The following is a 56,234-nucleotide window of genomic DNA, read 5'->3' on the forward strand; positions in this document are numbered from 1 at the left end:
GGCACCTTGACGCGCGGGGCGCTGCCCACGCTCAGCGGCGACGCGACGCGACGCCGACGCGCGCGACGTCGACGCGCGGCGCTGCGTCGCTCGCGTCAGGCGGCGCGGCGCCCGGCGGGTTGGCAGCGGGGGCACCACCACGCGCGGCGGGGCCGCTCCGACGTGCTGCCCGGGTCGTCGCGCGCGAGCACCGTCGTGCCGCACCGCAGGCACGGCCGCCCGGCCCGCCCGACCACCCAGTGGCTCTCGCCCCGCCGTGTGCTGCCGGTCGTCACCTGGTAGCCCGCGGCCCCCGACGCCGAGGCCCGCAGCAGCCGCGCCGCCAGCGCCAGCAGCGGCGGCAGGTCGACGTCGCCCACGGGCGTCGCCGGGTGCACCCCGCGCAGGAACCCCACTTCGTTCACCCACAGGTTGCCGAGCCCGGCCACGGTCCGCTGGTCGAGCAGCGCGGCCCGGACCGGGCGGCCGGGGTCGGCGAGGAGTCGCGTGGCGGCCTCCGTAGCGCTCCAGTCGTCGCGCAGCGGGTCGGGACCGAGGTGCCCCACCACCGTGCGCTCGTCGCGCGTCGGCAGCAGCTGCACCACGGGCAGGTCGACGCCCCAGAGCGTGTGGCCGTCACCGAGCAGGAGGCGCACCCGGACCTGGGGCTGGACGCGACGGGGCACGACACGGCCGGGCCGCGTCACCGTCCACGAGCCCTGCATGCGCAGGTGCGTGTGCAGCGTGGTCGCGTCGTCGAAGCGGGTCAGCAGGTGCTTGCCGTGGGTGACGTGCTCGACCACGCGCCGCCCGTCGAGCCGGGTGCCGGCCGCGGCGCCCGAGCGCAGCTCGCCGCGCTCGACGAGCGCGCCGTCGGCCACGGCTCGGAGCCGCGCCGCCAGCCGGTGGACGCTGTCGCCTTCGGGCACTCCTGGAACCTAGCCCGCGCCTCCGACACTCCCTCCGGGGTGCATCGAGGTGACGCGTCCCGGGCCGTCGCGGCGCCCGAGGGCCCAGGAAGCGTCGCCTCGAGGCGAGCGGCGCGGGCGCGCGGCGCGCGGCGCGCGGCGCGACGCCCGCGCGGCCTCACGCCGGGAAGCGCAGCGTCAGCCGGTGCGACCCGTCGTCGTGCGTCTCGCTCGTGACGGTGCCGCCGAGCAGCTCGGCGCGCTCGCCGAGACCGGTCAGCCCGTGGTGGGCGCTCGGCAGGTCGAGCAGCGGCAGCGTCGCCGCCCCCGCGTCGACGTGCAGCACGACCTGGCCCGCGTCGACGAGGCCGGTGACCGCGACCGCCGCGCCGGTCGAGTGCTTGCGGGCGTTCGTGAGCCCCTCCTGCACGGTGCGGTAGACGGCGCGCTGCTGCGACGGCGAGAGCGTGGCCGGCAGGTCGAGCCGGCAGGTGACGTCGATGCCGCTGTCGGCGACGAGCCGGTCGACGTCGGCGAGCGTCGGCTGCGGGGCGAGCTCGCGGCGGTGGCCGCCGGCGGCGCGCAGCACCTCGACCATCGAGCGCAGCTCGTCGAGGGTGGTGACGCTGAGGCCGCGGATGGTCCGCGCGACGTCGCGCGCCTGCTCGTCGGGCGACGCCATCTGCAGGGCCCCGGCCTGCACCGCGATCAGGCTCACCTGGTGCGACACGACGTCGTGCATCTCGCGGGCGAGCACCGCCCGCTCGCGCGCGAGCGCGACCTGGGCGGCCTGCCGACGCTCGAGCCCCTGCGCCTCGCGCAGCTCGACCAGCTGCGCCGCGAGCAGGCGCCGTGCGCGCAGGAACGCCCCGAGCAGCGCCGGCACCGCCGTGTAGAGCGCGGCGTAGACGACGGTCTCGGTGAGGAAGGTGAGGTAGTCCCAGGCGTCCATCGACACGAGGTAGACGAGGGCGGCCGCGGCGACGCCGATCGTCGTCTCCCACCGCCGGGTGCGCTGCACTCCCAGGGTGAAGAGGGCGACCATCACGGGCAGGAAGGTGCCGCCCCACCAGAAGCCGGGCAGCGCCAGCACCAGGCTGACCCACGGCCAGCGTCGGCGCACGAGCAGGCCCGCGCAGGCGAGCACGCCGAGCGCGATCGTCCACGGGTCGGAGCCGTAGAGCACGAAGCCCGAGCCCGCCGCGGCGACCAGGCAGATCAGCACGTCGAGCGCCACCCGCTGCCAGCGACGCCGCAGGTGCAGGCCCGGCCCCGGGGGCTCCTCTGCGCCTCCTGCGCTCCGCCTCTCCGCGCCTCCTGCGCTCCGCCTCTCCGCGCCTCCTGCGCTCCGCTCGCCCGCGCCTCCCGGGGTCCGCTCCTCCGCGCCTCCCGCGCTCCGCTCCGCCGCGGGCGAGGTCACGGCCGCGGCACCAGCCCCGCGCGGTCGGCGACGATGGCCGCCTCGACGCGTGAGCCGACGCCGAGGGCGGCGACGACCGAGCTGACCGTGTCCTTGACGGTGCCGAGGGTGAGCCCGCACTCCGTGCCGATCTCGGTGTTCGAGAGCCCGCGGGCCAGGGCGCGCAGCACGACGGTCTCGCGCTCGCTGAGCCGGGCGACGACCGCGACCTGCGCCTCGTCCTCGGCCGAGCGGAACAGGCGCTCGCGCCGCAGCCCCGGCGCCAGCACGACCCCGCCCGCGGCGAGGGTGAGCACGTGCCGGGCCAGCTGCTCGGGGTCGGTGTCCTTGAGCAGGAACCCCGAGGCGCCCCGGTGCAGCGCCTCCAGCACCTGGTCGTCGGTGTCGAAGGTCGTCAGCATCGCCACGACCGGGGGCGCGGCGTCGGCCATCAGCTCGGAGAGGATCGTCAGCCCGTCGGGCTCGGGCATGCGGATGTCGAGCAGCACGACGTCGGGGGCGAGCTCGCGCACGGTCTCGACGGCGACGGGGCTGGCGACGGCCGCGAGCACCGTGATGCCGGGCGAGGCGCCGAGCACGAGGGCGATGCCCGAGCGCACCAGCCCCTCGTCGTCGACGACCACGACGGAGACGGGGGTGTCGGTCATCGGTGCGGGCCTCTCGGTCGGGTGCGCGGGCGCCGGGGCCCGCGCTGCGAGGCTAGCGCCGCCGAGGCCGCCCCCGGGGAGTCGCGGGCCGACCTCCCGGGCAGCTCCCGGCCGGTCACGAGCCGCCGTGGCTCGCCGCGGGCGTCGCCGTCGCTGCCGGGGTCGTGCTCGGGTCGGCCGGTGACAGCGCGCTCGCCGAGAGGCCCCAGCGCGGGTACAGGTCGCCGATGCCCACCGCGAAGCCCCGGGTCGCGGTCGTCCAGTCGTGCCCCGTGCCCGGCGAGACCCAGCGGGTGACGTGCATGCCCGCGGCCTCGGCGGCGGACGAGTTCGCCGCCATGGCCGCCCCGAAGGTCGGGTCGCCGCCCCCCACGGCGAAGAACGCGGCCGTGTCGGCGTAGGGCGCGTGCGCCGCCATGATCGCCTGCGGCTGGGCGGCGTCGTACGCCGCGCGGTCGCCCGCGAAGCCGTCGGCGACCGTCTGCTCGACCGAGCCGAGCGACGGCCCGACCTCGCCCGAGACGTCCACGATCGAGCCGAACAGGTCGGGCCGCGCCGACCCGAACTGGATCGAGCAGGTGCCGCCCTGCGAGAAGCCGCCGATCGCCCACGCGCGGGGGCCGGTGGCGACGCGGTAGTGCGAGGTCACGTAGTCGACCACGTCGGTCGTGACGTAGGTCGCGCTGTTGCCGAGGGCCCCGTCGACGCACATCGGGTTGTGGTCGTCGGCGCTCAGCTGGTCGGGCACCACCGCGATCGGCGCGAGCCCGTGGTCGGCCGCGGCGTACGCCTCCAGGGTCGTGACGAGGCCGCCCGCGGTGACCACCGCCTCCGGCGAGGCGGGCTGGCCCGACATCATCACCACGACGGGCAGGGGCGGCGGGTCGGCGACGAGCGCCGCCGGGGGCAGCCAGACGACGGCGTCGCGGGCGGGGAAGCCGGAGACCGTGCCGGGGATGTGGACGGTGCCGTAGCGCCCGTGGGCCGGCATGTCGGCGGGCGGGGTCCACGACGCGTACAGCTGCGGGTCGAGGGCGCCGGGTGCGGAGCCGGTTGCGCTCTCCGACCACGACAGCGGCGCGATCGTGCTCTCGCCGAGGGCAGCGGCGAGGGTCGGGTACGCGCCCGCGTCGCGGTTGATCGCGAGGGCCCCCGCCGTGACGAACACGACGACGCCGAGGCCGGCCACGACCCGCTTCGCCGCCGAGGTGCGGACGAGGGCCGCGACGGCCACCGCGACGGCCGCGAGCACGCCCGAGAACCAGGCGCGGTCGACCCAGGTCGGGGGCACCCCGGCGACGTCGAGGAGGTCGCCGAGCACCCAGGAGCCGAGGGCGCCGAGCGCGGCGCCGGCGACGGCCGCGAGCAGGACGCGCCGCCACCAGCGGCGGGGGGACGGGGCGGCCGCGGTGTCCGCTGCCCGACGCCGCCGGCGCGGCGGCCACGCCACGAGCACCGCCAGCACGAGCGCGACGCCGTAGACCACGGCGAGCAGCGGGGTCGACGTGAGGGGCAGGGTCAGGAGGTCCTCCTTCATCGGGCACCGCGCATCCGACGGTCCGCCGCCGTGCCGCGGGCGGCCCGCAGCGCGGCCACCACCTGTCGGGCCCGGAGGGTCGGCACGTAGGCCGTCGCCAGGGCACGGCCGACCGGCGCGAGGTCGGCCGGGCTCGGGCAGGCGAGCCAGAGGGTCTCGTGGGCGGGGTCGAACTTGGCCTTGAAGCGCCGCAGCGACGTGAAGCCGTACGAGGGCTCGAGCACCCGGCCGGTCGTGGCGAGCAGCCGTGCGACGAGCCGGTCGACCAGGGTCGTCGGCACCGTGCCGTCGGCGCTCGCCAGCGGGGTGCCCGAGAGGCTGAGCGTCTCGAGCCCCTCGGCGCGGAAGGTCTGCGCGGCGGTCGCGATGAGGAACTCCACGACGCCGGGCATCGGGTCGTGCCCGCGGCGCATCACGTCGAGGGTGCGCCCGACGAGCCGCCCGTCACGCCACGAGGGCAGCCAGCTCGTCACCCCGTGCACGGCCCCGTCGGCGTCGACCGCGACGAGCAGCCGCACCTCCGGGTCGTCGAGCTCGCGGAGGCCGCCGAGGGTGAACCCCATCTCGGGCAGCGCCTTCGCGGCCACCCAGTCGTCGCTGAGCGCGTCGACCTGGCGGCGCAGCTCCTCGTCGAGGCCGCGGTAGGTGCCCCACACGGCGCGGACGCCGTCGCGGGCGGCGCGGTTGGTGGCGGTGCGGAGGTCCTGCCGTCTCTTGCCCGACGTGGTGAACGTCGCCAGCTCGACCACCGACTCCTCGGCGACCGGGGTCACGCTCCAGCCGAGCTCGGCGAAGACGTCGAGGTGGCGACCGTGCACGCTGTAGAACGCCGGCACGAGGCCGCGCGTCGAGCAGTGGCGGGCGAAGCCGCGGATCGTCTCGGCGGCGTCGTCGGGGGCGCTGATCGGGTCGGAGACCGTGAGGGCCACGCCGTGCGCGACCCGGTAGGCGACGGCGCCGCGGCCGTCGTCGGTGAACCAGTGGCCGTTGCCGGCCCAGGTCGCCATGAAGCCGAGCGAGCCCGCGTCGGAGCGGCGCAGCTGCGCGAGCACCCGGTCGCGGCCGGCGACGCGGAGGTCGGCGGCGGTGCGACGGTCGAAGGCGCGACGGCGGCGCAGCAGCACGATCGTCGCCGTGGCCGGGGCGACCCAGATCAGGAGGAGCAGCACCTGCCACTCGACCTCGCCCGAGCTGAGGCCCGACCAGGTGAACCAGTCGTCGGCGAGCGGGATCACGGTGAAGTACCAGGCCAGCAGGCCCGTCATCAGCACGAGGGCGCCGACGGCGACGACGAGCCCGAGGCGCCGGCCGCGCAGCAGGAGGCCGACGGCGAGGGCGAGCACGCCGACCGCGACGACCGTCACCTCGGGGCCCGCCAGCTCGGAGATCGGCGACAGCACGCCGACCGCGTCGCGGGCGACGGCGGCGATGGTCCAGCCGAGGGCGACGGTGCCGAGGGCGGTGGCGGCGACGGTGCGGGCGCGACGGCTCGGCTCGTCGTGCCAGGGGGCGTGCGCCGAGAGCGGCACGAGGGCGCGGCCGAGCGGCAGGCCGGCGAGCAGGGCGAGGGCCCGGGCGAGGTCGATCCCGTGCCCGCCGAAGAGCAGCCCCGCGAGGGCGACGGCGAGCACCGCGGCGCGCAGGCCCTGGCGGCGGGCCGGGGCGAGCCCGCGGCTGACGGCGACGAGCACGACGATGAGCGTGACGGACGGGCCCCAGACCCGGTCGCCGTCGGCGATCTGCGAGAACTCCTCGCCGACGGCGGAGCCGACCAGGAGCACGAGGGAGGCGGCGGCCGCGGCCCCGAGGGAGCCCACGACCGCGACGGTGCCGGTCCGCACCGCGCCGACCCGCGCCTCCGCCCAGGCCACCGTCACGAGCGCGACGGCTGCGGCGAGGGCGGGGCCGACGACGTGGCGGAGGTCGCCGTCGGCGTGCGCGACGGCGATCCAGGCGACCGCGGCGAGGAGGGCGAGGAGCGTGAGGGGGCGGGCGCGGAGGGCGGCGGCGGTGGTGCGGGCGGCCGCGGTGGTGCGTGCGGCGGCGGTGGCGGTGCGCGCGGACGTGGTGGCGGTGCGTCCGGCCGCGGTGGCTGTGGTGCCGCGCGTGCCCTGAGTGCCGGGGCTGCCGGGGCTGCCCGGTCGGGCGCTCGTGTTGGTGCTCTGGTTGGCGCTGGTGTCCGCCGGGTCGCCGTGGGGGCTGCCGGCGGGGGGCGGGGCGAGGGTCGTGTTCTCCACGGCCCCAGTCTCGGGCGGGGCCGTGCCCGGCGCGTCGGCCCCGGGGAGCGCCCCGCCCGCCGTCCGGCTGGTGCGGGTCCGCCGGACGGCTGGGCGAGGAGAGCCGGGCGGGTCGGGCCCGGCGCCCCCGGTCGGCTACGCCTCGCGGCCGGCCGGCATCTGGGTCTTGCGGGGGTCGGTCTCGGCGAGGCCCTCGAAGATCGACTCGATCTTCGCGAGCACGTCGGCCTCGAGCTTCACCCCCGACGCCTTCGCGTTCGACTCCACCTGCTCGGGGCGCGAGGCGCCGATGATGGCCGAGGCGACGTTCTCGTTCGAGAGCACCCAGGCGAGGGAGAGCTGCGCCTGCGTGAGCCCGAGCTCGTCCGCGACGGGCTTCAACTGGGCGACCGCGTCGAGCACGTCGTCGCGCATCCAGCGCTCGATCATCGACGCGCCGCCCTTCTGGTCGGTCGCGCGGCTGCCCTCGGGCAGGGCGGCGCCCTTCTGGTACTTGCCCGTGAGGACGCCCTGCGCGACGGGCGACCAGACGATCTGCGAGATGCCGAGCTCCTTCGAGGCCGGGACGACCTCCTCCTCGATGACCCGCCAGAGCAGCGAGTACTCGGGCTGGTTCGAGACGAGCTGGATCTTCAGCTCGCGGGCGAGGGCGTGCGCTTCGCGCAGCTGCTCGGCGTTCCACTCCGAGACGCCGATGTAGAGCACCTTGCCCTGGCGCACCAGGTCGGCGAACGTCTCCATCGTCTCCTCGAGGGGAGTCTCGACGTCGTAGCGGTGGGCCTGGTAGAGGTCGACGTAGTCGGTCTGCAGGCGCTTCAGCGAGCCGTTGATCGACTCGGTGATGTGCTTCCGGCTGAGGCCGGTGTCGTTGTGGCCCTTGGGGCCGGTCGGGCCGTAGACCTTGGTGAAGATCTCGACCGACTCGCGGCGCTCGCCCGCCAGCGCCTCGCCGAGGACGACCTCGGCCTGGGTGTTCGCGTAGACGTCGGCCGTGTCGAAGGTCGAGATGCCGACGTCGAGGGACTTGCGGACGCAGGCGGTCGCGGTGTCGTTCTCGACCTGCGAGCCGTGGGTGAGCCAGTTGCCGAAGGTGAGCTCCGAGACCTTGAGGCCTGAGTTGCCGAGGTACCTGAATTCCATGGGGTGTGCTCCTTGTCGGGCGCGCTCCGGTGCGCGCCGCCGTGCACGGTAGTCCGCGCTGCGTGCGCTGCGCGGGCGCGGCGCGGGCGCGGCCTGCGCCGGCACCCCGTTCTCGCCCCGGAACCCCGCCGCGGCGGGGTTCGCGTGCGACGACGGGGTGTCTCGCGTCGGGCGCGGCGCGGGGCGGCGCGGGGCGGGGGCCGCCGGGTGACGCACCACGTCTTCGCCGGGGAACCACGCCGCGGCGTGGTTCGGGTGCGAGGACATGGTTCCTCGGTGCCGCGGGCGGGCGGGCGCGGCTGCCAGCGCGGTCAGGCCGGGCGGAACCGTGCGGCGAGCTCGTCGGCGACGCCGTCGACGTCGACGCCTCGGTGTGGTGCTCGCTCCACGAGCCGCACCAGGCGCCTAGGCCAGCACACGGCGACGCCCCGCACCGTGAAATCGCCGCCGACGAGGGGCCAGTCGGCCTCGACGAAGCAGAGGACGCCTCGCAGCGGCACACCCGGCAGGGCCTCGGCGACCCGGGCGAGCTGCCCCTGCACACCGTCGACGAGCCGCGTCTGATCACGGCCCCGCACGAGGAGCTTCTCGACCCGGGGTCGCAGGACGCCGCCCTCGACCTTCAGCTCGGGCCGGCCCGTGTACCTCTTGGCGTCGATCACCCACACGCCGGACCGCGCGACCACGAGGTGGTCGATGTTCGCCCGGGAGCGGGGGATGCGCCGGTCGTGGAGGACACGGACGTCAGGGCTCGCGAGGGAGTCCAGGCGACGGCCCACCGCCTCCTCGCCGACGGCGCCCGTGGCCCACGCGGCGGTGCTCTGCCGCTCGGGCGTCAGCGCGACCGCCAGGCCGCCGAGGCGGCCCCACTGGTCACGGGTCCGCTGCTCGTCGGCTGCTCGTCGTCGTTCGTGCTCACGTCGGGCTGACGCCCCGGCACGGGCTGCCCCTGCATCGTCCACGGGACCATCTGGCCATGTCGTCGAGGGGAGCGGCCATCCCCACTTCGGGCCGGGTCCGCCTCTCGCTGAGCGGCACGGTCGGGTAAGGCCGCTCCACTCCGGAGTGGATCAGCGATCCGGGAGCACACCGTCCAGCCGTCGTGGGTCGGTTCGGCCACGCGGGCGGGGGCCGCCGGGTGACGCACCACGTCTTCGCCGGGGAACCACGCCGCGGCGTGGTTCGGGTGCGAGGACGTGGTTCCTCGGCACAGCGAGCGGGCGAGCGGGCGGGCGAGCGCGCGGGACGCGGCTCAGGCGTCCTCGTCGAGGATGCGGGTGAGCTCGGGGGCGAGCGCCGCCGCCCAGAGCTGGTGCACCCGCGACCACGAGTAGAGCTCGTCGCCCAGGCGCGCGTCGCCGACGTCGGGGTCGGGGAAGGGCACGAACACGCAGTCGCCGCGGTCGCGGACAAGCCTCACGCTCGCCTCGTTCAGGCGCTGCACCTGGTGCCGGATGCGCTCGCGGCCCCACCGCGGCGTCTGGCGGAAGCGGTCCATCGGCGGGATGCCGCCGACGATCACGGGGCTGAGCACGGTGCCGGTGCGGCGGGCCCGGTCGAGCAGCACGTCGAGGCCCGCGGTCCAGTCGCGCACCGACGTCATCAGCAGCACGTCGCTGAAGCCCAGCGCCACCACCGTCGCGTCGACGTCGGCCGACTCCGCGGCGCACCGTGCCGCGGCCTCGCCGACCGTCAGCACCCCGCCGCCGCCGTCGACCCAGGCGAAGGGCCGCCCGCGGGCCGCCGACACCGTCGCGGCCAGGCGGCTCAAGGTCGTGAGGGCCTCGTCGACGACGCCGAACCGGGGGGAGGCGGTGCTCCCGACCCAGGCGACGCGGTCCGCCGAGACGTCGGTGACGACGTCTGTCGTGGGATCGGGCGCAGCCGGGAAGGTCCCAGCCCGGATCGCCCGTCGGAACTGCTCGAGCTGGAGCCGGAGCACGGGCCGCGCCGCCGACCAGAAGAGCTCGGAGGCGCCGCGCCGAGGGGGCGGGGTGGTGGTCGACCGCGTCATCAGGGCCTCCGTGTCGTCGCGGGCGCTGCCCGGTCGGGTTCGGGCCCCCGCCGTCGGGCCCCCGTGGCCGGGGGCGCCTGCGCCTCGAACCTAGCGGCGACCGGCGGCCCGGCGGGGCTCCGCAGGCGCACTGCGCGCAGATCGGACAGGCCGAGCGACGGGAGCCGGGCGGCGGGCGACGAGCCCTCAGCCCCGAGCCCCGAGCGACCGGGGGCCGGCGACGAGCGACGAGCGACGCCCGACGCCCGTCACTCCGCCCGGGGCAGCCAGCCGCGCTCGAGGGCGAGCGTCACCGCGCGCGTCCGGTCGGCGACCCCCAGCTTCTCGAACACGTGGAGGAGGTGCGTCTTGACCGTCGCCTCCCCGATGAAGAGGCGACGGCCGATCTCGGGGTTCGAGCAGCCGGCCGCGACGAGGTCGAGCACCTGCGTCTCGCGGGCGGTGAGGGGGCTCGCGGCGGCGTCGGTGCCCGGGGCGGGCGTCCGGGCCCGGGTGACGAGCAGCGCCGCCATCGACGGCGCGAGGGCGACCTGCCCGGCGACCACGGCGCGGAGTCCCGCGAGCAGCTCCGCCTCGGGCGCCGCCTTGAGCAGGTATCCGCTGGCGCCGGCCTCGATCGCGGAGAGGATGGAGTCGTCGGTCTCGTAGGTCGTCAGCACGACGACGCGGGCCTGAGGCCGGTCGAGCAGCACCTGGCGGGTGGCGGCGACCCCGTCGACGCCGGGCATCCGCAGGTCCATGACGACGAGGTCGGGGGCGAGCTCCGCCGAGAGCCGCACGGCCTCCGCGCCGTCGGCCGCCTGGCCCACGACTGCGAAGTCGTCGGCCCCCGCGAGCAGGGCGACGATGCCCTGTCGCACGATCGGGTGGTCGTCGACGACGAGCGTCCGGGTGGCGGGGCGGGCGTCGGGGGCGGTCTCGGGCGCTGCGCCCGCGCCTCCGCCCGGTGCCGCGCTCACGCCGCCACCGCCGCGAGCGGCAGCCGGGCCGTCAGGGTCGTGCCGCCCGCGCCGCTCTGCAGGTCGAGCGAGCCGCCGGCGAGGGCGAGGCGCTCGGCCAGCCCCTCCAGCCCGAACCCTTCGCGGGCGAGGGCCGGGTCGAAGCCCGTTCCGACGTCGACGACCGTGAGCACCGCGTCGTCGCCGTCGCGCCGCAGCACGACGCGAGCGGTCGCGGAGCCGCTGTGCCGACGCACGTTCGACAGCGCCTCCTGGGCACAGCGCACCACGACGACCTCGTGCTCGCGGGCCAGGGCCCCGGCGACTCCGGCGACTCCGGCGGCTCCGGCGGCGAGCTCGACCCGCACGTCGACGTCGATGCCCGTCTCGCGGGCGAAGCGCGCCCCGAGCCGCTGCAGCGTCGTGCCGAGGTCGGTTGCGGCGGGGCCGGGGGAGGCGGTGGCCGCGACCAGCGCACGGGTCTCGGTCAGCGCCTCCCGGGCTGCCTCCTCGACCACGTCGAGCCGTTCGCCGGCCGTCGTCAGGTCGCCGGCGACGAGCGCGCTGCGCGCCTGCTGCGCGAGCAGCACCACGCCCGTGAGGCTCTGCGCCACGGTGTCGTGCAGGTCGCGCGAGAGCCGTTCGCGCTCGGCGCTCGTGCCGACGTCGCGGGCGCGGGCCGCCAGCTCGCCCTGGGCGTCCTCGAGCTCGGCGAGCAGCCGGGCCCGCTCGGCGCCGGCGTGGGCGATGCTCGTGATCCAGAGGCCCAGCGCGATGCTGAAGGCGAGCGAGAGCACCTCGCTGGTGGCGGCGGTGCGGACGGTCTCGGCCGTCGGGCCGAGGGCGAGCACGAAGCCGGCCGTCACGGCGGCGACCAGGGCGACGTTGCCGGCGATCGCGCTCCGCACCGACGGCAGCAGCGCCCAGAGCACGGGCATGAGGAAGGCCTGCGCCGTGGCGAGCTGGGGGGAGGCGGCGGTCAGGGCCCCGGCGACGAGCACGACGAGCGCGGCGGCGACGAGGGCCCGCGGGCCCGGACGGTCGGGGCGCGCCGGGTGCCCGGGGCGGGCGGGGCCCCCGGAGCCCCGCGGGCCGCGATCGGCCGCCCGCGCCGCGAGCACGGGGCGCACCGCGCCGATCCACACGCCGACGAAGGCGCCGAGGGCCGGGCCGGCCGTGCCCGGCACGCGCGAGACGTCCTCCGACACGAGGGCGAGCACGGCCAGGGCAACGAGCGTGAGCGCGGCCCCGGCGTCCCAGCCGCGGAGGGCACCGCCCCGCAGGGCGCCGCCCCGCACCGGCGAGCCCGCGGGCGACCCGGCCAGCGACCCGGCGGGCGCCCCTGCGGGCGCCCTCGTCGGGGCCGTGTCGCCGGTGTGGTCGTTCACGCGGCCCCCTCGGGTCGGTCGGGTCGGCGGGCCCGGCGTGGTCGGCCGGGTCGGTCGTCAGTCATCCTGCCGGATCCAGCGGAAGGTCACGAGCGTGACCACGAGCCCGACCACCAGCCAGACGCCGAGCCACAGCACCACCGACGGCAGGTCCCAGCTGCCCGAGGGCTCTGCCGCCGCGAACTCCGGCGGCAGGAAGACGCTGCGGGCGCCCTGCGCCAGCCAGCGCAGCGGGAAGGCCGAGGCCACCGACTGCAGCCAGCCGGGCAGCTGCGAGAAGGGCAGGTAGACGCCCGAGACGAACTGCAGCACGACGGTGATGGGCACGATCACGGCGGTCGCGCTGCGACCGGAGCGGGGGAGGCGCGAGAGGGCGACGCCGAGCAGCGACGTCGTGGCCAGCCCGAGCAGCCAGATGCCGGCGAACCGGGCCCAGGTGCCCGGGTCGGTCGGCAGGTCGACGCCGAACGCCAGCGCGGCGACCGCGAGCAGCAGCACCAGCTGGAGCGCACCGGTGACGAGCACCTGCCCGATCTTGCCGAGGAACCACGACGCGACCGGCAGCGGCGTGCTCGCCAGGCGCTTCATCGTGCCGTCGGCGCGCTCGCCCGCGATGTCGACCGCGAGTGACTGGACGCCGATCAGCAGCACGCCCGAGGCGATCATGCCGGGCAGGTAGTAGGTCGCGGCGTCCACGACCGAGCCGTCGGGCGCCTCGCCGAAGTCGGGCAGCTCGCTGAACGCCGTCGAGAAGACGAGCAGCATGATCACCGGGAAGGCGAAGGTGAACAGGACGGTGTCGCCGGCTCGGAAGAAGGTGCGCACCTCGGTGCGGGCACGGTCGAGGCCCAGCGTCAGGACGGTCATCGCGCCTCCTCCGTGACGATCGGGGCAGTGCCGGCGGTGCCGGCGGTGCCGGCGCGGTCGGGGGCGGGTGCAGCCGTCGCGCCCGCCGCGTCGACCGGCTCGGGCTCGGCGACGAGCCCGAGGTAGACGTCCTCCAGGGTCGGCCGCACGACCTCGAGTCCGGCGGGCTCGCCGCCGTCGGCCACCAGGCGCGCGACCAGCGCGGCGGGCTCCGCCGTCGTCACGTCGTGCGCGCGCCCGTCGGGGCCCGTCCAGCGCACGTGCGGCGTGCGTGCCTCCGGCCCGCCCAGCGTGTCGGGCGTGCCCTCGGCGACCACGCGGCCGGCCGCGACCACGACGACCCGGTCGCTGAGCTGCGCCGCCTCGTCGAGGTAGTGGGTGGTGAGCACGATGCTCGTGCCCGTGTCGGAGAGCGACCGGACCACGCCCCAGAAGGCCCTCCGCGCCTCCGGGTCGAAGCCCGTGGTCGGCTCGTCGAGGAACAGCACCTCGGGCCGGCCCACGATGCCGAGCGCGACGTCGACGCGTCGACGCTGACCGCCCGAGAGGCTCCGGAGGCGCTGGCCGGCCTGGGCGGTCAGGCCCACCGCAGCGATCACCTCGTCGGCGTCGCGGGGCGCGGGGTAGGCGAGGGCGGTGCTGCGGACGATCTCGCGCACCGTCGAGCTGCCGTCGCCGCCGCTGGACTGCAGCACGACGCCGACGCGGGCACGCCAGGAGCGGTCGGCCCGGGCGGGGTCGACCCCGAGCACGGCGACCTCGCCCCCGGTGCGGCGACGGTGCCCCTCGAGGATCTCGACGGTGGTCGACTTGCCGGCGCCGTTCGGGCCGAGAACGGCGACGGTCTCGCCGGCCCGCACGTCGAACGAGAGGCCGTGCAGTACGGGCCGGTCGCCGTACGACTTGGTGAGGCCGCGCACGCGCACGGCGGGTTGTGTGGTCATGCCCCCAGCCTCGCCGGGCGCCGACCCGGTCGGCACGACCGGTCGGAGGACGGTGCATCCACCGACCGGTGGACGCCCTGGGGAGGGACGGTTCCCGGCCGGATACTGCTCGTGTCCGGGAGCTGACGCCGCCGATCACTCTCGGAAGCGAGAGCTGACGACCCCGATCTCTCAAATTTGAGAGCGATCCGCCGGGGGCGACCCAGGGCAGGCGGGAGTCGCGGGTCGAGAGGTCGGATCGCTCTCGCATTTCGTCCGGCGAGCCGCGCCGTCGGCCAGCCGCACCCGCACCCGCACCCGCACCCGCGCCCGCGCCCGCACCCCGCCCCTACGCCCGCGCCCGCACCCGCGACCCGCCCCTACCCCCGCGGCGCGACCCGAGCGTCGACGACGGCGAGCACCGCGGCCTCGTCCGCCGGGTCGAGCCCGGCGCGGCGCGGGCGGTCGCGCCCCCGGGCCAGCTCGTCGGCGAGCACCCGCTCGACGGTCTCGTGCAGCGGCCGTCGTACCCCGCCCGCCGCGACGTACGCCGCCCCGCTCCGCCGCACGAAGCCGCCGGCGTCGAGCGGCAGCCAGAGCGGCAGCGACCGCGGCCCGGCCCACCACGAGACGCCGGCGGCGAGCAGGGTCGCGTCGTCGACGGTCACGAGCTCGAGCGCCGCCCCGGGGCCGACCGCCCCGGCGGCGACCGCCCCGGAGACCGCAGCCTGCGAGCCCACCGCGACCCGCGCCTCCCGCAGGAACTCCTCGAGCGGCACCGGCTCGCCCACCGCGTCGACGGTGCCGACGACCCCCTCGCGCCCCGCCCGCTCGACGAACGCGGCGAGGTCGGCGACGTCGACGGCCTGCACCCAGCGCCCCTCCGTGGTCGGCACGACGACCCGGCCGCCGCGGTGCATCCGCCCGGGCCACCAGCCGAACCGGTCGCTGGGGTCGCCGGGCCCGACGACGAGGCCGGGGCGCACGACGAGCAGGCGGTCGCCCAGCCGGCCCGCCGACTCCCGCTCGGCCGCGACCTTCGCGTCGGCGTAGCGAGAGGTGTCGACGGGGTCGACGAGCTCGGCGGACTCGTCGGCCCCCGGGGTCGCGGTGTCGGCGTAGACGGAGACGCTCGACACGAGGGTCCAGTGGGAGGCGCGGTCGGCCAGCGCACGGAGGGCCGGCCCCACGAGGGCCGGGTCGGACGACAGCTCGACCACGTCGTCCCACTCGCCGACGAGCTCGTCGTACGCGGCCGGGTCGCGGCGGTCGGCACGGACGAGGCGGGCTCCCTCGGCGACGGTGCCGGACTCACCGCGGGCCAGGCACACGACCTCGCCGCCCCGCGCGACGGCGGCCGCCGCGATCTCGCGGCCCAGCCAGGCCGTCCCGCCGAGGATGAGGGTGCGCGTCATGCCCCGAGCCAACCAGGCCGCGGCCCCTCCCCGTCACCGACGTCGCGCGGGAGGCGCACTTGCCGACCAGGTGCCCCGATCCGCCCGTCTGATGACGGGGAATCCGGTGATCAGGATCTCTACGGTCGGCATTTGCAGGTCAGAAGGGAGCTGAGAGGGGGTTCCCGCAGGGAGGGGTGAGTCGCGGAGGGGAGCCCGCGCGGAGGCGCGGTGCGGCCTAGCGGCGCGCGCCGCTGCCCTGCGTCGTGCGGGCGCGGCTCGAGCCGGCCGTGAGCTCGGGCACCAGCAGCCGCGCACGGAGCACGGCCACGAGCTGCTCGGGCTGGAGGGCGGCGAGCTCGGCGCGGCTGGGGGTGCGGGCGCGGCCCGCGGCGTCGTCGACGGGGCGGGTCACGCGGCGTCGGCGAGCTGCGCGAGCACGGCGACCATGTCGATCGGCTCGGTGACGGGCATGTCGGTGACGGAGACGGGGATGCTCATGGGGGTCCGTTCGGTGGTGCCCGGGCGAGGAGCGGGGCGGGGATCGGGGTGCGACGGTCGAGCACGTCGATGACGTGGTGCGCGACGTGCCTCGGGGAGGCGCCGCCCGGAGTCGGGGACCGGTCCGCCGAGACTACGGCGCGCCTGCCCCCCGATCTCCCCCCTTGACGTCGGCCCGACGGCGGCGTCGCAAACCGGACGCCCGGGAGCGCCGCGGAGACCGAGACCGGACAGTCGCGGCGTCCCCTGACCGTGCGGTCACCGGCCCCGCCTACAGTGAGGGCTCCCCCGCGAACCCCGGAAAGCGTGATGTCCTGACATCCACCGACACCCTCCTCGACCATCCCGAGACCGACGCGCACGCCGTCTGGCTCCGGGCGATGGAGACGTTCAGCGGCACCGTGGCCGACCCGCGCGACCGGGTCCTCTCCCTCTTCAGCTTCATCGCCTCCGACCACACGGCCGCCCCGCCGTGCCCGTGCCTCCACGCCGGCGGCGACGTCGAGACCGCCGAGCGGCACGTCCTCGAGCTCTCCCGTCTCGTCGACCGCCTCTGCCGTGAGGGCGGCTACCCGCCGCCCCTCGGCCACGCGATCGTGCTGATGATCGAGGGCGCCCTCATGGAGGCCCCGGTCATGGGGCCGGACGGGCCGACGCGCGACGCCAGGACGGCCGCGGCGATGCTGCTCGCCGTCTACGAGACGGGCGTCGGCGCGACCGACTTCTGAGGCGACTCCCCGGGGTGCCGCCACGGCGAGGCCGGTGCCCGAGGGGTGCGGCCCGGTGCGCTATCCGGACAGCGCGCCAGCAGTGTCGGTGGCTCGTGGCACGATCCATCGCGGATGACAGACGACTACGACGAGCGACGCTTCCGCGTCGACGCCCACGGTGACGACCTCGACGAAGCCCGCGACACCCTCGCTCACGCGTACGAGGGGATCGAGTGGCGCGCCGAGCGTTCCGACGCGCCCTTCTCCTACCGGTACTCGTCGGCCGGCGACCAGTTCATGAGCCTGCGGGCGGTGCGCTTCGAGGGCCGCATCGAGGGCGAGATGCCGCCCGGCGACGACTACGTCATGCAGTGGATCACCCGCGGCCAGGGCACGCTCGACGTCGGGCCCGACGAGATCCGGCTCGAGGCCGGGCAGCCCCGGCTCTGGCCGTCGGTGCCGTTCCGCTTCGCGTTCTCCGACTACGACCAGCGGCTGGTGCAGATCAACCGCCAGACCGTGCACGACCTCGCGGCCGAGCGTGGCTTCACGCCCGCGCAGCTCCGCTTCGACCACGCCGTCGAGCCGCGGCAGCAGGCGATGGCGCTCTGGCGCAACAGCGTCACGCTGATCTCGCGCAGCGTGCTCGACGGCGAGGCGAGCCCGCTGCTGCAGGCCGAGATGGGCCGCCTCGGCGCGATCGCCCTGATGGAGCTCTACCCGCAGCAGGGCTCGCCCCTGCCCGACGAGCTGCTCCTGCCGCGCAACGCCCACGTGCGCGCCGCCATCGAGCACGTGCACGCCCACGTGCAGCTGCCGCTGACCTCGGTCGACCTCGCCGAGGTGGCCCACGTCAGCGTGCGGGCGCTGCAGCAGGCGTTCCAGAAGCACGTGGGCACGACGCCGAACGGCTACATCCGCGCGCTCCGGCTCGACCGCATCCGCGAGGAGCTCCTCGTCAGCGACCCGCACCGCACGTCGGTCGCCGAGGTCGCGAAGCACTGGGGCTTCGCGCACGCGGGCCGGTTCGCGGCGGCCTACGCCGAGAAGTTCGGCGAGTACCCCAGCGAGACGCTCGAGCGAGCGCACTAGCGCGGCTGCCGCGGCTGCCGCTGCCGCGGCGGCCGTTGCTGCGCCGTGGCGGCGAAGTGCCTCCACCTGGCCCCTCGGCGGCTCGCAGGGCCCACGACGAGTCGTCTCGGCGGCTCGCAGGGCCCACGACGCGTCGTCTCGACGCCCCGGCGGCGGCGCGCCCGGCGGCGCGCCCGTTTGAGCCCGGGCGCGCCCGGGCAGGGAGCAGCCACCAGAGAGAGGACCCTCGTGAGCCCCGACCGACGCCAGACGATCCCCGGACTCCCGCCCCTCGGCGAGCCCTTCCCCGACGTGCGGCGCATCGCCGTGCTGCGCGGCGGCGGGCTCGGCGACCTCGTGTTCGCGCTGCCGGCGATCGCCGCGCTGAGGGCGAGCTACCCGGGCGCCTCGGTGACCCTGCTCGGGTCGCCCGTGCACCGCGCGCTCCTGGCGGGGCGGCCCGACGTCGTCGACGAGGTCGACGTGCTGCCGGTCGTGCCGGGCGTGGGCGACGCGTCGGGCACCGAGGTCGACGACGCCGCCACCGAGCGCTCCGTCGAGCGGCACCGCGCCCGGGGCTACGACCTCGCCGTGCAGGTGCACGGCGGCGGGCGCAACTCGAACCCCTTCCTGCTGCGGCTCGGGGCACGGCACACGATCGGCACCCGCACCTCCGACGCGGTGCCCCTCGAGCGCACCATCCCGTACGTCTACTACCAGCACGAGGTGCTGCGGGCCCTCGAGGTCGTCGCGCTCGCCGGGGCGGCCCCTGTGGGAGGCGCGGTGCTGACCCCGACCCCGGCCGAGCTCGAGCGCGGTGCCGAGCTGCTCGGCCGTTCCGGCGCCGGCGGTGACGGTCGCCCGGTGGTCGCGCTCCATCCCGGGGCGAGCGACCCGAGGAGGCGCTGGTCGCCCGACCGCTTCGGTCACCTCGCGGCCCGGCTCGCGCACCACGGCGTGCGGGTCGTCGTCGTCGGCGACGGGGAGGACGTGGCCCTGGCCGACCACGTCGTGGCGGCGGCCCGTGCGCGGGAGCCTCGCCGCGCCTCCCTGGTGGGCTCGCTCGCCGGTCAGCTGAGCCTCTCCGACCTCGTCGGGGTGCTCGCGTCGGTCGACGTCGTCGTCGCCGACGACAGCGGGCCCCGGCACGTGGCCGAGGCGGTGGGCACGGCGACGAGCTCGGTGTTCTGGTTCGGCAACGTGATCAACGCGGGCGCCCTGGGGCGCACGCGGCACCGCGTCGCCATGGCGTACACGACGGCCTGCCCGGTGTGCGGCGCCGACATCACGCAGGTGGGGTGGACGGCGGAGCGCTGCGAGCACGACGCGAGCGTGGTCGACGCCGTCACGCTCGACGAGGTGTGGGGTAACACGCGGGAGGTGCTCGACGGGGTGCTCGCCGCCCGCGGCGAGCGGGTCGGGCGTGACCTCGACGGCGGCACGCAGGTCGACTCCAGCTACGGCCTGCACGTCTGACCCGGCCACGGCACCCGTCCTCGCACCGACACCCCCTCCTCGCACGCGAACCCCGCCGCGGCAGGGTTCCCGTGCGAGAAGGGGGTTCTCGGGAGCAGAGCGCCGAGGGTCAGCGAGCGTCGATGGAGAACTGCACCGGCTCGGGCAGGTCGCCCATGCTGAGCGTGTAGGTCGTCACGACGCCCGCCGGAGCGGCCAGGTCGAGCGTGATCGACGTGCCCCGCAGCCAGCTGCCCGTCACGAAACGACCGCGCGCGTCGGTGATCATGAAGCTCGCGAACGACGAGCCGTGGACGGTCACCGAGGCCCGGCCGTCGACGATGTCGCCCACGACGACGTCGCCGGGAGCGGGCGTCCCCGGCTCGACGGGATCGACGGGGTCGACGGGGTCGACGGGGTCGACCGGGTCGACCGGATCGACGGGGTCGACCGGGTCGACCGGATCGATCGGGTCGACGGGGTCGATCGGGTCGACCGGCGCGACCGGGCCGGTCCCGGTGCGGTCCAGGACGACATCGTGGCTCTCGACGACCGTCGTGCCCTGACGGACCTTCAGCGTGTACGACGTCGAGGTGCCGTCCGCCGCCTCGAGGGAGGCGCGCGACGTGCCGTCGGTGCCGAAGCTGCCGCTGAACGCGAAGCGGCCGTCGGCGTCGTAGATGCCGAAGGTGTGACCGGCGGGGCCGGTGAGGGCCAGCTGGGCCCAGCCGCCCTGGAAGGCGGACACCGACCACGAGGCGAGGCCGTCGCCGGGCGCCCCGGGCTGCTCGGGGCCGACGGGCTGCTCCGGGTCGACCGGGAGCTCCGGGTCGGCGGGAGTGCCGGGGTCGACGTCGGACCGCGGGTCGACGCTCCACTGCGAGAGGTACGGCACGCCCCCGACGACGGAGCGCACCTCGAAGTGGTTCTCGCGCTCGTTGGCGATGCGGATCGACACGGTGCCGCGGCCCGTGCCGTCGAGCAGGACGCGGGTCTCGACCCCTCGCTCGTTCGTGAACACGACGAAGGCGTCCGGTGCGCCCTGGACGGCGACGTCGACGGCGCCGTCGCTGATCGACACGACGGTGACCGCGGGGCGCTCGGCCGTCCCGCTGGTGTCGATCGAGCTGGCGGCGGCCGCGGTGGCGGCGCCGGCGGTCGGCGCGGGCGCGGCGAACGCCGGGCCGGCGACGAGGGAGGCGAGGACGACGCCGGTGGCGCCGATCGTCGCGAGGCAGGCTTTCTTCGGGGGCATGGTGCTCCTTGGGTCAGGCGTGCCGAGGCGGCACGCTGACCGGAATGCTACACACCGCATATCTCCCATGCTGAGCGCGCGCTCGGTCTCGTGCGCGACCGCCCGCACAGAGGAACGCCCTCCTCCGCCACGGGTGGGGCAGGGGAGGGCGTTCCGGCCGCGAGGGTCCAGGTCTCGCAGCGACGCGTCGACGGACCGTCGTTCGGGCTCGGGCCTGCCGTGGCGACCGGGGTTCGGGCCTCCGATCGCCTGCGTGAGAGCAACGGTAGACGTGACCCCCGACCGGGGCGAGGGGGTGGACCGGCCGCTCCGCGTCGTGGAAGAAAGCGAGTGGTGCTCAGGGCCAGCTGTCCTCCTCGGGGTGGGTCACGACGAGCTCGCGGATCTCGCTGCGCGCCGGCATGCCGAGCACGTAGAGCACCGCGTCGGCGACGTCCCAGTTCGTGTCGTTCCCGATGGAGCGGCCCGAGCGCTGGGCGCAGGTCGAGCGGCTGCTGGCGGTGCCCGACGACCTCGAGCTGATGGCCGTGTACCGGATCGGCCACGTGCCTCCCGAGCGGGTGCGCCCGGCGATCGACTGGGTCAGCGACGAGCGGCGGCGGATCTCGCAGTACGTCTTCCGCGAGGACTGCCGCACGCCGCAGACGGGGTGGGACGAGCCGCCCGTGGCGTGACCGCCGCGGTCACGAACCACGTCCTCGCCCCCGAACCACGCCGCGGCGGGGTTCCGCTGCGAGGACGTGGTTCGTCACGGTGAGGCGGGCGGCGGGCGGCGGACGGCGGGCAGTGGCGGCGGGCGGCTGCCGCGAGCGCACGAGAGCGGCGCCGCCCTCGTCGGGGCGACGCCGCTCTGGCGTGGTGGGGCGGGGGCCGTCGACTAGTTGTCGGTCGACTCCGAGTCCTTGTCGTCGTCGACGAGCCCGGCCTTCTTGCCGTCGGGGAGCTCCTCGGTGTACTTCGCCTGCTCGTCGGTGATCTCGGTGGATCCGTCGGGGGCGGTGGACGGGGTGGTGTCGTCGGTTGCGCTCATGCCCCCGACGATACGCCCGCGGCCGCGCGAGCGACCTGATCCGCGCCTCCCAGCTCGACGACCACGTCGCACCACTCCGCGACGACGGGGTCGTGGGTCGCGACGACCACGACGGTGCCCTCCCGGCGCAGCTCGTCGAGGGCGTCGAGCACCAGCTCGCGCCCCGCGGCGTCGAGCGCCGAGGTCGGTTCGTCGGCCACCACGAGCGCGGGGCGGTGGACGAGGAGGCGCGCGGCGGCCACCCGCTGCTGCTCACCGCCGCTGAGGTGGCCGGTGACGTCGTCGCCCCGTCCGTCGAGCTGCAGTCGACGCAGCGCGGCTCGCCCCCGCGCCCGTCTCGTCTCGCGGCTGACCCCGTGCGGGCGTACGACGTCGACGTTCTCGCGGACGGTCCACTCCGGCACCAGGCTGCCGTGCTGCAGCAGGACGCCGCACGTCTCACGGAGGTGTCGGCGCAGGGCGCGGCTCCCCGCCGTGCCGACGGCGGAGCCCGCGACCGTCACGGTCCCCGTGGTCGGGGCCCGGAGACCCGCGATGCACGCCAGTAGGGACGACTTCCCGCTGCCGTTCGGCCCCGTCACCGCCACCGCGGCACCCGGCTCGGCCGTCAGGTCGAGGCCGCGCCACAGGTCCCGGCGCCTTGTCCGCAGACCGAGGCCCGCCACGACGAGGGGGGCGGTCGGCCCTCGGGACGGTGCGGGAGGCCCGGGAGGCGCGGTGGCGGTCGTCGGCACCGGCGTCGGCCGGCCTCGGTGCGGGTGGGTCACGGGGTCTCCTCGGAGGGCAGGGCGGCGGCGGTGGGGGACGGGCGTGCGAGGCGGCGTCGGGCGGCGAGGAGCGCCGCGCCCGCGAGGGCGACGTGCAGCCCGACGGCCGCGCCGGTGACGACGAGGGCGTCGGCAGGGCCGTCGGGCCGCGCGACCGTGAGACCGAGCGCGCAGGCGGCGGTGGTGAGGCCGGCGCCGACGACGACGTGGGGGAGGTCGACCGACCAGTCCGAGCGTCCGACGGTCGCGAGGAGCAGCCGACGCCGACGGGTGCGCGTGACGTGCGCCGTCGTCGCCACGACGAGCCCGGCCGCGAGGGCGAGCCCGCCGAGCCCCGCCGCGAGGACGACGAGGCGCTGCTCGGCGAGCACCTCGCGGGCGGCGCGGGCGTAGCCGTCACCGACGGTCTCCCACCCGTGGACGAGGGGCAGCACGCCGACGTCGTCGAGGGCCGCCTCCACCGAGGTGCGGTCGTCGAAGACCACCCGGCCGTTGAAGGCGGCGGTCGCCAGCACGTCGTCGGGCAGGTGCACCAGGGGCACCTCGACGATCACGGTCGGCGGCCCGTCGACGGGGGAGAGGCGCAGGGTCGCGGGGTCGGGCACGACGACGCCGGGCGGCAGGGTCTCGAGGCGAGCGCCGAGCGGAGGCAGCACGTCGCCGGTCGTGGTCCAGACCATCCGGAGGTAGGCGACGACGTCGGCGGCGAGGGCCCGTGCCGCCTCGGGGTCGCCTGCGGTCCGCACGACGACGACGTCGTCCCCGTCGCCGTGCGGCTCGCCGGTCTCGGCGCCGGTGCCGGTGCGGGTCCCGACCCGGGCGGTGACGAGCGCGCCGGGAACGGTGTCGGGGTCGCCCATCGTCGCCCTGCCGGAGGCGATCTCGTCACGGGCCACCCGGGCGAGCGCCCGGTCGAACTCGCGGTCGTCAGCGCCGGCGAGGCCGACGCTGAGCACGGACCCCTCGTGCAGGTCGAGCTGCGCCGCGGAGGAGGTCGCGACACGGTCGGCGGCGTCGGCGGCGCGCTGGCCGAGGGCGACCTCGCCCGCCACGACCGCGACGAGGGCGACGTGCAGCGCGATCGGCACGACGAGCGCACGCCGGCGGCTCCCTGCTCCGGTGCTGGCTGAGAGCAGCCTCGACGGCCGGGGTCCGTGCGCCGCCGTCGCTCGACAGAGGAGCAGCCACGCTGTCGTTCCGCCCCAGATCAGAGCGATCACGGGCAGGACGAACTCGGGTCTCCGGAGCCCGCCGACGCTCCACCAGAGAGCCAGCACGAGCAGCACCGAGCCGAGGGCCGCTCCTGCCAGGGGCGATGCTGCCTCCCGGAGCTCGGCGACGAGGGCACGTCGTCGGGTCCACCCGACGAGCGCGCAGACCAGGCGGCGTCGGCGGCCGCGCTCGGCCTCGACGCCGGCCGCACCGAGGGCGACGAGCATCACCGTCACGAGCAGCCCGGCGACGGAGGGCACCGTGACCAGCGCCCGGAGCTCGTCGAGAGGCCCCACCGTCGCGTCCGCCGCGGTGAAGCCGGCGCTGTCGAGAGCGGCGAGGAGGGGGCTCGGGTCGTCCGCGTCGGTCACGTAGAAGCCGCGGGGGTCGAGGTCGAGCCAGGAGTCGTGGTCGGCGAGGGTCCATCGCACCCAGGGGCCCAGGGGCTGCCCGGCTCCGCCGGTCAGGGGATGGACGAGCGAGTCGCCGACACCAGCGCCGGGCGAGTCGTCCGGGGTCATGCGGGCGACCTGGTCGCCCGTCGACGTCACCGCCCGGAGGAGTTCCTGCCGTGTCGCGTCGTGCCCGAGGTCCGGCGGCGTCTCCAGGACGACGACCCCGGTGCCCCGGCCGCCGCTCCCGCCGCTTCCCCAGATGTCCTGGCCCTCGGCGGCGGCCAGGGCGACGCCCGCGGCGAGCGCGTAGGCCGCCACGACGGCGATCACCGTCGTGGCGCCCGTGCGCCGACGGGTCAGAGGACCGCCCACCACGCCGTGTTGTTGCTCTTGCTCTTCGCCCTCACCGCGCTGGCGAGGTAGGACGGTGCCGCGTTGCCCGAGCGCAGGCACTGCGTCTGCCCGTTCGCGCAGGCCGTGGCCCGGTGCGTCCTCGAGTAGTGCTGGTACTTGGCGTACACGGTGGAGGACGTCACGCCCCACTCGAAGTACCCGCCGCCCACGTACGTCGATCCGAGGGTGGAGAACTCGCCGGCCGGCATCATGCCGGACTCCGCCTCCGTGCCGGTGGTCGCGGCCGTGGTGGCCGACTCCGAGGTCGACGTCGATGTCGACGTCGAGGTCGCGGTCGGGGTCGACGCCGGGGCGGGAGCGGCGACCGCAGGTGCGAGCCCCGCGCCGAGCACGAGCGCTCCCGTGGTCGCGAGGGTGGCCAGGCTCCGCCCGACGGTCGTCCCGATGCTGCTGACACTGGTCATGATCACCCGTTCCTGTCTGCTCGACCGATCCTCGATCGTGCATACATACCCTGACATTAAAACCAGGAACGTCACAAGGTCGGCGGCTGTCTGATGCAGGGACACGGGGAATGCGAGAGAGATCCGTCGTCGAGGAGCCGGGTGGCGCGGCTCCGGCCTCGTCATCCGGCGGATCACGCTCAAATTTGAGAAGAGAGCGCGAGAGCAGGGTCACGGCGGCGGACGCAGGGAGGCGCGGTGCCGGTCAGACCGACACCGCGCCTCCGCAGTCCCGCAGCCGTAGCCGCAGCCGCCCCGCGGCTAGGCCGCGCTCGCGACCTCCGCCGCGACAGGGCGGGCGACGAGCTCGCCGTCGCCTCCGACGCTGACCAGCACGTGCCCGCCGGCCGCGACCGCGCCGGAGACCATCAGGTCGGCGAGCCGGTCGTCGACCTCGCGCTGGATCGTGCGGCGCAGCGGCCGGGCGCCGAACTCGGGCTCGTAGCCGTGGTCGACGATCCAGTCGGTGGCCGCGTCGTCGATCTCGACCGCGATGCCCTGGGCCTGGAGGCGACGCGAGGTCGCCCCGAGCAGCAGGCGCACGATGTCGCGCAGCTGCGCCCGGTCGAGCTTGCGGAAGAGCACGATCTCGTCGATGCGGTTGAGGAACTCGGGCCGCATCGCCTCCCGCAGCTTGCCCATGACGCGGTCGCGCAGCGCCTTCTCCGACCCGAAGCCGTTCCCGGCCGCGGGGTCGGAGCCGACGGGCCCGGCCGGCGTGAAGCCGAGGGCTCCGCCGCGCGAGGCGAGGAACTCCGAGCCGAGGTTCGACGTCATCACGACGACCGTGTTGCGGAAGTCGACCGTGCGGCCCTGGCCGTCGGTCAGCCGCCCGTCGTCGAGCACCTGGAGCAGCAGGTTGAACACGTCGGGGTGCGCCTTCTCGATCTCGTCGAGCAGGATCACCGAGTACGGGTTCCGCCGCACGCGCTCGGTCAGCTGGCCGGCCTCGTCGTAGCCGACGTAGCCGGGAGGGGAGCCGACCAGGCGGCTCACCGTGTGGCGCTCGCCGTACTCGCTCATGTCGAGCCGGATCATCGCGCCCTCGTCGCCGAAGAGCGACTCGGCCAGGGCCTTCGCCAGCTCGGTCTTGCCGACGCCGGTCGGCCCGAGGAAGAGGAACGACCCGGTCGGGCGGGCGGGGTCGCCGAGGCCCGTCCGGCTGCGCCGCACCGACTTGGCGATCGCGGTGACCGCGTCGTCCTGGCCGACCACCCGGGCGTGCAGCTCCTGCTCGAGCAGGGCGAGCCGCGAGCGGTCGCCGTCGGTGAGGCGCGCGACCGGGATGCCCGTGGCGCGGGCGGCCATCTCGGCGACGTCCGCCGCGGTGATCTCCGTGCCGACCGCCTCCGTGCCGACCGCCGCCGTGCTGTCGGCGTGACCGCTCCCGACCGCCGCGGCCAGCGACTCCTGCACGGCCTCGATCTCGTCGCGCAGGTGCGACGCCTCCTCGTAGCGCTCCGCGGCGACCGCGGCGTGCTTCGACGACTCGAGCTCGGCGAGCCGGGCCTGGAGCGCCGCGGTGTCGACCCGGCCGCCGAGGCGCAGGCGACGACGGGCGCCGGCCTGGTCGATCAGGTCGATCGCCTTGTCGGGCAGGAACCTGTCGCTGACGTAGCGCGCCGACAGCTCGACGGCCGCGCGCAGGGCTTCCGGCGCGTAGGCGACGCCGTGGTGCTCCTCGTAGCGCGGGGCGAGCCCGGTGAGGATGAGCACGGCGTCGTCGACGCTCGGCTCGGGCACCGTGACGGGCTGGAAGCGGCGCTCGAGGGCGGCGTCCTTCTCGATCGTGCGGTACTCCTTCAGCGTCGTCGCGCCGATGAGGTGCAGCTCGCCGCGGGCGAGGCGGGGCTTGAGGATGTTCCCGGCGTCCATGGTGCCGTCGCCGTTGCCGCCGGCCCCGACGACCGTGTGGATCTCGTCGAGGAAGACGATCAGCTCGCCCTGGTGGGCGGCGATCTCGTCGACGACCGTCGTGAGGCGCTCCTCGAAGTCGCCGCGGTAGCGGGTGCCGCTGACCATGCCGGCCAGGTCGAGCGTGACGACGCGCTTGCCCTGCAGCAGCTCGGGCACGTCGCCGTCGACGATGCGCTGGGCGAGGCCCTCGACGATGGCGGTCTTGCCGACGCCGGGCTCGCCGATCAGCACCGGGTTGTTCTTCGTCCGGCGCAGCAGGATCTCGACGGTCTGCTCGACCTCGTCGGCCCGGCCGATCACCGGGTCGATCTCGCCGCGGCGGGCGCGCGCCGTGAGGTCGCTGCCGTACTGGTCGAGGGTGGGCGTGCCGGAGTCGCGGGCCGGGTCGCCGGCACCGGTCGCGTCGGTGCCCGTGCCGGCTCCGCTCCCGGCCGCGCCTGCGGCGCCTCCCGCGGTCGACCCGCCGGTCGGCGACCCGTCGCGGACGAACGCCTGGAGCGCCTGCGGGGTGATGCCCGCGGCGGCGAGCAGCTGCCCGCTGACCGACTGCTGGTCGACGACCAGCGAGAAGAAGACGTGCTCGGGGTCGACGTAGGTCGAGCCGAACGCGCGGGCGGCCTGTGCGGCCTGGAGCAGGACGCGCTGGGCGGCCGGGGTGAGGGCGACGGTGCTGGGGGTGTCGGACGAGGGGCCGGGGAGGCGGCTGTCGACGGCTCGGAGCAGGGCGTCGCGGTCGACGCCCGCGTGGCGGACGACGTCGGCGGCGGGCGACTCGTCGAGGAGCACCCGCAGGACGTGCAGGGAGTCGACCTCGGCGTGGCCACGGCTGGTGGCGAACTCGCCGGCCCGGGTGACGAGCCCGTGGGCGGCGCTGCTGAGCAGGCGCGAGATGTCGACGGGGCGTCCGGTCTGACCCGACCGGGCGCCGTTCATGAGGCGGGCGAGGAACTCGTCGAACGAGCCGCCGTCGCCGGAGCCGAACTGTGCAGGCATGGTACCTCCTGGGGAAACTTGAGTGGCTGCGACTCAAGTAAACGCAGGGAGCCCCGGGTCATTCCCGGTCGGCGGAAGAAGTTGAGCGGAGTCGGCTCAACCTGCCACGTCAGGTCGCCGGGCGGCTCCCCTCGCCGCCCCCGCGCCTCCGGCCCCTCCGCCCTCTCGACCGCTCCGTGTCGCAAATGCCGACCATCAGCGCCGCAATACGGGGTTTTCCCCCTGTTGCGACCCGGCCGAGCCTGCGACGGTCGGCATTTGCGACGAAGAGCGGGTCAGGAGCCGGTGCGGGCGCCGGCGAGGCGCTCGTCCGTGGCGCCGTCGGGCCCGGCGGCGGCCTCGGCGCCGCTGGTGTGCGCGCTCGCCTTGCCCTGGTCGTCGCCCTCGTCGCCCTCGGCGTCGGCGCCCGGCGCGTTCGCGAACTCGGCGCCGTAGCTCTCGCTGTCGAGGTCGGGGATGTCGAGCATCTCCTGCGGCCAGGCCGGCCGGGAGGGCTGGAGGCGCAGCGTCGCCTCCTCGAGGTCGCGGATGACGTCCTCGTCGACGGGCTCGTCCTGGCTGTTCTCGACCGGGGTGGAGAACACCTGGCTCGCCGGGCCGATGAGCAGGTGCGCGTAGGCCTTGCTGCCGCCCTCGGTCACGACGGGCACGGACACGATGTCGGAGGTGTCGGCCTCGGCGAGCGCCCTCGCGTAGCGGAGCACGGCCTTGCAGGTGCGGTCACCGACCAGCATGTAGCTGCCGGAGTAGTGGAGTCGTCTCATGGGATCGACCGAACCACGAGGGGCCCGGCCGTGCTCGCCCTTGCCCGCGGGGCGTCCGTGCACTACGCGCACCGCGCCTCCGGCGGGCTCCCTACCGCCCCGGAGGGGGAGCGAGGGCCTGCCGGAGGCGCGGGTCGGCCGGGCGGTCAGCCCGCGTCGGGCAGCCGCACCTCCACCGTGCCGTCGACGACGCGGGTGTCGAACCGCGGCTGCGGCGACGTCGCCGGACCGTGCACGACCTCGCCGGTGCGCATCGAGAAGACGCTGTCGTGCCAGGGGCACGAGACGCAGGCCTCGCCGGGCTTGCCCGCGTCGGTGACGAGCTCGCCCTCGGAGAGCGGTCCGGAGAGGTGGCTGCAGACGCTCGAGAGCACCTCCACCTCGTCGCCGCGACGCAGCGCGACGAGCGGCTGCCCGTCGAGGTCGAGGCCGGTCAGTTCGCCCTCGGGCAGGGCGTCGAGGCGGGTGACCTCGTGCCAGCCGGGCGAGACGAGGTGCGGCACGTCCTCCGCGTGGTTCGCGCCGACGGCCTGGCGGTAGGCGAGGTGTCCGCCGATGAAGCCGCCGAGGCCCACCGCTCCGAGGCCCGCGAACGAGAGCACCTTGGCGCTCGTCTGCTTGCCGCGCAGCCGCTGCAGGTACGAGGCGCCGTAGAGCGCGGTGCCGACGAGGTTGGCGGCGGAGTGCACGAGCCCGGTGCGCTTCTGCTGTTCGTGCGTGGCCGACCAGTCGGCGAAGCCGGCCAGGGCCGACGGGGCGACCGCGAGCACGCCGGCGCCGACGAGGGTGCGGGCGGGGCGCTCCTGGCCGGGCATCAGGTCGAGGAGGGCCGCGCTGATCCACGCGCCGGTCGGCACGAGCACCATCACGGGGTGCAGCGGGTGGCCGGCGGGCACGCCGTGCAGCAGGTCGCGCAGCGCCCGGGGCTTCAGCACGGCGTCGACGACGCCGGCCACCTTCTCGACGAGCGGGTCGAGCCTCTTCTCGCGCTCGACCGCCTCGAGTGCCTTGACGATCCTGAGTTCGCGCATGGTGCCTCCTCCGCCCTCGCGGGCTGTCGTGCGCCGCGGCTGCTGTGCCGCGGGCGGTCGTGCGGTCGGTCGGGCCGTGCTCCGAGTCGACACCGGCGGGGCGCCGGGCGCCCGGCCCGGGCCGGAGCTGTTCGCGTCGCGGACGACGCGCGGTCGGTGCGGTCCGGGTGCCTCAGGCCCGGTCGGCGCCGGTGCCGCTGCTGGTGCCGGTGCCCGCGCCGCTGCCGGCTTCCGGGCCGCGGCGGCTGCCGAGCTTCGCGAGCAGGTAGAGCACGACGCCCGCGGCGAGCATGATCGCGCCGAACAGCCACACCTGGGCGCTCTGCTGCGTGAGCAGCAGGACGCAGGAGGCGACGCCCAGCACGGGCACGGCCGTCCAGACCCGGAAGTGCTCGTGCTCGACGCGGTCCTTCCGCAGCACGAGCACCGCGACGTTCGTGCTGACGAACACGAAGAGCAGCAGCAGCACGACCGTCTCGGCGAGCGTGCCGATGTCGCCGACGAGGGTGAGCCCCATCGCGACGGCCGTGGTGACGAGGATGGCGGCCCACGGCGTGCGGCGCTTCTCGAGCACGGCGCCGAGCGGGCGGGGCAGCAGCCCCTGCTCGGCCATGCCGTAGGTGACGCGGCTCGACATGATCATGGTGAGCAGGGCGCCGTTGGCGACCGCGATCAGCGCGATGAGGCTGAACAGCCACGAGGGCACGGCGACGCCGCTGGCCGCGACGACGTCGAGCAGGGGGCCGGTCGAGCCGCTGAGCTCGTCGGCGGGCAGGGCGATCGCGCTGGCGAGGCAGACGAGCACGTAGACGACGCCGGCGGTGGCGAGGGCGCCGAACAGGGCGCGGGGGTAGACGCGGCGGGGCTCGCGCACCTCCTCGGCGATGTTGGCGCTCGTCTCGAAGCCGACGAACGAGTAGTAGGCGATGATCGCGGCGCCGAGCGTCGCGATCGCCGGGTCAGCATCGGCCGGGAACTCGCCGACGCGGCCGACGTCGCCGCCCCCGCTGCCGAGCATCACGGCGACGACGACGATCACGATGACGAGGCCGCTCACCTCGATCACGGTCATCACGACGTTGCCCTTGAGCGACTCGCTGATGCCGCGGGCATTGAGGCAGGCGACGAGGGCGAGGAAGGCGATGGCGGTCGGCACGGTCGGCAGGTCGACGAAGGTCGACAGGTAGTCGCCGGCGAACGCGAGCGAGAGGCCGGCCGCGCTGACGACGCCGGCGGCGAGCATGCTGAAGCCGACCAGGAACGAGATCACCGGCTGACGGAACGCCCTCTCGGCGAAGATCGCCGCGCCTCCGGCCTTCGGGTACTTGGTGACGAGCTCGGCGTACGAGCCCGCGGTCAGCAGCGCGAGCAGCAGGGCGAGCAGCAGCGGGGCCCAGAGCGCGCCGCCGACCTCGGCCGAGAGCGTGCCCATGAGGGCGTAGATGCCGGCGCCGAGCACGTCGCCGAGGATGAAGAGGTACAGCAGCGGGCCGGTGATCGCCTGCTTGAGCTTCGAGCCGCCGGCGGCGCCGTCGGCGCCCGGGGTGCCGGAGTCGCGGGTCGAGCCGGAGTCGCGGGTCGAGCCCTCGGGACGGGCCGGCTCCGAGGAGGCGGCGGCGGGTCGGGCGGGCGTGGTCACGTGTCCTCCTGGCGGCGGGCGCCGTCGGGCCCGGCCGTCCTGTCGGCCGCGCCCCGGCGCCCACCGAGGCAACCACCGGCCCTGCACGCGGGGCCTCATCGCGTCAGGGGCTTGCGCCGCGCCGCTGCCGTGTGCTGAGCCTGCGCGGGGTGCACGGGTCTGTCGCCGCCCGTCTCGCGTCGGACCGGGTGGTGTGGGCAGTGCGGCGGGTCCGTGTCCCCGTGGGCGGGTCAGCGCCGGCCCGCCCACGAGGACACGGACCCGCCCGCTCGCGAAGGGCTCGGCCCGAGTGCGGCAGGGCGGGCCGGGCGCCGCACCGCTCAGGCGGGCGGCAGCAGCGCCCCCGCGGCGCCCGCCCGGACGGCCGCCGAGACGCGGTCGAGCAGGGGGGAGGCCAGCGTCCAGCGCTGCCACCAGAGCTCGACGTCGACCACGTCGCCCGGCGACAGCTCGACGAGCCGCCCCGCGGCGAGGTCGTCGGCGCTCTGCTGGTCGGGCAGCAGCGCCCAGCCGAGGCCGAGCCCGACGGCCCGCACGAAGTCCGACGACGAGGGCACGTAGTGCCGCGGCGGGCGCGGGTCGTAGCCGAGCGCCCGGCGGAGGAACCCCCGCTGCAGGTCGTCGTTGCGGTCGAACGAGAGCATCGGCGTCGCGTCGACCCGGCCGATCGACGGCACCCCGCCGAGCCAGCGGTCGACGTACCCGGGGCTCGCCACCGCGCGGTACCGCATCGTGCCGAGCGCCTCCGACGTGCAGCCCTGGATCGGCTCCCTCGTCGACGTCACCGCCGCGAGCACGTCGCCCTGGCGCAGCAGGGTCGTCGTCCGCTCCTCGTCCTCGCGCCGGATGTCGAACACCACGGGCGCCTCCGGCGGCAGCGACGCCAGCGCGTCGAGGAACCAGGTGGCGAGCGAGTCGGCGTTGACGGCCAGGGCCAGCGACGGGGGCGGCGCACCCGCGTCGGAGGCGCCTCCTCGTGCTCCGTGCCCCAGCTCGGCCGCCGTGTCGGCGGCGAGCAGCTGCACCTGGCGGGCGTAGCGCAGCACGACGTCGCCGGCCGCGGTCGGCACGACCGGCGTCGTGCGCTGCAGCAGCACCTGGCCCGCGGTGCGCTCGAGCGCCTTGATGCGCTGCGAGACAGCCGACTGCGTCATGTGCAGCCGCTGGGCCGCGGCCTCGAAGGTGCCCTCGTCGACGATGGCGCGCAGGGTCTCGAGGTGGTCGAGCGCGAACGGCGTCACGCGCGCGGCCCCGAGATCGTCATCAGCACAGCTTATGCGGCATGACGATCTGTAGCTGGAGAGATGCACGGCGCGGACGTAGCGTCGCCGGGTGACCACTTCCACGCTGCTGCTGACCTCCCTCACGGGCATGGGCACCGGGCTCGCCCTCATCGTCGCGATCGGCGCCCAGAACGCGTACGTCCTCAAGCTCGGCCTGCAGGGCGTGAACCGAGTGATCGTGCCGGTCATCGTGATCTGCGCCCTCAGCGACGCCGTGCTCATCACCGCGGGCGTCGCCGGGGTCGGTGCGGTGGTCGCCGCTGCTCCGCAGGCGCTCGTCGTCGTGCGGGTCGTGGGGGCGGCGTTCCTCCTCGTCTACGCCGGGTTCGCCGCCCGTCGGGCGCTCCGGCCGGTCGGAGGGCTGACGGTCGACGGGCCCGACGAGGCCCCCTCGCCCGGCACGCCCACCGCGTCCGGCACGCCCGCCGCGCCCGTGGTCGGCCCCGGCTCCGGGCCCCTCGAGCCCGTCGGCGCCACCGGCCCGGTCGAGGGACCCCTCAGCGGCTCGGTCACCAGCCCCGCCACCGGCTCGGTCGCGACGGTCGCCGCCCCGGCGCCGGCCCGCTCGTCGACCCCTGGCCGTGCGCCCGGCTCCGCCCCGGTCCGCCGCCGCACGGCCGTCCTCACCGTCCTCGCCCTCACCTGGCTCAACCCGCACACCTACCTCGACACGATCGTCTTCCTCGGCTCGGTGGCCAACCAGCAGGAGGGCGACCTGCGCTGGTGGTTCGCCGGGGGAGCGATCGCGGGCAGCCTCGCGTGGTTCGCGGCGCTGGGCCTCGGCTCGCGCCTCCTGCGCCCCTTCTTCGCGCGGCCGTCGTCGTGGCGGATCCTCGACGGGCTCATCGCCGTCGTCATGACCGTGCTCGGCCTGGAGCTGCTGCTCGGCGCCTGACGCTGCAGGTCGGGGTGCGCGGCCAGGGGCGCTGAGCCCGGGAGGCGCGGGCCCGGTCGGTAGGCTCACGGCGGGGGGCACATGGACTGGCTGGGCGTCGCGGTGCTGCTCGTCGTCGCCGTCGGCGCCGCGTGCCAGGTCGCCTCGGGGCTCGGCTTCGCGCTCGTCTGCTCGCCGTTGCTCGTGCTGGTGCTCGGTCACGGCCCCGGCGTGCGTGTGGTGCTGGTCATGTCGATCGTGCTCAACCTCGTGGTGCTCGCGCGCTCGTGGCAGCACGTCCGCCTCGGCGACGCGCTGCGGCTGCTCGTGCCCGCCGCCCTGTTCGTCACGCCGACCGCCCTGCTGGCGCAGTCGGTGCGCACGCCGCTGCTCTCGCTGCTCGCGGGGTCGGTCGTGGTCGTCGCGACCGCGCTCGTCATCGCGCGCCGCGAGCTGCGCTGGCTCGACGGCACCCGCGGGGCGGTCGCGGCCGGGGCCGCCAGCGGCGTCTTCAACACGCTCGCCGCGGCGTCGGGCCCGCCGGTGGCGATCTTCGCCGCGCAGCGTCGGTGGGAACCGCGCGTGATGAGCGCCACCCTCCAGGCCTTCTCGCTGCCGCTCAACCTCGTGACACTCGCCGTGCTGGTGCTCGTCGGCGACGGCGCTGGCGGTGGCGGTGGCGGTAGCGCCGCCTCCGCCACCGCCGTCGCCGTTGGCGCGGCCGCCCCAGCCGGCCTGCCCCTAGCCCCGCTCGCCTGGGCCGTCGCCGGCCTCCTGGCCGGAGCCGCCGCGGGAGTCGCGCTGGGCCACCGCGTCCCCGCCCCCGTCGTGCGGGCGGTCGCCCTGGGCGTCGCGCTGCTCGGCGGCGCGACGCTGGTGACCACCGGGCTCACCGGGCTCCTCTGAGGGGCCGCGCCCGCGCCTCCTCGACGCCGCTACGGGCGGAACACCGCCCGCACGCAGCCGTCCTCCTTCTCCTTGAACATCTCGTAGCCCCGCGGCGCCTCGTCGAGCGGCATCACGTGGGTCGCGAGGTGCTCGGTGGTCAGCTCGCCGGCGGCCATGCGCTCGAGCAGCATCGGCGTGTACCGCTGCCCGTGCATCTGGGCCCCGCGCATGGTCAGCCCCTTGTTCATCAGCGCCCCGAGCGGGAACTTGTCGACCACCCCGCCGAAGACGCCGAGCACGAACACGCTGCCGCCCTTGCGGGCCGCCGTCACGGCCTCGCGCACGGCCGTGGGCCGGTCGGTCTGCAGCCGCAGCTGCTGCTTGACCATGTCGTAGCCGAAGTCCGGCCGGTCGCGGTGGGCCTCCATGCCGACGGCCTCGATGCAGACGTCGGGGCCCCGGCCGCCGGTGAGCTCGCGCAGCTCGGGCAGCACCTCGACCTGCGTGTAGTCCATCGTCTCGGCGCCGATCACGTCACGCACCTGTGCGAGGCGCTCGGGCAGGCGGTCGATGACGACGACGCGTTCCGCCCCGAGCAGCAGGGAGGCGCGGGCCGCCATCTGCCCGACGCCGCCGGCACCCCAGACGGCCACGGTCGACCCCGGCCCGACGCCGCCGAGGTCGGCGCCCATCCAGCCGGTCGGCGCCGCGTCGGAGGCGAACAGCGCGCGCTCGTCGCTGACCGACTCGGGCACGGTGAAGGCCCCGACGTCGGCGTACGGCACCCGGATGTACTCCGCGTGGCTGCCCGCCCAGCCGCCGACCGCGTGCGAGTAGCCGAAGCAGCCGCCGGGTGACTGGCCCCAGAGGCCCTCGGCGATGCCCGCGTTCGGGTTGCCGTTGTCGCAGAGCGAGTACTGCTCCTGCCGGCAGTACCAGCAGCGGCCGCAGGCGATGAACGAGTTGACGACGACCCGGTCGCCGACGGCGTGCCGGCGGACGGCCGAGCCGACCTCGACGACCTCGCCGACGAACTCGTGGCCGAGCACGTCGCCGGAGCGCATGGTCGGCACGTAGCCGCCGAGCAGGTGCAGGTCTTTGCCGCACGAGGTGGTGAGAGACACCTTGACGATCGCGTCGTGGGCGTTGAGCAGCCTCGGCTCGTCGACCTGCTCGACACGGAGGTCGTTCACCCCGTTCCAGACGAGCGCCCTCACAGCGCACCCGCCCCGAACGCGCGACGCTCGGCGCCGTCGACGAGGGCACCCGCGACCGTGTGCTTCCGGCGCCCCTCGGGCCGCGGCAGCTGCTGCAGCACCTCGCCCGTCTCGACGCGCGTCTTGAGCTCGCGGAGGGCCCGGCGCAGCGTGTCGGCGGGGTCGCCGCCGAGCTGCTCGCGGACGACGGCCTCGGCCCGGCCGCCGGGCAGCACCCGCGCGTGCAGCTCGGTGCCGCGGTCGCCGGGGGCCGGCAGGAGGCGCGTCTCGACGACCTCCGCGAGCCGGTCGAACGGCGGCCCGACGACGCCGCCCGGGGCGATGTCGTCCGGCGTCGCCAGGACGGTCACGGACTTCCAGCCGTCGGCGACGGGCTGCTTCTCCGCGTGGCGCCGGGCCAGGGCCGCGGCGGCCGCCGCCGCGGAGGCGGCGACGCCCGCGCCGGCTCCGAGCAGGGCGAGGGTGCTCTTGTTCATGGTGGTCTCCTTCGGGGGCGGGCGGGTGCGGACGAGCCGACCCGCGACTCCTTCGTCATCAGGGTGGGGGATGCACGAGGACCCCGCCCCGGGCGGGCGTCCCGGGCGGGGAAGCTCGTCCGGGACGGGGTCCTGGTGAGGGAGGGCCGGGTCAGCCCTTGTGGAGGGCGTCCTTGACGGCGCCCTTCGTCTTCTCGAGCAGCGGCGACTTGCCGGTCGTGCCGTGGAAGCGCTCGTCGGGCGTCGTCGGCGCGGGCATCGGCGCCGTCGTCGTGGGGCCGTCGTGGTAGCTGAACTCGCCCTTGCCGTCGGGGGTGGGGCCGCTGGCCCACGAGCCCTCCTTCGCGTGCGCGCCGTCGGAGAAGTTGAGGTACTGGTAGTTCACCGTCTGGTCCTCCTTCGACTGCGGGAAGGTGCTCGGCACCGGGAACTGCTCGATGCCGTCGTCCTGCAGCTCCTGGATCGCCGCGAGCCACTGGTTCTGGTGCATGGTGTCGCGCGCGATGAGGAAGCTCAGGAGGTCCTTCACGCCCTTGTCGTCGGTCATGTGGTAGAGCCGGGCGGCCTGGAGGCGGCCCTGCATCTCGCCGTTCGCGTTGGCCGTGAAGTCGGCGAGCAGGTTGCCGCTCGAGGTGATGAACGCGCCCTGCCAGGGGTTGCCCATGCTGTCGACGGGGCGGGCGCCGGCGCCGGCGACGATCGCCTGCTGCACGTCGGTGCCGCCGATCACGGCCGCCATGACGGGGTCGTTCTGCACGGCCTCGTCGGTGAGGCCCACGGGGGCCTTCTCGAGCAGCTGCGAGATCATGATGGCGAGCATCTCGACGTGCCCGAACTCCTCGGCGGCGATGCCGAAGAGCAGGTCGCGGTACTTGCCGGGGATGTGGGTGTTCCAGGCCTGGAAGCCGTACTGCATGGCGATGGTGATCTCGCCGTACTGGCCGCCGAGCACCTCCTGCAGCTTGCGGGCGTAGACGGCGTCGGGGGCGTCGGGGGTCGCGCTGTGCTGCAGCTCTTGCTCGTGGAAGAACATGGGGGTCCTCTCGTCGAGCGGATGGACCTCCACACCACGCCGGGAGGCGCGGGTCGACACCCAGGGGAGCGCTCGCCGGGGCACGCATCGCCAAACGGGCTTGACGGGAGGCGCGGGGTGCGGGACCCTGCGCGGGCTCGGCTCGGCTCGGCTCGGCTCGGCTCGGCGGGGTTAGGCGCCCTCGGCCCCGGTCGCCCCGGTCGCCCCACTCGCGACGGACGTCGTCGGGGTCGCCTCGCCGGCGGCGCCGACGGGCGGCTCGGGGAGGAGCTGGAGGCCCTGGCCGCTGTTGGCCGACTCGGTGAGCACGGCGATCCACCGCGGGTTGATGGTCGGCGGTCGGCTGCCCGCGAACGAGAAGCGCAGGCTCACGGTCGGGTGGATCCACACGCTGCTGCGGCCGTCGCCGGCCGAGGCGGGCTCCTTCCAGGAGAAGACGAAGCTCTCCTGGCGGCGGATCTTGGTGATGATCACGATCTGGAGGTGGGCCAGCACGCGGTCGTCCAGCTGCACCTCCGCGGTGCCGCCGTCGTAGGTCAGGTAGCCCACGGTGCCTCCCGTCTCCTCGGCACGAGGGGCGCAGGCCCCTTCCCTCCCATGGTGCCAGGAGGCCGAGCGCTGCGCACCGTGGTGACCGGAAGGCGCACTGGCGCCCCGGACGGCCGCCCCGGCCGCCGTCAGGTGCCCGTCACGCTCGTCCTCCTGACGGTGCGGGGCTCAGCGGGCCGTGTCGTCGGCGTCCTCGATGCACGACAGCGCCTGCTCGGCGGCGTCGGAGTCGTCGTCGGCGTCGGTCGCACGGGCGAACGACGAGTTCTCGGCGGCGTCGTCGTTGGCCGACTCGAAGGTCGCGTCGAAGTCGTCCGACTCGACGTCGCCCGTCGTGGTCCAGAGGCCGATGGTGTCGCTCAGCACGTTGTTCTCGCCGAGGGGCGCCGCGACGTACCAGGTGTCGCCTTCCTGGACGGCGTAGCCGAGCAGCACGTCGTCGGTGGCCCCGTCGGCGAGGGTCGAGAGGGCGGTCGCGCCGATGCGGGTGCACGCGGCGTCGTTGGCCTGGCCCGGGTCGGTGCGGGTGGCGGACGAGCCGGGCACGTCGCCGGCGGGGTCCGTGTTCTGCGCGCCTCCGGTGCAGCCCGCGAGCGGCAGCATCAGCAGGGCGGCGAGGGGCAGCAGGGTCTTCTTCGTGATCATGAGGCCGACGCTAGGAGGACGGCCCCCGTTCCGCCCGTATTCACAGGCCCCCTTGCCCTTGGGCCCGTCGCGTCCCCCGGTGGGCGGGCCCCGCGCGGCCCGGTCGGCGTCCCCCGCAGCGCCCGGTCGTCGTCCTCGGCGCGGCCTGAGGGTCTCTCCGCTCCTCCGTCCCTGCCGAATTCGCGAGTGATCCGTGCCGCGGGCCCGCGGCTCCCGCCTGACACGGCCGCGGCGGGCCGGATCCCTCTCGGATTCCCCGGGGAGTCGCGGTCCGGTCGCGAGGACCGGCCTGCCCCCCCCCCCCCNACCGAAGGTCGGTCGCCCGCATCGCTGATCCACTCCGGAGTGGATCGGCGGCTCTCGACGTGGCGGGAGGGCGGGGGCTGCTCCACTCCGGAGTGGATCGGCGGCTCTCGACGTGGCGGGAGGGCGGAGGCTGCTCCACTCCGGAGTGGATCAGCGGATGTGGACCGTACTTCTCGGGGCGGATCTCGGTCCGGAGCTGGGCCGTGCCGCGGAGAGCAGCCCGTGCCCGCGACCGCATCGAACCGCGCCGCGCCGCGCCGACCAGGGCGCACGGCTCAGCCCAGCTCGACCCCGTGCTCGACGAACGTCAGCGCCGCGCAGCGCAGGTCGGGGCACGGCACGTGGTCTCGCGGCCGCCCCATCAGCGTGACCTCGGAGAGGCCCCCGGTGCGCTCGACGAAGCCGAGCAGCGCGGCGACGTCGTCGAAGGGCAGGCGCCGGTCGAGCACCCGCCACTGGCCGTCGTCGATCCGGTGCAGGTGCACGTCGGCGACGTCGGTCAGCGGCACGCGCACCAGCTGCTGCGCGGTCGACGTCTGACCGGCGAGGGTCATCAGGCCACCCCGCTCGCGGCGGACTCGGCGACGAAGAAGTCGCCGTAGCGGACCTCGTCGCGGCGGGTGGAGCGCTGGCCCGGCGTGGTGTGGCGTCGCGGCCGCGGCGGGTAGGTGGTGATCTTGACCGGTCGAGCGTCAGGGTCGCTGACGTAGTGGCTCATGAGGTTCTCCTCTGTCGCCCGGGTCCGCCCAGTCGGCCCCGGTGGTCCCCTCGACGCTAAGCGGGTGGACGGATCGGTGCAGGCCCTTGACAACCGGCCCCTGACCGGGGGGCACCGGGTGGAACGGGGGACGCGACGTCGTGAGCGTGCCGTCGGGCCGGCCGTCGGGCGGCCGCACAGACCGAGGAGTCGCGGGTCGCTATAGTGGGGGAGTCCGCCTCACCGCGGCGCGCGAGTGTAGTTCAATGGTAGAACTCCAGCTTCCCAAGCTGGTAGCGCGGGTTCGATTCCCGTCACTCGCTCTCAAAGTAGATACCTGGTCTTGCAGGTAGAGCGACCGAATGGCACAACTCGCCGGACGGTCGGATATGACGGTCCTTCAAGCTGTGCCATTCGGTGTGCCACTAAGAGGACTGATCCTCGTCCGGGCCGTCAGGCTGAGCTGCCTGCTGCTCTAGGCGGGCTCGTTGCCGTTCTTCCCATTTACGTTTGGCGAACAGCTCGGCCTCCTGCGGTCCGCGCTCGGCAGCGCGATGTTGGTAGTTCATGGCAGCCTGAACTGTTCCGTGACCGGCCCGGTGCTTCAGCACAGAGAGCGGAGCGCCCGTCTCGGCCATCATTGTCAGACCGACGTGGCGAAGGTCGTGGAAGTGAAGGGCGGGCAAACCGGCTGCCAGTCGCGCCTTTGACCAGGCTCGCTGTACATGCTGGTGACGCAGCACACTCTTGTCTGGTCGCCGGAAGAGCCGCTCGTCAGCAAGTGGGTCTCGGTTATGAAGCACTTGGATCAGTAGCTGAACGGTTTCGCGATCCACGTCAATGAATCGCTGCGAGGCCGTCTTGGTCTGCCCCTCGTATTGCCCGGACGCCGTTTCCGTTACACCCCGAGCTACCCGAACGCGAGCCCGGTCGAGGTCGATGTCGCTGCATCGCAACGCAAGGACTTCGCCAAGTCGAAGGTGCGCATTGAACGCAACGAGAGCAACGACGCGGATGTGGGGCGGTAGGAGAGCAATGACGGGCTCCACTTGTCCGAGTGAGAAGTAGGGCCGTTCGTCGTACTTGTTCTGTCCTGCCGACTTCAGCCGGCAGGGATTCGCGCCCCTGATCTGTTCCTCTCTGATCGCCAGGTTCAGGAGAGCCTTGAGGAGGGAGTAGCACTGGCGACGGAGAGTGGGCCGCTCGGGGAGGGAGCTGAACCAAGCATTGACTGCATGCGTCGTGATCTCGTCCAAGGGCTTATCTCCGAAGGTAGGGAGAATGTGGTTTTTGAACTGGGATTCGGAAAGTTCGCGAGTGCGTGGCTTGATGGGCCCGCCTCCCCGACCTTCCCTCACGCGCTGAAAGTGAGGGATGTAAGCAGCAAGAGTGGGAGCCTTCTTCCTCGGATCCTTCCAATGATTGTCTTCGATTTCTACCTGCGTGCGGTTGAGGAATGCGTCCGCCTCCTTCTGGGTGCGGAACGTGGTTGGGCCGGGCACCATGACGCCAGAGCCGTCGGGGCTTGGGTAGCGAGCTTGGAACCGACCCGCGCTTGTTTTACGAACGTTGCCGAATTTTCGTCGGCGACGACGATTCGGGGGAGTGGGGGCCACGCTGCTTGTGGGGTTGGAGGGCATTGGATGACTTTCAGTAAGGACGAGGCGCAGCAGCACCGGCGGGCTCGTGGTCCGCTAGTACTGCTACGGGTTTGACGCGGCTTCGTACGCGAGTTTCGGTGCTCGGAGCTGAAATGACCCCACAACTGGGGGCAGAGGGGCCGGACCGGACGGGGCGTCACCGCCTTGTGGACTCGCTGGGCGCCCCCACGGCGGTGACTAATGAATGAGGTTGGCTCTAGGCCGTCAACGCAGAGACTCGAAGGCGCGGTAGACGGTGGCCCGGCTCACTTTGAGCGTCACGGCAATCTCGGAGGGCGTGAAGCCAGCCTCGCGAAGGCTCCAGGCCTGCTCGACCTTGGGTCGGTCGAGGGCGCGAGGTCGACCGGTTTGCTTTCCGCGGGCGCGTGCCGCCTCGCGCGCGGCGTCCGCACGCTCCTTGATCAATGCACGCTCGTACTCAGCCATGGCGGCAAAGATGCCGGCCAGCATCTTGCCAACGGGCTGCGAGAAGTCGACTCCCTCGCGCAAGGACCGAAGAAGGATGCCCCGCTCCTGAAGCTCCTCAATTGTGAGGATGACGTGGGTCATGCTCCTACCGAGTCGATCAAGGGCTACGACCGTGATCGTGTCTCCGGCCCGCGCGTAGTCGAGGAGGCCTTGCAGCCCGGCCCGGTTCTTCTTCGCGCCGCTCGTGACGTCCTCGAAGATGCGAGTGATGCCCGCCGCCTTGAGGGCGTCGTGCTGTTGATCCGTTGTCTGCTTGCTCGTGCTCACCCGGACATATCCGAGCTGCTCACCCTGGCTTCTCATGTTGTATTTTACATGAGGTGTTCTCAGAAGTCAACGAAGTCACATGCCTGAGACGCCATCTTTTGAACGCACTTTTGCTACGCAGGGGAGGCGAAAAGCGGTGACTGAGTGCTGACGCAGTCAGATGTCCAAAAGCAAGAAAAAGGACGTGTGCATCCACCCCAGCCCCGCATCACATGTCAGAGTGAGGTGTGGCTCAGAGACCTCGTTGGTGGCACACCTTGCAAGAGGCCCGCCGTCAAGCAACAACAGCTATCGACTTCTACAACCGATCCGGGGACAAGCGCAGCTTTTCGGACTTCGTCATTCACATGCATCTCGCATGGCAAAACCTGCTTCACGCGGAGTTTGAACGTCGCAAGACGAACATCTACTTTCGCGAGGCGAACGGGCACTACAAGCGGGACAAGACCGGTCAGAAGGTGTCTTGGGATCTCACGACATGTCTCAAGAAAGAATTTGCAGATCGCGATCCCACTCGGCTCAATATTGAGTTCTTCGTCGGCCTGCGTAACTCCATTGAGCACCGGTTTCAAGACGCGATCCTGATTGCCACTGCGGCTCAGTCTCACGCCTCTGTCATCAACTTCGAACGAGAACTCATCACTCGTTTCGGAACTGAATACTCGCTCGGTGACGAGCTGCGCTTTCCTGTCTTTGTCCAATCATTGACGCCCGAAGGAATGGATGAGCAGAGGAAGCTGAGAAAGCAACTGCCCCAGGTAACGCGCTCTTACATCACGAGTTTTGAGGCCTCCATTGAGGACACTCTGCGGGAAGATCTCCGTTACGAATACCGAGTCCAGCTCATACCGCTAAAGGGTCCGAAGACCGATGCCGACCTCGCATTCACGTTCGTGAACACGAATGCATTGACTCGAGAACAAGTGCAGGAGCTTGCTGCTGGGGCGAAAACAGGCACCGTGATCGTGGCCGAGAAACAGAAGTCTGTGGGCCTACTTGAGGAGCTGCTGCCGAAGGCCGCCACCGCTGCGATTGCGGAGCGCATTCCCTTCCGCTTCAACCTCCATCACTTCACAAAGCTTCGGCATGCCCACCGCATCGGCCCAGCCGTCGGCGTGAAGCGCGAGTCAGGCGACGGCGTCTTCTGCATATTTAGTAAGCCTCACCAAAATCACCTCTACACCCGCGCTTACGTCGATCGTTGCGTTGGTGAACTCGCAACTCGGGAAAACTGGGTTGCCCTCTTTGGCGTCGAACCAAAGGAAAAGATTGCGGTCGCTCCTGCTCCGGCGACCTAGCGTGAAGGCACGAAGAGGCGTTCTGGTATCGAAGCGAGAAGGTGGTCCGCCTCAGGAAGAGAAATGAAGCGGACCACCTTGACCGTCCCGCAGAGCTCAATCGACTGGACGGCCCTTCCGCTAGCTCGGGACGCCGGAGTCCGAGCCAACAGGAAGTTGAGGGGGCAGCCCTGCAACGAGCAGGGAAGCCAGTTGACTGAGAGGCATGGTCACGTAAGCGTCGGAAACCGAGTGGCCGCGTCGCCGGTGCACCGCGGCGTAGAACGTTGCTCCAGCCTGAGTCGCCTCGTCGCGGGCAGTGTTCATGGCCCCGGACAGGTCCATTGTCCGCTCGTTCCGAACTTCAATGGCCCACGGGCCAAGGCCGAGGAGGTCTCCGTGGTCTTGGCCCTCAATGAACTGCTGCGCCAAGCTTCGATGTATCGGACGCGCAACCGTTTCCGCGAGTCCGCGAAGCTGGAGATACGCGGCCGCCTCCAGGCGGAACATGTAGGAGTTGCCGACGTTGCTCACGCTAGCTGTCCTTCGTGACGGACAAGATACGGCTTGTTGTCAGCGCAGGGCCGAACTTGCTTTCAACCTTCTTCAGAGCAGCTCGTCGCTCAGGCTCGTCGGGCATGGCAAAGGCTGCCGCTCTTGCTGATTCACGAGCTTCCTGCCACTCGAACGAACCTGTGAGGAGACGAGGCTCGTCTGCCGGCCAACTGCCGAGTCTGGCGCTCGACGAAGGAGTCCCGATGCCATCGAGCCAACTGTCGCCGTTTCGGTCCGTCGAGAGTTCTACGATCTCGGAGGTGATTACGAGTTCGTCTCCGTAGGAGAGCACGGTTGAATGGTACTGATCGATGGCAACCGTCTTTGCTGCGAGGAAGTGAACTGTTTCACCCACGAAATTGCTCGGGGTCGACGTCATTTGTGTGCCTCCGGTCTCTTGAGCACGACACGGTCGTAGAGCGCGCGCTGCATGGTTGGGTCGTCGAGGTAGGTGAAGGGATTTGTACCGTTCGACATGGTCAGTTCCTCTCGGGCCAGGTCGTCCACGGGAAGTTCGAGGGTCTGCTCGATGCCTGAGCCGTCAGGCGGGAGCACGTAGATCACGACGCTAGGTAGTACTTGAGTTGCCACTCGTCTCAGCCCTCTCGGTCGATGCCAGGGCCCGAACAGAACCTGACAGGTTGGTCTCACCTCGGAGATCGAGGCGAGTGGCTAGCTCCTGGGCAAAATCGTCGAAACGACCGGAATGCACCATGGTGCCGACCTCTTTGGACAGCGATCGAGCTTCGCGGTGCAATTCCGCAGCCTCGTCGGAGTCGATGCCCAGTCGCCGCATGAGAAGTGACAGGAGATCGGACTCGCGTCTGATGGCCTCGAGAATGAGGCGCGGGTTTGCGGTCGCTTCGGCGTATTCCCGCACTCGCTCTGCCGCCGACACTAGGGACAGGAGCTTGTTCACGAAGCTGGACAGATCGAGGTCAGGCTGAGATCGTCCTAGTTCCGCCACAAGGGCGGGGCGCATGTGGAGCCGAATGTGCCTATTCGCTGCCGAGACCGAATACGGGGAGTCGGCCGACACAACCGATACCGGCTCGCCACTTTGGACACGGCCTTCCCAGTCCGTCCGGTTGGGCGACGTGCACCAGCCGCAGGACCTAGGCACGGGCGCCGCCCAAAGAACTCTCCATGCCTAGACCATCGGCAGGCGGGGTCGCCAACCCTGCGCCTGCCCAAAAAGCAGTGAACTGCTAGTGTCCCGTCGCAATCTCGTAGTCGGTGAGGTTTGACGTACTTCTCGACATGCCAGTCGCGAGACGCTGTCGGTTGTTCTCCGAGGCTCTCTGCTGACCGGCACGCAACCGCTCTGGGTCGTAGAACCCACGAGCGAGTCGCCAGTCCGCCGGCGTCCGACCCGCGTCATCGGCTTGTCCCTGTAGCAGTCGTTCACATTGGCTGATGGACTCTCCAAGTTCCGCTGTCGATCTAGTTTTCAGTTCGCGAATCTCACGAGGCGTAAGGGGGTCGCCTAGCAGGCGTCGTTTCCTCGCGTAGTACACGAGCTGCAGGCCGGTGGCTTGGCCTGGAATTCCCACAAAGTCCTTAAGCTCTCTCTCCTCCACGAGGTCCTTAAGCGCAGCTATTTTCTGTGACGCGATGTCGCTGTCCAGGTCACGGAATCGGCGCAGTTCAATCAGGTTCAGGGGGCGTCCCGACCGCAGCGCCAAGCGCTCGAAGAAAGCGACTTGTTTGCCAGTAGCTCGTCTGCCAGTCGTCATCATGTCGATCCTCTCGTTCGTTCAAGCAGGCGGAGGGCGGCAGCTGAGTGCTCTTCGAGCAGAGTTGTCCCTACCCCGAGTGCAGCGTTGCGGCCACCGTGCAAACCGCCTTGCTTCGGGCCAAGGGCTCCGGCGAATGAGCGCCGAGCAGTTGTCGTCCACTGAGTTAATCGGCAGCCAGACCGGCTAACCCCCCATGAGGCTCGTAACGAATTGGTAACGCTCACGATCCGATGCGGCTTGGCAGTTTCTGCCGTTTTCGGTGAGAGCAGGTCGGCTACTGCGGACGACCGGCCAAGTAAGCGACTCGGTGACTAATTTGAGGAGACATCCGCGATCCCTAGTTGCAACGCATGGTTGCTGCGAGGCCACCGCCCAGACGCGGCGTTCGTCCTAAATGCTCGTTTTGACTAGCTGAATTTGCTCCTCGTCGAGTCCATACGCCTCGAAGACGAGGGCGTCGGCGTGATCTTCCGCGTCGCGAATCTCATTGCTGAGTCGTATCGCCGTGGCCTGATACCCCTCGAATACATCGACAACTTCAGGGCGTCGGCTAAGCGGCAAACTGGACGGCAGGGAGGCCAGGAGTTCCTCTTGGGTCAGGGCCCACCATGATGGGTGCTCCCCCGTCCAGCCGGGGGCCTCTACGGAGATGGAAGCCTGGAAATGGCGCGTTGCCGCAGCCCGCTCGCCTCGCAGCCTGATGTTCGCATCCGCGAGGTCTGCTAGTTCTGCTGACCGGGCTGGGAACAGAAGAGGAATTGACAGCAGCGGTCCCTTGTCAACCTGGTATGCGTCGCCTTGGATCTTGCCTTTGTATCGGAGCCAGAAAGCGATGAGGTCAGAGTTCAGCAGGGCTGTCAGGGCTTTCGCTTCCCACCGCGTGGTCTTGACGACAAAGAAGGTTTGTGACACGTATGCGTCGAAGTCCGTATAAGTGAAGGTTGGACGCGCGGCTTTTCGCAAGGAGATGATTTTTTCTCCCTTGAAGAAGCGCTCATCCCTGGCCCGGTGAAGACCGTAAGGCTTGTTGTCCGATGTGATGACGTCCGCGAATGAATCGAGGTGTGCACGAAGATTTGGTAGACCAGACATGGCGTCGGCGTCCTTGTAGGACGAATCGGTGTATATGACCCATGCATCATGCTTGTCATTGCCGAAGTATCGGCCTAGCTGCTCGGTCGTGTAGAAGGGGCGAACCAGGGCCCGCTCGGCAGCGTTCAAACGAAGATTCGTGTACTCACGATGAGAAAGATTGAATATCCCACTGCCGACAACGGACGCTTCGCCCAGAATTTCTGCGCCTTTTTTGTTGAGGTAATCCTGGTGCACGTCAATGCCGGTGGCGACCTCATCGCTCGCTAGTTGCGTTGTCGCAGTGCCCTTGATGTGATCGAGCAGGTCGTCCACAGTCTTGCGATTGATATTTAGACTGGTTCCGAGAGAGTCTGCCTTTCGAACTGCTCCCTCAAATCGCGTGAATCTCGCATCATCAGCGCCCTGGAGAAAGCGGACGACCTCGGCTGACGTGAGCTTGGAATCATTTACACGAGCGTATGGGAAGGCGTAGGCGTCGTTCACTGTTGCCCGAGTCATGATGTAAATCATGGTCTGAATGCCGGCCTGCGAAAAGACGAAGTAGTTCCCAAAGTCCCAGTACTCAAGAATTTTGGCGTCATTGACGACTCGGTCACGGAACTTTGACGCCCCTGAATTGGTAATCCAGTTGCTCGGGGCTATGAAACCAATGCGTCCAAAATCTTTCTTTACAATCCGCAGCGCGAGATCGCCGAACATGTACCAGATGTCCATTTTACCCTGGTAGACGGGATTGGAATAGAGGCCTTCGAAAGCATCCTTATGCGTGTATTCCTTGATGTAGGGCGGGTTGCCAATAACGACGTCAAAGCCTCCCGAATTCATGACCTCAGGAAACTCAGCGAACCAGTCGAACGCCTTATCGCCGTCGGCTTGAGCCTGTGGCTTTAGGGAGTTGCCCACCCTTACATTGCGGTCCAACCCCTGAAGCTTGTTGCCCTTTGTCGCTGACTTTAGCCACAGGCTCAACTTGGTAATTTCGACGCTTTCCTCGTTGATGTCTACGCCGTAGAGATTCGTGCGAAGAATCTGTCCAGTAAGTTCTACAGCGGAGAAAAGGTCGTTTCCAAGAATGCTGGATACTCGGTTGTGTTCGGCTTGCAGAAGATCGAGCGCGCCAGTGAGAAAGGCCCCGGAGCCAGCAGCTGGATCGACAACAGTCACCGCATTGAGAAGCTCTCTGTATGCCAGATAAGCGTCTTGCTCACGCCGCTGATAAGTGCTGTCGAGGATGTCGGAATGGAGCTGGAACTCTTCGAGGACTCTTTGCTCGGTTTCGCGCAAGAACGCACCCAGCGTGTGGTCGACGATGTGCCTGACTATGTACTCAGGTGTGTAAAAGATGCCGTCGTTCCGTCGGCGTCTCGACTCGAAGGCATGAATGTCGCTGCTGCCGCCAATCTGGGCGCGAATTTCAGCGAGGTCATTGATGCTCTGCTCGAACAAATTTCCAAGAACGTTGACTGACAGGTCGTCGACGAAGTCGTAAACACCCAGCTCTAGCAGCCTGTCGATGGTCGTGTCGTCAATGCTTAGAGCGTCAAGGGCCTCATCCTTTGCAAACAGTCCCCCGTTGTAGCCCACCGGAATGCCTAGGCCCTCGTCGCCTCGATCGATACCCTCGAACAGAGCCTTGAGAATGCTCCACCTCGAGAGACCGGTTCCTTGGGCTCCCGCCTGAATGCGCTTTAGGGTGCCGTCCGGAAGAAGCCCGCCGTCCTCGGCGAAGCATGCGAAGACGACTCGGTCCAAGACCTTCTGGGCCTTTTCGATACCAAGTTCAAGGTCATCCCGAACTGCCTTGTTTCGGTTGTAGAGATTTTTGAGTAGAGCGGTCCTGGCGGCGTCGTAGTCGTCGTAGAACTCCTTGCCGATTTTGGCCTGAGTAATGCGGATGTCGCTTAGATAAGCCTCGGTCTTCGAAACACCGTTGCGGCGGGGAAGGCGATCCGAATGGAGCAGAAGAAAGAAAGTCTTGAACTGCAGGAAGTCGTCTTTTTCGTCGATCAGACTTTCCAGGGTCCAACTTTGGTAGTCCAGCTGGTTGTCGTTGTACAGACGAATCTCGAAGAAGTTGGACACGATGACGAACGTGCATCCGCGGTACTGGGGGCGGTACTTAAATCCTTGCTGCACGGGAGAAAGGTTTGAGTGACCTCGCTGCGGGCGATCCAGGTCTATCGCAGCGCCTTTGAGCTCAATGACGGCAGTCGTCTCCTCAACCCCGTTGGCCGGGTCGAAGTAGCCAAGTCTTGCATCTGGTATTTGCCCGGTGGCTGTCGAGGATTTGGGCTCAAGCGTGAAGGGGTGCGTCGGCTTTTCGACATAGCCGAGAATGGTCTTGAAGAAGTCGTTGTTGTACGACTGTTCGCGGGCCGTCTCGTTGTCGCGTATCAGGCTTCCAGTGCGGTAGTCCCTGAGCCAACTTCTGACTATGTCTAGCTCAGATTGAAAATCTGCCGAAGACCACCCCGCCACAAGGTCCTTCAGTCTGTTCACGCCAAATAGTTCAGCCAATTTTCCCCCAAGATGCTCATGTGCAGCGTATATGCATCGAATCATGTTCGGTAGCACGGGTGCATTTGCAACCAGAGCGTGGCGTTCCGGGGCTTGCCAGTGGGGTGGTGACCTACCGACAGGCCATGGGCGCCCTGCCGCCTGCTGCCCCCTGCCGTCCGACATGCGGGGTCTGACATTCGCCGGGGCGGCCTTTTAGAGGCACTTCTCGTCACCAGCCCGCGTGTTGGACATAATGAACTCTTCGAGTTCCTGAGGGTCGATCCGGATGGACCTTGCGAGGCGGACGGCGGGAAGTTGGCCCGATCTTACGAAGCGTCGGACCTGTGTCAGGGAGATGGCCAGCACTTGGGCAGCCTCGGGCAGGGTGAGCAGGCTGGGCCGGTCATGTGTGGCAGCAATGTGCGTTTCCATCTCCTTACTACCGGTTCGAGGGGTGTCCGCCAAGCTTGATGCTCTCGGTATTCCCTGAGCCGGTGCGTGTGCCATGAGGCGTGCCATTTCTAGGCGCGTTTCCAGACCACTCGAGGTTGCCCCAGGCCACTACGCTTGTGAATTAATGCTGATCAACGCCTACCGGAGCTCTCATTCGAAGAAATGCCGGCCCAGCTTCCCAAGCTGGTAGCGCGGGTTCGATTCCCGTCACTCGCTCTCCTCGCTCGTCCGTCCCCGTGCTCGCCTCCCCGGCGCGAGTGGTCGCGAACTGCTCGTCACGAGCCGGGCAGCAGCAGTTCGCGACCACTCGGCCGCGCCGTCACCGCCGCGCCGCGCCCGTCCCCGCACCCAGCCGCTGCACCAGCGCGATCGCCGCCGCGCGACCCGCCCGGTTGGCGCCGACCGTCGACTGCGACGGCCCGTAGCCGATCAGGTGCACGCGCTCGTCGGCCCGGGCCCGCGTGCCGACGAGCGGCACCCCGCCGAGCGGCCCGCGCAGCCGCAGCGGGTCGAGGTGGTCGAGGTCGGCCCGGAACCCCGTGGCCCAGATGACCGCGTCGACGCTCGTGCTCGACCCGTCGGCCTCGACCACGTGGTGCGGGCCGAGCGCCGTGAACATCGGGCGACGGGTGAGGACTCCCCGGCGCCGCGCCTCCACGGCGTAGCTCGTCCAGCCGAGCCCGGTGTACGAGACGATGCTCGCGGGCGGGCGGCCCTCCGCCGCGTCGGCCGCGACACGGCGCTCGACGTCGACGCCGTCGAGGCTCTGCGTGAAGTCGTGGTCGAGGAAGACGGGCTCGCGTCGCGTGTACCAGAGGGTGGTCGCGACCCGGCTGACCTCCTCGAGCAGCTGCACCGCCGAGATGCCGCCCCCGACGATCGCGACGCGCCGGCCCGCGAAGTCCGAGGCGCGTCCGTAGTCGCGGCTGTGCCGCTGCAGGCCGGCGAACAGCTCACGGCCGGGCACGTCGGGCACGACGGGCGTGTTCCACGTGCCGGTGGCGTTGACGACCGCACGCGTCAGCCAGGTGCCCGCCGACGTCTCGACGAGCAGGTCGCCGCCCGGGTCGTCGTCGACCGCCCGCACCGCCGTCACGCGCACGGGCCGCACGATCGGCAGCCGCTCACGCTCTTCGTACGCGGCGAAGTAGCGCGGCACCGCGTCGCGGCTCGGCTCGTCGGGGTCGACGGGCGGCAGGGGCATGCCCGGCAAGTCGAAGATGCCGTTGACGGTGCCCATGCGTAGCGACTCCCAGCGGTGCTGCCACGCGCCTCCCGGGTGGTCGTCGGCGTCGAGCACGACGAGCGTGCGCTCGTCGTCGTCGGCGGCCTCGGGGTGGGGGTCGGGGTCGGGGTCGTCGAGCGCGGAGCCGAACCCGCGCCGCGCCAGGTGGTGCGCCGCCGAGAGGCCGGCCTGGCCGGCACCGATCGCGACGACGGTCGCGCGTCGGGCCGTCGGCGACCGCCTGCGGACCGGGACCGGCGTCGCGTCGCTCATCCGCGCCTCCTCGTGCCTCGGTGCGGGCATGCCCGTCGACACGTCGACGGTAGCGGAGCCGCGGTACTCGCCACGTCGAGGGGCAGATCGACGCTCCCAAGCCCTCGAATCGGCAACTGGCGAGCCCCGCCTCGTCGAGGTGACCCGATCTGGGGCCCGCGCACCGCGGAGGGTCCGGGACGGGTCGCCTCGACGCCCGAGCGTCAGCGCGGGACGCGCTCCGCCTGCGACGCGATCACGGTGCTCAGCTCGTCGAGGAACGCGCTGATCACCTCGGCCTGCTCCGGGGGCACCTGCATGAGGAACTCCTGCACCGGCGGCACCGTCGTGGTGGTCTCGCAGGCGTCGCGCCCCTCCGGCGTGGTGTGCACGGTCTTGCGGCGACGGTCGCTCGGGTCGGCCTCGCAGAGCACGAGACCGGCGTCCTGCAGCCGGTGCAGCAGGTTCGAGACGGCGGGGGTGGTGAAGCCCAGGGTCGCGGCGAGGGCGCCCGGCGTCATCGGCTGCTCGGTGGCCTCCGCGGCGAGGATGAGCGCGAGGGCGTCCCGCTCCGTCCGCGGCAGGGGCGACGACCCGGCCGTCCGGTCGAGGCGCTGCTCGGTGATCCGGTAGCTCTCGAGGGAGGCGTGCAGGCGGGCTGCCTGGATTCGCTGGGGCATCGCGGGGTCCTCTGGGTGATCAGGCCGTCGGGGTGACGGTGTTCGGTGCGGTGCCCGTCGGGCGTCGCCCTCGCGCTGCCGGCCCTGGTGGAGGCGGTGGTCGAGCGGGGTCATGCGGTGGTCGTCATGCTGTCGTGCGGTCGTCCTGTGCTGCTGTCGTGCGGGTGGTGCCGTGTGCCTCGGGGGAGGCGTCAGTCGAGGTCGTCGTCGTCGATCGACGTGTCGAAGTACGAGACGTGCTCGAGCTCGGGAGCGAGGGCGCGGGCGGAGAAGGGCATCAGGCCGCCTCCATCCTCGCGTGCTCGGGGCGGGCCGAGGGGGCCTCGACGGGGCTGGCGGAGAACGCCTGCACCTCGGCGCCCGAGAGCGACTGGGGGCCGACCAGGCGACCCGAGACGGCGGCGACGAGCGCCTCGTGGGTGAGCGACCGGAGGTCCATCAGGCGGCCTCCGCCCGGAAGAGGTCGGCGAGGTCGAGCGGCTCGGTCGCGGGGAGCGCGAGGTCCGACCAGGTGGCGGCGGCGCCGGCGGCGTTCACGCGGCGACCCCGAGGGCGACGAGCATGCCGGCGACGACGGTGCCGCACGCGGCGACCGCCGAGGTCGCGATGACGAAGAGGGTGGCCTGGCGTTCGGTGGCTCGGATCTCCGTGAACGGAGACTGGCTCGTGATGCTCATGTCGTTCTCGTTCCTGACGGCCCTGCGCCGTCGTCGTTGCGGGTGGCCCGCCGTGAAGTCGGGCCGTACCGCCGTGAACCGGTACGAGGGAGATCGTGACACGATTTAGCTAGGCGGGCTAGTTAGTCCTCCTAGACACTTCGCTTTCCGGACAAGCGCGTCGCGGAGCGCGCCGGGCGGCCAGCTCGGGCGCCCCCGGCGGGCGCGGCCCGGAGCCACCGCCTGACGGCGCCGGCCCCCGAGGAGGACACTGGGGGAGGCGGCAGCCCCGTCCCGCACCCGACGAACGGACCGAGCACCATGGCCATCTCCAACCTGCCCTACGACGACGGCGTCATCGTGCGTGCGGTCGCGGACGTGCCCGCACGCGACCAGTCGGTCTCCGACGTCCGGGTCGACTTCCTCAGCGACGACATCGGGGCGGGCGGCAGCGCCACGGTCACGGCGACCATCACCTGGTCGATCTCGGCGGCCGACGCCGTGTCGATCCTCGACCAGGCGCGCCTGCCGCAGGGCGCCTCCGGCCCCGCCACCGAGAACGGCGCCCACGACCCGCACGCCGACCACGACCAGCACGCCGACCACGCCCCGCACGACCACGCCGTCGACGACGCGGCCGTGCCCGGCGCCTGAGCGGGGGCACGACCGTGGGCCACCTGATCTACGACCGCGGCACCGCCGAGGTGCAGATGGACGACCGTGTGCTGGCGCACCTCCAGATCGTCATGGTCGCCAAGCTGCGCCGCCACGAGAGCTTCGCCTTCTCGTGGAAGGAGCCCGCGGCGTCCGGCGACGGGCGCAGCACCATCTGGGTCTTCCCGACCGTGAGCCTGCGCTTCCGCTTCGCCGGCAGCCGCCCTCCGGCGATCAACCCCGCCTGGCTGAGGGCGCTCGCCGCCTCCGCCGACAGCGGCCCCGGCCTGCACGTGCTGCCCGAGCCGGCCTCGGCCACCGGGGCCTCGGCGCCGGAGGTCAGAGGCTGAGCTCGCGACGCACCACGCCCTCGGCGACCTCGCGGAGGCGCACCCGGTGTCGCCGGGCGTGGTCACGGATCAGCGCGAAGGCCTGGTCCACCCCCGTCTCGTGCTGGTAGGCGAGGAACCCCTTCGCCTGCTCGATCGTGACGCGGGCGTCGAGCGCCCGCTGCAGCTGGTCGGCGAGCTCGTCGCGGGCGTCGGCGTCGCGCTGCTGGAGCACGCTGATCGTCGCCACGTGGGTCATCGCCTGCAGCAGCACCAGCTCGACGTCGCTCAGGCGCCCCGCCTCGCGCAGGAAGACGTTCATGCCGCCGATGGTCCGGTCGCGCACCGTGAGCGGGATGGCGGCGGCGGCGCGCAGGCCCGACGCCTCGGCCGTCTCGACGAAGTCCGGCCAGCGGTCGACGACCCCGTGCACGTCCGGCACCTCGAGCAGGTGGCCGTCCGCGTAGGCGGCGACGCAGGGGCCCGACGCCGTGCCGATCTGCGCCTCCTCGACGTCGACGGAGCGCTCCGAGGTCGACGCGACGACGTGGAGGGAGCCGCCGGCGTCCGCCAGCACGACCGCCGCCTCGGAGGCGCGGGTGTGCGTGACGGTCGCCTGCACGAGCACGTCCATCGTGTCGATGACGTCGTGCCCTCCCCGGAGCGAGTCCGCCAGGTCGACGAACACGCGGGCCAGGTCGATCTCCCTCTGATCAGCGCTCATGCACCGACCCTACGAACGAAGACCGCGGCTCGCTCGCCGATGTCCGGTCACCGAACCGGGAGCTCCTGCAGCTTCGCCACCAGCGCGGTCTTCGTCAGGCGCGAGTACCCCGTGAGCCCCGCCGCGCGGGCGAGGCCGCGCAGGTGCACGAGGGTCTGGGCGTGCAGGTCCTCGCGGGCCTCGCTGCCGTCCTCGCGCGTCACGGTCGTCTCGTCGCTCGGGGGGAGCGGCAGGGCGTAGTCGACGGGAGCGGAGCCGGCGGCGGCGGCGGCGGCCGGAGTCGCGGTGCCGGCGGGCGCACCGGTCGCGTCGGCCGCCGGGCCGGACGTCGGCGTCGACGAGGCGCCCTGTGCCGTGGCCGCCGTGCTGCGCGACGCCTTCGCGGCGGCCTTCTCGGCGCGGCGGGCGGCCTTCGCGGCGGCCTTCTCGGCCGCGGCGACCTCCTCGCGGGCGGCGTCGGCCTTCGCGGCCTTCTTCTCGGCGCGGGCACGGGCCTTCCGGGCGGCGGCGCGGCGCTCTTCGAGCTCGGCGCGCTGGGCATCCGCCTTCTCGGCGCGACGGGTCGCGGCCTTGATCTCGCCCTTGACGACGACGAGCTGCTGCGCGAGGTCGTCGAGGCCCGGCCGCGTGACGGTGGTCAGCGCCGCCGACCGGGCGCGCGCCTCGGCGACGGCGGCCTTCGCGGCGCGCAGGGCCTCGCGAGCGCGGGTCTCGGCCTCGGCGGCCTTCGAGCCGCCCTTCGCGGAGCCCTTCGCGGAGCCCTTCTTCGTGGCCCCCTTGGCGGAGCCCTTCCCTGCGTCGGAGTTCTTCGGGGTCTTGTCGTCCTTGGGCACGGCGGTCCTTCCTCGGGTGGACGGCGCCGCGGGCACGGGCGCCGGGAGATCGCTGCGGCGAGTCTGGCACCGCGACCTGCGACCGGCCTCAGGTCGCACCTACCGCATCCGTCCCCCTCCCGCGATGTGGACAAGTCGAGCGCGAGATCGAGAGTTATCCACAGGGCTAGCCCTCGCCGAAAGTGCTGGTCACAGAGCTATGCGTGAATTACACCGGTGTGATTTCCACACCTTTGTCCCCAGTTGTCCCCAGTTCTCCACGGGGCGGGCGGCGTGTCGGCACAGGTTCTCCACACGTCATCCACACCCTGTCGACAACTCGTGACTCGGGTGCCGACGCCGGGCGGGGGTGGGCGACCCCCGCGAGATGTCGCGTCCTGGGTCGTCACGGACTCCCAGGGCCCAGATCGAGTCACCTCGGTCGAGGGGCGGCCTCGCCTCAGTCGTAGACGCGGCCCAGCACCCACCGGCCCGCGGCGTCGCGCAGCACCTCGAACATGTGGGTCGTGCCGACCCCGTCGGTGGCCTGGAACCGCCACCCGACGAACTGCCGTGGTGGGTGCGTGATGAGCGCGTGCACGAAGGTCGGCTCGTCGAAGAGCTTCGTCGGCATGTCGGAGACGCGGTACCGCACCCCGTCGTGCACGAGCCGGTCGGGCACCTCGTCGACGAACCAGAGCGCGACGTCGGATCGGGTCGTGGAGATGTTCATCAGGGCCGCCTCTCTCGAACACGTGTTCGAACAGGGGTCGAGTGTAGGCAGCCCCTCCGACGCTCCGCAAGCGCTCCGGCGCGTCGCCCGCGGACACCGGCGCGTCGCGCCGAGGCACTCGGGAGCACGCTGCGGCGCGCCCTCCGGCGGGCCCTCCCTCGCCTAGCCCAGCGGCAGCCCGAGCGCCGTCGCGACCCCGGCGTTCGTGACGCGCCCGCCCACGACGTTGAGCCCGAGCGCGAGGGCCGGGTCCGCCTCGGTCGCCGCACGCCAGCCGTGGTCGGCGAGCGCCGCCACGTAGGGCAGCGTCGCCGCCGTGAGCGCCCGCGTCGACGTCTCCGGCACGGCGCCGGGCATGTTGGCGACGCAGTAGTACACGGCGTCGTGCACCGCGAAGGTGGGGTCGTCGTGCGTGGTCGGGCGCGACCCCTCGAAGCAGCCGCCCTGGTCGATCGCGATGTCGACGAGCACCGCACCGGCCTTCATGCCGGCGACCATCTCGTCGGTCACGAGCTTCGGCGCCGCGGCTCCGGGCACGAGCACCGACCCGATCACGAGGTCGGCGTCGCGCACCTGCGCCGCGATCTCCCACGGCGACGAGTGCCGCGTGGCGACGCGCCCGTCGAAGCGCGCCTCGAGGCTCCGGAGGCGCGGCAGCGACAAGTCGACCACGGTCACGTCGGCGCCCAGGCCGACGGCGGCGGCCGCCGCGTGCTCGCCGGCGACGCCCCCGCCGATCACCACGACCTTCGCGCGCGGGGTGCCCGGGACGCCGCCGAGCAGGGTCCCGCGACCGCCGGAGGCGCGCATCAGGTGGTACGCCCCCACCGTGATCGACAGCCGCCCGGCCACCTCGCTCATCGGCTGCAGCAGCGGCAGCGAGCGGTCGGCCAGCTGCACCGTCTCGTAGGCGATCGCGGTCGTGCCCGAGGCGACCAGCGCCTCCGTCAGGGCCCGGTCGGCCGCGAGGTGCAGGTACGTGAAGAGCACCTGGTCGGCACGGAGGCGGGCGTGCTCCTCGGCGACGGGCTCCTTGACCTTGACGAGCAGGTCGGCGGCGTCCCACACGGCCGCGGGGCCGTCGACGACCGTCGCGCCCGCCGCGGCGAAGTCGGCGTCGGAGAGACGCGAGCCGAGGCCCGCCCCCGACTGCACGAGCACCTCGTGGCCCCGGCGCACCAGGGCGTCGACCCCGGCG

Annotated in this window: 55 protein-coding genes, 1 tRNA gene and 1 pseudogene (1 of these 57 cut by a window edge); 10 read left to right on the forward strand and 47 right to left on the reverse strand. The window is 72.5% G+C overall.

The window, feature by feature from the left end:
* Positions 1–95 precede the first annotated feature (95 nt).
* The 14 genes from ASF82_RS14350 to ASF82_RS15655 form a co-directional block, all read right to left on the reverse strand.
* Complete coding sequence (locus tag ASF82_RS14350) at positions 96–908, reverse strand: DNA-formamidopyrimidine glycosylase family protein (RefSeq protein WP_056058417.1); 813 nt, start codon at positions 906–908, stop codon at positions 96–98.
* A 157-nt stretch (positions 909–1,065) separates the two neighbouring features.
* Positions 1,066–2,307 carry a sensor histidine kinase gene (locus tag ASF82_RS14355; protein ID WP_235491298.1) on the reverse strand — a complete coding sequence of 414 codons (1,242 nt, stop codon included), beginning with the start codon at positions 2,305–2,307 and terminating at the stop codon, positions 1,066–1,068.
* The gene (locus ASF82_RS14360) at positions 2,304–2,954 is read right to left on the reverse strand and encodes a response regulator transcription factor (RefSeq protein ID WP_056058420.1); all 651 of its coding nucleotides are present in this window, start codon (positions 2,952–2,954) and stop codon (positions 2,304–2,306) included. The genes ASF82_RS14355 and ASF82_RS14360 overlap by 4 nt, the downstream gene beginning before the upstream one ends.
* Before the next feature lie 115 nt (positions 2,955–3,069).
* Entirely contained in the window at positions 3,070–4,491 is a 1,422-nt protein-coding gene (locus ASF82_RS14365) for an esterase family protein (protein WP_056058422.1), read from the reverse strand.
* Positions 4,488–6,728: a bifunctional lysylphosphatidylglycerol flippase/synthetase MprF gene (locus ASF82_RS14370; RefSeq protein WP_056058427.1), complete on the reverse strand. Its 2,241-nt coding sequence runs from the start codon at positions 6,726–6,728 to the stop codon at positions 4,488–4,490. The genes ASF82_RS14365 and ASF82_RS14370 overlap by 4 nt, the downstream gene beginning before the upstream one ends.
* Before the next feature lie 135 nt (positions 6,729–6,863).
* On the reverse strand, positions 6,864–7,868 hold the full coding sequence (locus tag ASF82_RS14375) for an aldo/keto reductase family protein (RefSeq protein ID WP_056058430.1): 1,005 nt from the start codon (positions 7,866–7,868) through the stop codon (positions 6,864–6,866).
* A gap of 311 nt (positions 7,869–8,179) precedes the next feature.
* Complete coding sequence (locus tag ASF82_RS14380) at positions 8,180–8,830, reverse strand: nuclease-related domain-containing protein (protein ID WP_082514667.1); 651 nt, start codon at positions 8,828–8,830, stop codon at positions 8,180–8,182.
* Between the two features lie 290 nt (positions 8,831–9,120).
* The gene (locus ASF82_RS14385; protein WP_056058435.1) at positions 9,121–9,882 is read right to left on the reverse strand and encodes a hypothetical protein; all 762 of its coding nucleotides are present in this window, start codon (positions 9,880–9,882) and stop codon (positions 9,121–9,123) included.
* A gap of 248 nt (positions 9,883–10,130) precedes the next feature.
* Positions 10,131–10,841 (reverse strand): response regulator transcription factor, encoded by a 711-nt coding sequence (locus tag ASF82_RS14390; protein WP_082514668.1) that lies wholly within the window; start codon positions 10,839–10,841, stop codon positions 10,131–10,133.
* Positions 10,838–12,208 (reverse strand): sensor histidine kinase, encoded by a 1,371-nt coding sequence (locus ASF82_RS14395; RefSeq protein WP_056058438.1) that lies wholly within the window; start codon positions 12,206–12,208, stop codon positions 10,838–10,840. Before ASF82_RS14395 ends, ASF82_RS14390 begins: the two co-directional genes overlap by 4 nt.
* A 57-nt stretch (positions 12,209–12,265) precedes the next feature.
* A complete protein-coding gene (locus ASF82_RS14400) occupies positions 12,266–13,075 on the reverse strand; it encodes an ABC transporter permease (protein WP_056058441.1) in 810 nt (269 codons plus the stop codon).
* Entirely contained in the window at positions 13,072–14,019 is a 948-nt protein-coding gene (locus ASF82_RS14405) for an ABC transporter ATP-binding protein (protein ID WP_056058444.1), read from the reverse strand. The genes ASF82_RS14400 and ASF82_RS14405 overlap by 4 nt, the downstream gene beginning before the upstream one ends.
* A gap of 359 nt (positions 14,020–14,378) precedes the next feature.
* Positions 14,379–15,413, reverse strand: a complete 1,035-nt coding sequence (locus tag ASF82_RS14410) for an NAD-dependent epimerase/dehydratase family protein (protein WP_056058447.1) — start codon at positions 15,411–15,413, stop codon at positions 14,379–14,381.
* A 217-nt stretch (positions 15,414–15,630) separates the two neighbouring features.
* Complete coding sequence (locus tag ASF82_RS15655) at positions 15,631–15,807, reverse strand: hypothetical protein (RefSeq protein WP_156370169.1); 177 nt, start codon at positions 15,805–15,807, stop codon at positions 15,631–15,633.
* 466 nt (positions 15,808–16,273) lie between these two features.
* Here ASF82_RS15655 and ASF82_RS14415 point away from each other — a divergent pair, with 466 nt between their 5' ends.
* From ASF82_RS14415 to ASF82_RS14425, 3 genes are all read left to right on the forward strand, one after another.
* On the forward strand, positions 16,274–16,621 hold the full coding sequence (locus tag ASF82_RS14415) for a hypothetical protein (RefSeq protein ID WP_056058451.1): 348 nt from the start codon (positions 16,274–16,276) through the stop codon (positions 16,619–16,621).
* A gap of 114 nt (positions 16,622–16,735) precedes the next feature.
* Entirely contained in the window at positions 16,736–17,695 is a 960-nt protein-coding gene (locus ASF82_RS14420; RefSeq protein WP_056058453.1) for an AraC family transcriptional regulator, read from the forward strand.
* A 228-nt stretch (positions 17,696–17,923) separates the two neighbouring features.
* Positions 17,924–19,150, forward strand: coding sequence for a glycosyltransferase family 9 protein (locus ASF82_RS14425; RefSeq protein WP_235491299.1), 1,227 nt, complete (start codon positions 17,924–17,926; stop codon positions 19,148–19,150).
* 109 nt (positions 19,151–19,259) lie between these two features.
* Here ASF82_RS14425 and ASF82_RS16250 read toward each other — a convergent pair whose 3' ends face one another.
* Positions 19,260–20,384: a hypothetical protein gene (locus ASF82_RS16250; RefSeq protein ID WP_056058456.1), complete on the reverse strand. Its 1,125-nt coding sequence runs from the start codon at positions 20,382–20,384 to the stop codon at positions 19,260–19,262.
* A gap of 437 nt (positions 20,385–20,821) precedes the next feature.
* Between ASF82_RS16250 and ASF82_RS16255 the strand changes: the two are divergent.
* Positions 20,822–21,058, forward strand: a pseudogene (locus tag ASF82_RS16255) (nitroreductase); the annotation flags it as partial.
* Between the two features lie 203 nt (positions 21,059–21,261).
* On the opposite strand, the gene ASF82_RS15670 reads toward ASF82_RS16255, so the two are convergent.
* The 9 genes from ASF82_RS15670 to ASF82_RS14475 form a co-directional block, all read right to left on the reverse strand.
* Positions 21,262–21,414 (reverse strand): hypothetical protein, encoded by a 153-nt coding sequence (locus ASF82_RS15670; RefSeq protein WP_156370173.1) that lies wholly within the window; start codon positions 21,412–21,414, stop codon positions 21,262–21,264.
* Positions 21,411–22,181, reverse strand: a complete 771-nt coding sequence (locus ASF82_RS14440; RefSeq protein ID WP_082514669.1) for an ABC transporter ATP-binding protein — start codon at positions 22,179–22,181, stop codon at positions 21,411–21,413. Before ASF82_RS14440 ends, ASF82_RS15670 begins: the two co-directional genes overlap by 4 nt.
* Positions 22,178–24,163 carry a hypothetical protein gene (locus ASF82_RS15830; RefSeq protein ID WP_056058463.1) on the reverse strand — a complete coding sequence of 662 codons (1,986 nt, stop codon included), beginning with the start codon at positions 24,161–24,163 and terminating at the stop codon, positions 22,178–22,180. The genes ASF82_RS14440 and ASF82_RS15830 overlap by 4 nt, the downstream gene beginning before the upstream one ends.
* Positions 24,145–24,606 (reverse strand): lactococcin 972 family bacteriocin, encoded by a 462-nt coding sequence (locus ASF82_RS14450; protein ID WP_156370177.1) that lies wholly within the window; start codon positions 24,604–24,606, stop codon positions 24,145–24,147. Before ASF82_RS14450 ends, ASF82_RS15830 begins: the two co-directional genes overlap by 19 nt.
* Before the next feature lie 300 nt (positions 24,607–24,906).
* Complete coding sequence (locus tag ASF82_RS14455) at positions 24,907–27,555, reverse strand: ATP-dependent Clp protease ATP-binding subunit (RefSeq protein WP_056058467.1); 2,649 nt, start codon at positions 27,553–27,555, stop codon at positions 24,907–24,909.
* 275 nt (positions 27,556–27,830) lie between these two features.
* Positions 27,831–28,319, reverse strand: a complete 489-nt coding sequence (locus ASF82_RS14460; RefSeq protein WP_156370179.1) for a hypothetical protein — start codon at positions 28,317–28,319, stop codon at positions 27,831–27,833.
* Positions 28,320–28,465: 146 nt separating this feature from the next.
* Positions 28,466–29,350 carry a Rieske (2Fe-2S) protein gene (locus ASF82_RS14465; RefSeq protein ID WP_056058472.1) on the reverse strand — a complete coding sequence of 295 codons (885 nt, stop codon included), beginning with the start codon at positions 29,348–29,350 and terminating at the stop codon, positions 28,466–28,468.
* A gap of 172 nt (positions 29,351–29,522) precedes the next feature.
* Entirely contained in the window at positions 29,523–30,848 is a 1,326-nt protein-coding gene (locus ASF82_RS14470) for an APC family permease (protein WP_056059274.1), read from the reverse strand.
* A 461-nt stretch (positions 30,849–31,309) separates the two neighbouring features.
* Positions 31,310–32,230 (reverse strand): LysR family transcriptional regulator ArgP, encoded by a 921-nt coding sequence (locus ASF82_RS14475; RefSeq protein WP_056058475.1) that lies wholly within the window; start codon positions 32,228–32,230, stop codon positions 31,310–31,312.
* Positions 32,231–32,321: 91 nt separating this feature from the next.
* On the opposite strand from ASF82_RS14475, the gene ASF82_RS14480 reads away from it, so the two are divergent.
* Both ASF82_RS14480 and ASF82_RS14485 read left to right on the forward strand, forming a co-directional pair.
* A complete protein-coding gene (locus ASF82_RS14480) occupies positions 32,322–33,167 on the forward strand; it encodes a LysE/ArgO family amino acid transporter (RefSeq protein ID WP_235491300.1) in 846 nt (281 codons plus the stop codon).
* Between the two features lie 81 nt (positions 33,168–33,248).
* Entirely contained in the window at positions 33,249–34,052 is an 804-nt protein-coding gene (locus ASF82_RS14485; protein ID WP_056058478.1) for a TSUP family transporter, read from the forward strand.
* Positions 34,053–34,081: 29 nt separating this feature from the next.
* On the opposite strand, the gene ASF82_RS14490 is transcribed toward ASF82_RS14485, so the two are convergent.
* The 7 genes from ASF82_RS14490 to ASF82_RS15675 all read right to left on the reverse strand — a co-directional run bounded on the left by ASF82_RS14490 (position 34,082) and on the right by ASF82_RS15675 (position 38,978).
* Positions 34,082–35,227 carry a zinc-dependent alcohol dehydrogenase gene (locus ASF82_RS14490; protein WP_235491301.1) on the reverse strand — a complete coding sequence of 382 codons (1,146 nt, stop codon included), beginning with the start codon at positions 35,225–35,227 and terminating at the stop codon, positions 34,082–34,084.
* Between the two features lie 20 nt (positions 35,228–35,247).
* Positions 35,248–35,727, reverse strand: coding sequence for a hypothetical protein (locus tag ASF82_RS14495; protein ID WP_056058485.1), 480 nt, complete (start codon positions 35,725–35,727; stop codon positions 35,248–35,250).
* Between the two features lie 151 nt (positions 35,728–35,878).
* On the reverse strand, positions 35,879–36,760 hold the full coding sequence (locus ASF82_RS14500; protein WP_056058488.1) for a manganese catalase family protein: 882 nt from the start codon (positions 36,758–36,760) through the stop codon (positions 35,879–35,881).
* A 171-nt stretch (positions 36,761–36,931) separates the two neighbouring features.
* A complete protein-coding gene (locus ASF82_RS14505) occupies positions 36,932–37,309 on the reverse strand; it encodes a hypothetical protein (RefSeq protein ID WP_056058491.1) in 378 nt (125 codons plus the stop codon).
* Positions 37,310–37,477: 168 nt separating this feature from the next.
* Complete coding sequence (locus tag ASF82_RS14510; RefSeq protein WP_056058494.1) at positions 37,478–37,954, reverse strand: hypothetical protein; 477 nt, start codon at positions 37,952–37,954, stop codon at positions 37,478–37,480.
* A gap of 581 nt (positions 37,955–38,535) precedes the next feature.
* A complete protein-coding gene (locus ASF82_RS14515) occupies positions 38,536–38,814 on the reverse strand; it encodes a hypothetical protein (protein ID WP_056058496.1) in 279 nt (92 codons plus the stop codon).
* A complete protein-coding gene (locus tag ASF82_RS15675; RefSeq protein ID WP_156370181.1) occupies positions 38,814–38,978 on the reverse strand; it encodes a hypothetical protein in 165 nt (54 codons plus the stop codon). Before ASF82_RS15675 ends, ASF82_RS14515 begins: the two co-directional genes overlap by 1 nt.
* 231 nt (positions 38,979–39,209) lie before the next feature.
* Between ASF82_RS15675 and ASF82_RS14520 the strand changes: the two genes are divergently transcribed.
* Positions 39,210–39,280, forward strand: a tRNA-Gly gene (locus ASF82_RS14520).
* A 102-nt stretch (positions 39,281–39,382) separates the two neighbouring features.
* Here the strand turns inward: ASF82_RS14520 and ASF82_RS15380 are convergent.
* Together ASF82_RS15380 and ASF82_RS14525 are read right to left on the reverse strand one after the other, a co-directional pair.
* Positions 39,383–40,597, reverse strand: coding sequence for a site-specific integrase (locus tag ASF82_RS15380; protein WP_082514673.1), 1,215 nt, complete (start codon positions 40,595–40,597; stop codon positions 39,383–39,385).
* A gap of 225 nt (positions 40,598–40,822) precedes the next feature.
* Entirely contained in the window at positions 40,823–41,353 is a 531-nt protein-coding gene (locus tag ASF82_RS14525) for a recombinase family protein (protein WP_235491302.1), read from the reverse strand.
* 257 nt (positions 41,354–41,610) lie between these two features.
* Between ASF82_RS14525 and ASF82_RS15385 the strand changes: the two genes are divergently transcribed.
* Complete coding sequence (locus tag ASF82_RS15385) at positions 41,611–42,651, forward strand: DUF3644 domain-containing protein (protein ID WP_235491303.1); 1,041 nt, start codon at positions 41,611–41,613, stop codon at positions 42,649–42,651.
* A gap of 120 nt (positions 42,652–42,771) precedes the next feature.
* On the opposite strand, the gene ASF82_RS14530 is transcribed toward ASF82_RS15385, so the two are convergent.
* From ASF82_RS14530 to ASF82_RS15695, 10 genes are all read right to left on the reverse strand, one after another.
* Complete coding sequence (locus ASF82_RS14530; protein ID WP_056058502.1) at positions 42,772–43,164, reverse strand: hypothetical protein; 393 nt, start codon at positions 43,162–43,164, stop codon at positions 42,772–42,774.
* 1 nt (position 43,165) lies between these two features.
* Complete coding sequence (locus ASF82_RS15680; RefSeq protein ID WP_156370183.1) at positions 43,166–43,564, reverse strand: hypothetical protein; 399 nt, start codon at positions 43,562–43,564, stop codon at positions 43,166–43,168.
* Positions 43,561–43,749 carry a hypothetical protein gene (locus ASF82_RS14535; protein ID WP_056058505.1) on the reverse strand — a complete coding sequence of 63 codons (189 nt, stop codon included), beginning with the start codon at positions 43,747–43,749 and terminating at the stop codon, positions 43,561–43,563. Before ASF82_RS14535 ends, ASF82_RS15680 begins: the two co-directional genes overlap by 4 nt.
* Positions 43,750–44,393: 644 nt before the next feature.
* Positions 44,394–44,924 carry a hypothetical protein gene (locus ASF82_RS15685; protein ID WP_156370185.1) on the reverse strand — a complete coding sequence of 177 codons (531 nt, stop codon included), beginning with the start codon at positions 44,922–44,924 and terminating at the stop codon, positions 44,394–44,396.
* A 390-nt stretch (positions 44,925–45,314) separates the two neighbouring features.
* Entirely contained in the window at positions 45,315–48,518 is a 3,204-nt protein-coding gene (locus ASF82_RS14540) for an N-6 DNA methylase (protein ID WP_162240280.1), read from the reverse strand.
* Positions 48,519–48,731: 213 nt separating this feature from the next.
* Positions 48,732–49,037, reverse strand: coding sequence for a helix-turn-helix domain-containing protein (locus ASF82_RS16385; RefSeq protein WP_082514676.1), 306 nt, complete (start codon positions 49,035–49,037; stop codon positions 48,732–48,734).
* Positions 49,038–49,290: 253 nt separating this feature from the next.
* Positions 49,291–50,469 (reverse strand): NAD(P)-binding domain-containing protein, encoded by a 1,179-nt coding sequence (locus tag ASF82_RS14550; RefSeq protein WP_056058514.1) that lies wholly within the window; start codon positions 50,467–50,469, stop codon positions 49,291–49,293.
* 203 nt (positions 50,470–50,672) lie between these two features.
* The gene (locus tag ASF82_RS14555; protein WP_056058516.1) at positions 50,673–51,128 is read right to left on the reverse strand and encodes a MarR family winged helix-turn-helix transcriptional regulator; all 456 of its coding nucleotides are present in this window, start codon (positions 51,126–51,128) and stop codon (positions 50,673–50,675) included.
* A gap of 277 nt (positions 51,129–51,405) precedes the next feature.
* Complete coding sequence (locus ASF82_RS15690; RefSeq protein WP_156370187.1) at positions 51,406–51,567, reverse strand: hypothetical protein; 162 nt, start codon at positions 51,565–51,567, stop codon at positions 51,406–51,408.
* A 94-nt stretch (positions 51,568–51,661) separates the two neighbouring features.
* Entirely contained in the window at positions 51,662–51,805 is a 144-nt protein-coding gene (locus ASF82_RS15695; RefSeq protein WP_156370189.1) for a hypothetical protein, read from the reverse strand.
* A gap of 300 nt (positions 51,806–52,105) precedes the next feature.
* On the opposite strand from ASF82_RS15695, the gene ASF82_RS14560 reads away from it, so the two are divergent.
* Together ASF82_RS14560 and ASF82_RS14565 are read left to right on the forward strand one after the other, a co-directional pair.
* Positions 52,106–52,438, forward strand: coding sequence for a hypothetical protein (locus ASF82_RS14560; RefSeq protein WP_056058519.1), 333 nt, complete (start codon positions 52,106–52,108; stop codon positions 52,436–52,438).
* A gap of 14 nt (positions 52,439–52,452) precedes the next feature.
* The gene (locus ASF82_RS14565) at positions 52,453–52,788 is read left to right on the forward strand and encodes a hypothetical protein (protein WP_056058522.1); all 336 of its coding nucleotides are present in this window, start codon (positions 52,453–52,455) and stop codon (positions 52,786–52,788) included.
* Here the strand turns inward: ASF82_RS14565 and ASF82_RS14570 are convergent.
* The 4 genes from ASF82_RS14570 to ald all read right to left on the reverse strand — a co-directional run.
* On the reverse strand, positions 52,778–53,491 hold the full coding sequence (locus ASF82_RS14570; protein ID WP_082514678.1) for a GAF and ANTAR domain-containing protein: 714 nt from the start codon (positions 53,489–53,491) through the stop codon (positions 52,778–52,780). The genes ASF82_RS14565 and ASF82_RS14570 overlap by 11 nt on opposite strands.
* Before the next feature lie 47 nt (positions 53,492–53,538).
* On the reverse strand, positions 53,539–54,324 hold the full coding sequence (locus tag ASF82_RS14575) for a hypothetical protein (RefSeq protein ID WP_056058528.1): 786 nt from the start codon (positions 54,322–54,324) through the stop codon (positions 53,539–53,541).
* Between the two features lie 439 nt (positions 54,325–54,763).
* Positions 54,764–55,036, reverse strand: coding sequence for a hypothetical protein (locus ASF82_RS14580; RefSeq protein ID WP_056058532.1), 273 nt, complete (start codon positions 55,034–55,036; stop codon positions 54,764–54,766).
* A gap of 162 nt (positions 55,037–55,198) precedes the next feature.
* A protein-coding gene (gene ald, locus ASF82_RS14585; RefSeq protein WP_056058535.1) for an alanine dehydrogenase crosses the window boundary here: on the reverse strand, positions 55,199–56,234 show its 3' portion. The gene runs 59 nt beyond the window's last position; the window shows 1,036 of its 1,095 coding nt (coding positions 60–1,095); its start codon lies beyond the right edge, outside the window — the gene reads right to left on this strand; the stop codon is at positions 55,199–55,201.

It is taken from the genome of Frigoribacterium sp. Leaf164, assembly GCF_001423665.1.
Taxonomy (GTDB): domain Bacteria; phylum Actinomycetota; class Actinomycetes; order Actinomycetales; family Microbacteriaceae; genus Frigoribacterium; species Frigoribacterium endophyticum.

Excerpts from the sequence above, each read along its gene's own strand:
- ASF82_RS15690 (WP_156370187.1), bottom strand. The coding sequence starts at position 51,567 with ATGGACCTCCGGTCGCTCACCCACGAGGCGCTCGTCGCCGCCGTCTCG.
- ASF82_RS14400 (WP_056058441.1), bottom strand. The coding sequence starts at position 13,075 with ATGACCGTCCTGACGCTGGGCCTCGACCGTGCCCGCACCGAGGTGCGC.
- ASF82_RS15680 (WP_156370183.1), bottom strand. The coding sequence starts at position 43,564 with ATGACGTCGACCCCGAGCAATTTCGTGGGTGAAACAGTTCACTTCCTC.
- ASF82_RS14360 (WP_056058420.1), bottom strand. The coding sequence starts at position 2,954 with ATGACCGACACCCCCGTCTCCGTCGTGGTCGTCGACGACGAGGGGCTG.
- ASF82_RS14560 (WP_056058519.1), top strand. The coding sequence starts at position 52,106 with ATGGCCATCTCCAACCTGCCCTACGACGACGGCGTCATCGTGCGTGCG.
- ASF82_RS14555 (WP_056058516.1), bottom strand. The coding sequence starts at position 51,128 with ATGCCCCAGCGAATCCAGGCAGCCCGCCTGCACGCCTCCCTCGAGAGC.
- ASF82_RS14515 (WP_056058496.1), bottom strand. The coding sequence starts at position 38,814 with ATGACCCTCGCCGGTCAGACGTCGACCGCGCAGCAGCTGGTGCGCGTG.
- ASF82_RS14570 (WP_082514678.1), bottom strand. The coding sequence starts at position 53,491 with ATGAGCGCTGATCAGAGGGAGATCGACCTGGCCCGCGTGTTCGTCGAC.
- ASF82_RS14580 (WP_056058532.1), bottom strand. The coding sequence starts at position 55,036 with ATGAACATCTCCACGACCCGATCCGACGTCGCGCTCTGGTTCGTCGAC.
- ASF82_RS15380 (WP_082514673.1), bottom strand. The coding sequence starts at position 40,597 with ATGCCCTCCAACCCCACAAGCAGCGTGGCCCCCACTCCCCCGAATCGT.
- ASF82_RS14460 (WP_156370179.1), bottom strand. The coding sequence starts at position 28,319 with ATGAGACGACTCCACTACTCCGGCAGCTACATGCTGGTCGGTGACCGC.
- ASF82_RS14410 (WP_056058447.1), bottom strand. The coding sequence starts at position 15,413 with ATGACGCGCACCCTCATCCTCGGCGGGACGGCCTGGCTGGGCCGCGAG.
- ASF82_RS14385 (WP_056058435.1), bottom strand. The coding sequence starts at position 9,882 with ATGACGCGGTCGACCACCACCCCGCCCCCTCGGCGCGGCGCCTCCGAG.
- ASF82_RS14455 (WP_056058467.1), bottom strand. The coding sequence starts at position 27,555 with ATGCCTGCACAGTTCGGCTCCGGCGACGGCGGCTCGTTCGACGAGTTC.
- ASF82_RS14405 (WP_056058444.1), bottom strand. The coding sequence starts at position 14,019 with ATGACCACACAACCCGCCGTGCGCGTGCGCGGCCTCACCAAGTCGTAC.
- ASF82_RS14495 (WP_056058485.1), bottom strand. The coding sequence starts at position 35,727 with ATGAACAAGAGCACCCTCGCCCTGCTCGGAGCCGGCGCGGGCGTCGCC.
- ASF82_RS14365 (WP_056058422.1), bottom strand. The coding sequence starts at position 4,491 with ATGAAGGAGGACCTCCTGACCCTGCCCCTCACGTCGACCCCGCTGCTC.
- ASF82_RS14420 (WP_056058453.1), top strand. The coding sequence starts at position 16,736 with ATGACAGACGACTACGACGAGCGACGCTTCCGCGTCGACGCCCACGGT.
- ASF82_RS15675 (WP_156370181.1), bottom strand. The coding sequence starts at position 38,978 with ATGAGCCACTACGTCAGCGACCCTGACGCTCGACCGGTCAAGATCACC.
- ASF82_RS15670 (WP_156370173.1), bottom strand. The coding sequence starts at position 21,414 with ATGAGCGCAACCGACGACACCACCCCGTCCACCGCCCCCGACGGATCC.
- ASF82_RS15695 (WP_156370189.1), bottom strand. The coding sequence starts at position 51,805 with ATGAGCATCACGAGCCAGTCTCCGTTCACGGAGATCCGAGCCACCGAA.
- ASF82_RS14375 (WP_056058430.1), bottom strand. The coding sequence starts at position 7,868 with ATGGAATTCAGGTACCTCGGCAACTCAGGCCTCAAGGTCTCGGAGCTC.
- ASF82_RS16385 (WP_082514676.1), bottom strand. The coding sequence starts at position 49,037 with ATGGCACGCCTCATGGCACACGCACCGGCTCAGGGAATACCGAGAGCA.
- ASF82_RS14485 (WP_056058478.1), top strand. The coding sequence starts at position 33,249 with ATGGACTGGCTGGGCGTCGCGGTGCTGCTCGTCGTCGCCGTCGGCGCC.
- ASF82_RS14415 (WP_056058451.1), top strand. The coding sequence starts at position 16,274 with ATGGAGACGTTCAGCGGCACCGTGGCCGACCCGCGCGACCGGGTCCTC.
- ASF82_RS15685 (WP_156370185.1), bottom strand. The coding sequence starts at position 44,924 with ATGATGACGACTGGCAGACGAGCTACTGGCAAACAAGTCGCTTTCTTC.
- ASF82_RS14465 (WP_056058472.1), bottom strand. The coding sequence starts at position 29,350 with ATGCGCGAACTCAGGATCGTCAAGGCACTCGAGGCGGTCGAGCGCGAG.
- ASF82_RS14500 (WP_056058488.1), bottom strand. The coding sequence starts at position 36,760 with ATGTTCTTCCACGAGCAAGAGCTGCAGCACAGCGCGACCCCCGACGCC.
- ASF82_RS16250 (WP_056058456.1), bottom strand. The coding sequence starts at position 20,384 with ATGCCCCCGAAGAAAGCCTGCCTCGCGACGATCGGCGCCACCGGCGTC.
- ASF82_RS14450 (WP_156370177.1), bottom strand. The coding sequence starts at position 24,606 with ATGACCAGTGTCAGCAGCATCGGGACGACCGTCGGGCGGAGCCTGGCC.
- ASF82_RS14510 (WP_056058494.1), bottom strand. The coding sequence starts at position 37,954 with ATGATCACGAAGAAGACCCTGCTGCCCCTCGCCGCCCTGCTGATGCTG.
- ASF82_RS14550 (WP_056058514.1), bottom strand. The coding sequence starts at position 50,469 with ATGAGCGACGCGACGCCGGTCCCGGTCCGCAGGCGGTCGCCGACGGCC.